This window comes from Bartonella sp. B39, assembly GCF_053795145.1.
In genome coordinates this window covers 1,918,699-1,976,369 of record NZ_CP200036.1, presented here as the reverse complement: position 1 = coordinate 1,976,369, position 57,671 = coordinate 1,918,699, and the positions used below count along the sequence as shown (strand labels likewise).

At 39.4% G+C, this 57,671-nt stretch carries 43 protein-coding genes and 1 tRNA gene; 20 read left to right on the top strand and 24 right to left on the bottom strand.

Annotation, left to right across the window (positions count from 1 at the left end; genetic code table 11):
- The first annotated feature begins 438 nt into the window (after positions 1-438).
- From V4P57_RS08940 to V4P57_RS08915, 6 genes are all read left to right on the top strand, one after another.
- On the top strand, positions 439-1,620 hold the full coding sequence (locus V4P57_RS08940; protein WP_455466173.1) for an acetylornithine transaminase: 1,182 nt from the start codon (positions 439-441) through the stop codon (positions 1,618-1,620).
- A gap of 30 nt (positions 1,621-1,650) precedes the next feature.
- Positions 1,651-2,586, top strand: a complete 936-nt coding sequence (gene argF, locus V4P57_RS08935; RefSeq protein WP_455466172.1) for an ornithine carbamoyltransferase — start codon at positions 1,651-1,653, stop codon at positions 2,584-2,586.
- A 33-nt stretch (positions 2,587-2,619) separates the two neighbouring features.
- Positions 2,620-3,552 carry an Hsp33 family molecular chaperone gene (locus V4P57_RS08930; RefSeq protein WP_455466171.1) on the top strand — a complete coding sequence of 311 codons (933 nt, stop codon included), beginning with the start codon at positions 2,620-2,622 and terminating at the stop codon, positions 3,550-3,552.
- A 135-nt stretch (positions 3,553-3,687) separates the two neighbouring features.
- Positions 3,688-3,930: a hypothetical protein gene (locus V4P57_RS08925; RefSeq protein ID WP_455466170.1), complete on the top strand. Its 243-nt coding sequence runs from the start codon at positions 3,688-3,690 to the stop codon at positions 3,928-3,930.
- A gap of 125 nt (positions 3,931-4,055) precedes the next feature.
- Complete coding sequence (locus V4P57_RS08920) at positions 4,056-4,193, top strand: hypothetical protein (protein WP_455466169.1); 138 nt, start codon at positions 4,056-4,058, stop codon at positions 4,191-4,193.
- Positions 4,194-4,460: 267 nt separating this feature from the next.
- A complete protein-coding gene (locus V4P57_RS08915; protein WP_455466168.1) occupies positions 4,461-4,817 on the top strand; it encodes a MoaF-related domain-containing protein in 357 nt (118 codons plus the stop codon).
- A gap of 1,008 nt (positions 4,818-5,825) precedes the next feature.
- On the opposite strand, the gene V4P57_RS08910 is transcribed toward V4P57_RS08915, so the two are convergent.
- Entirely contained in the window at positions 5,826-6,416 is a 591-nt protein-coding gene (locus V4P57_RS08910; protein WP_455466167.1) for a Smr/MutS family protein, read from the bottom strand.
- 56 nt (positions 6,417-6,472) lie between these two features.
- On the bottom strand, positions 6,473-7,165 hold the full coding sequence (locus tag V4P57_RS08905; RefSeq protein ID WP_455466998.1) for a Tim44/TimA family putative adaptor protein: 693 nt from the start codon (positions 7,163-7,165) through the stop codon (positions 6,473-6,475).
- A gap of 182 nt (positions 7,166-7,347) precedes the next feature.
- On the opposite strand from V4P57_RS08905, the gene V4P57_RS08900 reads away from it, so the two are divergent.
- On the top strand, positions 7,348-7,854 hold the full coding sequence (locus V4P57_RS08900) for an FxsA family protein (RefSeq protein WP_455466166.1): 507 nt from the start codon (positions 7,348-7,350) through the stop codon (positions 7,852-7,854).
- A 141-nt stretch (positions 7,855-7,995) separates the two neighbouring features.
- Positions 7,996-8,472: a protein-export chaperone SecB gene (secB, locus tag V4P57_RS08895; RefSeq protein WP_455466165.1), complete on the top strand. Its 477-nt coding sequence runs from the start codon at positions 7,996-7,998 to the stop codon at positions 8,470-8,472.
- 50 nt (positions 8,473-8,522) lie between these two features.
- Here the strand turns inward: secB and V4P57_RS08890 are convergent, their stop codons facing one another.
- On the bottom strand, positions 8,523-10,820 hold the full coding sequence (locus tag V4P57_RS08890; protein ID WP_455466164.1) for an NADP-dependent malic enzyme: 2,298 nt from the start codon (positions 10,818-10,820) through the stop codon (positions 8,523-8,525).
- A 226-nt stretch (positions 10,821-11,046) separates the two neighbouring features.
- On the opposite strand from V4P57_RS08890, the gene mutS reads away from it, so the two are divergent.
- A complete protein-coding gene (gene mutS, locus V4P57_RS08885) occupies positions 11,047-13,782 on the top strand; it encodes a DNA mismatch repair protein MutS (protein ID WP_455466163.1) in 2,736 nt (911 codons plus the stop codon).
- A gap of 354 nt (positions 13,783-14,136) precedes the next feature.
- Here mutS and ilvD read toward each other — a convergent pair whose 3' ends face one another.
- From ilvD to V4P57_RS08870, 3 genes are all read right to left on the bottom strand, one after another.
- Positions 14,137-15,975, bottom strand: coding sequence for a dihydroxy-acid dehydratase (gene ilvD / locus V4P57_RS08880; protein WP_455466997.1), 1,839 nt, complete (start codon positions 15,973-15,975; stop codon positions 14,137-14,139).
- A gap of 650 nt (positions 15,976-16,625) precedes the next feature.
- Positions 16,626-16,701 (bottom strand) — tRNA-Ala (locus V4P57_RS08875).
- Positions 16,702-16,823: 122 nt separating this feature from the next.
- Positions 16,824-17,204 carry a TIGR02300 family protein gene (locus V4P57_RS08870; protein WP_455466162.1) on the bottom strand — a complete coding sequence of 127 codons (381 nt, stop codon included), beginning with the start codon at positions 17,202-17,204 and terminating at the stop codon, positions 16,824-16,826.
- A gap of 185 nt (positions 17,205-17,389) precedes the next feature.
- Here V4P57_RS08870 and aroA point away from each other — a divergent pair, with 185 nt between their 5' ends.
- The 5 genes from aroA to pncB all read left to right on the top strand — a co-directional run bounded on the left by aroA (position 17,390) and on the right by pncB (position 31,400).
- Positions 17,390-18,718: a 3-phosphoshikimate 1-carboxyvinyltransferase gene (gene aroA / locus V4P57_RS08865; protein WP_455466161.1), complete on the top strand. Its 1,329-nt coding sequence runs from the start codon at positions 17,390-17,392 to the stop codon at positions 18,716-18,718.
- Positions 18,715-19,362, top strand: coding sequence for a (d)CMP kinase (gene cmk / locus V4P57_RS08860; protein ID WP_455466160.1), 648 nt, complete (start codon positions 18,715-18,717; stop codon positions 19,360-19,362). Before aroA ends, cmk begins: the two co-directional genes overlap by 4 nt.
- 133 nt (positions 19,363-19,495) lie before the next feature.
- Positions 19,496-21,196 carry a 30S ribosomal protein S1 gene (gene rpsA / locus V4P57_RS08855; protein ID WP_455466159.1) on the top strand — a complete coding sequence of 567 codons (1,701 nt, stop codon included), beginning with the start codon at positions 19,496-19,498 and terminating at the stop codon, positions 21,194-21,196.
- Between the two features lie 206 nt (positions 21,197-21,402).
- The gene (locus V4P57_RS08850) at positions 21,403-29,973 is read left to right on the top strand and encodes a GH36-type glycosyl hydrolase domain-containing protein (protein WP_455466158.1); all 8,571 of its coding nucleotides are present in this window, start codon (positions 21,403-21,405) and stop codon (positions 29,971-29,973) included.
- Between the two features lie 131 nt (positions 29,974-30,104).
- A complete protein-coding gene (pncB, locus tag V4P57_RS08845; protein ID WP_455466157.1) occupies positions 30,105-31,400 on the top strand; it encodes a nicotinate phosphoribosyltransferase in 1,296 nt (431 codons plus the stop codon).
- A 385-nt stretch (positions 31,401-31,785) separates the two neighbouring features.
- On the opposite strand, the gene V4P57_RS08840 is transcribed toward pncB, so the two are convergent.
- The 10 genes from V4P57_RS08840 to nth form a co-directional block, all read right to left on the bottom strand.
- Positions 31,786-32,172: a YbaN family protein gene (locus V4P57_RS08840; protein WP_455466156.1), complete on the bottom strand. Its 387-nt coding sequence runs from the start codon at positions 32,170-32,172 to the stop codon at positions 31,786-31,788.
- 385 nt (positions 32,173-32,557) lie between these two features.
- Positions 32,558-33,463: a metal ABC transporter permease gene (locus V4P57_RS08835; RefSeq protein ID WP_455466155.1), complete on the bottom strand. Its 906-nt coding sequence runs from the start codon at positions 33,461-33,463 to the stop codon at positions 32,558-32,560.
- On the bottom strand, positions 33,460-34,326 hold the full coding sequence (locus tag V4P57_RS08830) for a metal ABC transporter permease (protein ID WP_455466154.1): 867 nt from the start codon (positions 34,324-34,326) through the stop codon (positions 33,460-33,462). Before V4P57_RS08830 ends, V4P57_RS08835 begins: the two co-directional genes overlap by 4 nt.
- Entirely contained in the window at positions 34,323-35,153 is an 831-nt protein-coding gene (locus tag V4P57_RS08825) for a manganese/iron ABC transporter ATP-binding protein (protein WP_455466153.1), read from the bottom strand. Before V4P57_RS08825 ends, V4P57_RS08830 begins: the two co-directional genes overlap by 4 nt.
- The gene (locus tag V4P57_RS08820) at positions 35,150-36,058 is read right to left on the bottom strand and encodes a metal ABC transporter substrate-binding protein (protein ID WP_455466152.1); all 909 of its coding nucleotides are present in this window, start codon (positions 36,056-36,058) and stop codon (positions 35,150-35,152) included. Before V4P57_RS08820 ends, V4P57_RS08825 begins: the two co-directional genes overlap by 4 nt.
- Before the next feature lie 288 nt (positions 36,059-36,346).
- Positions 36,347-38,761: a phenylalanine--tRNA ligase subunit beta gene (gene pheT, locus V4P57_RS08815; RefSeq protein WP_455466151.1), complete on the bottom strand. Its 2,415-nt coding sequence runs from the start codon at positions 38,759-38,761 to the stop codon at positions 36,347-36,349.
- A 42-nt stretch (positions 38,762-38,803) separates the two neighbouring features.
- Positions 38,804-39,877 (bottom strand): phenylalanine--tRNA ligase subunit alpha, encoded by a 1,074-nt coding sequence (gene pheS / locus V4P57_RS08810; RefSeq protein WP_455466150.1) that lies wholly within the window; start codon positions 39,875-39,877, stop codon positions 38,804-38,806.
- 95 nt (positions 39,878-39,972) lie between these two features.
- Positions 39,973-40,374, bottom strand: a complete 402-nt coding sequence (rplT, locus tag V4P57_RS08805) for a 50S ribosomal protein L20 (RefSeq protein WP_455466149.1) — start codon at positions 40,372-40,374, stop codon at positions 39,973-39,975.
- Positions 40,375-40,407: 33 nt separating this feature from the next.
- On the bottom strand, positions 40,408-40,611 hold the full coding sequence (rpmI, locus tag V4P57_RS08800; protein ID WP_455466148.1) for a 50S ribosomal protein L35: 204 nt from the start codon (positions 40,609-40,611) through the stop codon (positions 40,408-40,410).
- Between the two features lie 152 nt (positions 40,612-40,763).
- Positions 40,764-41,504 (bottom strand): endonuclease III, encoded by a 741-nt coding sequence (gene nth / locus V4P57_RS08795; RefSeq protein ID WP_455466147.1) that lies wholly within the window; start codon positions 41,502-41,504, stop codon positions 40,764-40,766.
- A gap of 116 nt (positions 41,505-41,620) precedes the next feature.
- On the opposite strand from nth, the gene V4P57_RS08790 reads away from it, so the two are divergent.
- Both V4P57_RS08790 and V4P57_RS08785 read left to right on the top strand, forming a co-directional pair.
- On the top strand, positions 41,621-42,049 hold the full coding sequence (locus V4P57_RS08790; RefSeq protein WP_455466146.1) for an Hsp20 family protein: 429 nt from the start codon (positions 41,621-41,623) through the stop codon (positions 42,047-42,049).
- A gap of 28 nt (positions 42,050-42,077) precedes the next feature.
- A complete protein-coding gene (locus tag V4P57_RS08785; RefSeq protein ID WP_455466145.1) occupies positions 42,078-42,329 on the top strand; it encodes a BQ00720 family protein in 252 nt (83 codons plus the stop codon).
- A 511-nt stretch (positions 42,330-42,840) separates the two neighbouring features.
- Here V4P57_RS08785 and V4P57_RS08780 read toward each other — a convergent pair.
- Together V4P57_RS08780 and V4P57_RS08775 are read right to left on the bottom strand one after the other, a co-directional pair.
- Complete coding sequence (locus tag V4P57_RS08780; RefSeq protein WP_455466144.1) at positions 42,841-43,428, bottom strand: transglycosylase SLT domain-containing protein; 588 nt, start codon at positions 43,426-43,428, stop codon at positions 42,841-42,843.
- A gap of 96 nt (positions 43,429-43,524) precedes the next feature.
- A complete protein-coding gene (locus tag V4P57_RS08775) occupies positions 43,525-44,724 on the bottom strand; it encodes a DNA recombination protein RmuC (protein ID WP_455466143.1) in 1,200 nt (399 codons plus the stop codon).
- A gap of 90 nt (positions 44,725-44,814) precedes the next feature.
- On the opposite strand from V4P57_RS08775, the gene def reads away from it, so the two are divergent.
- The 3 genes from def to truA are packed head-to-tail and all read left to right on the top strand — an operon-like array spanning position 44,815 to position 47,019.
- Positions 44,815-45,345: a peptide deformylase gene (gene def / locus V4P57_RS08770; RefSeq protein WP_455466142.1), complete on the top strand. Its 531-nt coding sequence runs from the start codon at positions 44,815-44,817 to the stop codon at positions 45,343-45,345.
- Positions 45,345-46,274, top strand: a complete 930-nt coding sequence (gene fmt, locus V4P57_RS08765; protein WP_455466141.1) for a methionyl-tRNA formyltransferase — start codon at positions 45,345-45,347, stop codon at positions 46,272-46,274. The genes def and fmt overlap by 1 nt, the downstream gene beginning before the upstream one ends.
- Position 46,275: 1 nt before the next feature.
- Entirely contained in the window at positions 46,276-47,019 is a 744-nt protein-coding gene (truA, locus tag V4P57_RS08760) for a tRNA pseudouridine(38-40) synthase TruA (RefSeq protein WP_455466140.1), read from the top strand.
- Positions 47,020-47,067: 48 nt separating this feature from the next.
- Here the strand turns inward: truA and V4P57_RS08755 are convergent, their stop codons facing one another.
- Entirely contained in the window at positions 47,068-47,907 is an 840-nt protein-coding gene (locus V4P57_RS08755) for an LOG family protein (RefSeq protein ID WP_455466139.1), read from the bottom strand.
- Between the two features lie 125 nt (positions 47,908-48,032).
- Between V4P57_RS08755 and dapD the strand changes: the two genes are divergently transcribed.
- Positions 48,033-48,881 carry a 2,3,4,5-tetrahydropyridine-2,6-dicarboxylate N-succinyltransferase gene (dapD, locus tag V4P57_RS08750; RefSeq protein ID WP_455466138.1) on the top strand — a complete coding sequence of 283 codons (849 nt, stop codon included), beginning with the start codon at positions 48,033-48,035 and terminating at the stop codon, positions 48,879-48,881.
- 79 nt (positions 48,882-48,960) lie between these two features.
- On the opposite strand, the gene lepA is transcribed toward dapD, so the two are convergent.
- From lepA to dnaK, 5 genes are all read right to left on the bottom strand, one after another.
- On the bottom strand, positions 48,961-50,766 hold the full coding sequence (gene lepA / locus V4P57_RS08745; protein WP_455466137.1) for a translation elongation factor 4: 1,806 nt from the start codon (positions 50,764-50,766) through the stop codon (positions 48,961-48,963).
- A gap of 537 nt (positions 50,767-51,303) precedes the next feature.
- On the bottom strand, positions 51,304-52,218 hold the full coding sequence (locus tag V4P57_RS08740) for a DMT family transporter (RefSeq protein WP_455466136.1): 915 nt from the start codon (positions 52,216-52,218) through the stop codon (positions 51,304-51,306).
- 33 nt (positions 52,219-52,251) lie between these two features.
- Entirely contained in the window at positions 52,252-53,157 is a 906-nt protein-coding gene (gene argB, locus V4P57_RS08735) for an acetylglutamate kinase (protein WP_455466135.1), read from the bottom strand.
- A gap of 984 nt (positions 53,158-54,141) precedes the next feature.
- Positions 54,142-55,284: a molecular chaperone DnaJ gene (gene dnaJ / locus V4P57_RS08730; RefSeq protein WP_455466134.1), complete on the bottom strand. Its 1,143-nt coding sequence runs from the start codon at positions 55,282-55,284 to the stop codon at positions 54,142-54,144.
- Positions 55,285-55,445: 161 nt separating this feature from the next.
- Complete coding sequence (gene dnaK / locus V4P57_RS08725; protein WP_455466133.1) at positions 55,446-57,338, bottom strand: molecular chaperone DnaK; 1,893 nt, start codon at positions 57,336-57,338, stop codon at positions 55,446-55,448.
- Positions 57,339-57,671 lie beyond the last annotated feature (333 nt).

Sequence of the window (57,671 nt, the reverse complement as noted above, 5' to 3'; positions counted from 1 at the left end):
CCCCTTCAAATGTTTCAATCATATTTTCAATGAGCCAAATGAAAAATTTTCATCTCTATCCGAGCACAAAAAAACTTCACTCAACCTATGGAATTCACAAACTGAAACACAACCTTGCCTGCTAAGTTAAATTACAATATGCACTAACTCTATGACAAGTGCCTTTCCCTCTTTAGGAGTCTATTTAGAACGTTTTCCCCAACTTGCGAATCAATCATAGGTCAAACTATCGTTTTTACCTAAGGCTTTTTCCTGTAGATGTTCTTTGCAAACCCTTCATTAGCTTTTTACCAATCGGTGCAATGATCTATAATGCCAGTAATTGATCGCAATGAAATACTGATTGTACTGTGCTCAAAGATAAAAAATGCAATGTGTTTTGTTTGCAGCATTGTTTTATTTGTTGTATTGCGGATTGAGAACATAAAGGAAATAATGATGGACGTTAGAACGATACAGCCACTTTACCAATGCTGTGCTCGACGTAATTTGCATTTCAAACAAGGCAATGGTGTATGGCTCATTTCCGATAAAGAAGAGCGTTATCTTGATTTCACGTCTGGCATTGCTGTTAACGCATTAGGGTATGCACATCCAAAACTGGTTAATACTCTCAAAATACAAGCTGAAAAACTTTGGCATGTTTCCAATCTTTTTCAATCACCCGAACAAGAGGCTCTTGCTGCACGTCTTTGTGCAAACAGCTTTGCTGATAAGGTCTTTTTTTGCAATTCGGGTGCTGAAGCATTGGAATGCGCATTCAAAACTGCTCGTCACGCTCATTATGCATCTGGCCATCCAACACGCGTTGAAATTATTACTTTTGAAGGTGCATTTCATGGACGCACACTGGCAACGCTTGCTGCTACCGGAGAAGAAAAATATCTTAAGGGTTTTGGTCCTAAAGCTGGTGGATTTATTCAAATTCCTTTCTGTGATGAAAACGCTTTGCGTAAGGCTGTCAATAAAAATACCGCTGCCATCCTTATTGAACCCATTCAGGGAGAAGGAGGAATACGAACGGTTTCTTATGAATATTTAAAATTTTTGCGTAAAATATGCGATGATAATGATCTGTTATTGATTTTAGATGAAGTCCAAACAGGCATTGGACGAACAGGGAAGCTTTTTGCTTACGAATGGAGTGATATCACACCTGATATTCTTACCCTCGCAAAGGGACTGGGTGGCGGATTTCCGCTGGGAGCTTGTCTTGCAACAGATAAAGCTGCAAAAAGTATGACACCGGGAACCCACGGATCAACTTTTGGAGGAAATCTTCTTGGGATGGCTGTAGGCAACAGTGTTCTTGATATCATATTGGAACCGGGTTTTCTCGACCATGTTCAGCACATGGGTTATAAGCTAAAAAAGGGACTTTCAACCATTCTGAGCACTTATCCTGAAATTATCTGTGCAATTCAAGGCGTAGGCCTTATGGTGGGAATTCAGTGTGTTATTCCTTCTCATGTTGTCGTTAATGCCTTAGAAAATGAACGTCTTTTATGCGTTAATTCTGGTAATAATATTGTGCGTTTATTACCTCCCCTTATTATAACAGAAGAAGAAATATATGAAGGCTTACATCGTATTGAAAAAGCAATTGCTCATCTTTCGTAAATGAACCTAATAAAGGCAAGTAATCATACCATGACAAATGCTTCTCACCACTTCACTGACTTATCTATTTTAACCCCGTATATAGCACGCACTCTTATCGACTACGCAAAAATCCTCAAAAAAAATCTCAAAGCAGGAAAAGATTCAAAACCCTTTGTTGGTAAAACACTAGCGATGATTTTTGAAAAACCGTCCACACGAACGCGTGTTTCATTTGATATCGGTATGCGTCAGCTTGGTGGGAACACGATCATGTTAACAGGCTCAGAAATGCAGCTCGGTTATAGCGAAACTATCGCTGATACAGCGCGTGTATTATCACGTTTTGTGGATATTATCATAATACGCACAACAGCACATCACCGGATGCTCGAACTGGCACAATATGCCCAAGTCCCTGTTATTAATGCCCTCACAGATGACAGCCATCCCTGCCAAATTCTAGCGGATATCCTAACCTACGAAGAACATCGTGGACCAATCGCCGGCAAAATATTTGCTTGGATGGGAGATGGCAATAATGTTCTCCATTCCTTGATCGAAGCAACGGCTCTCTTTAATTTTCATTTACGCATTGCCACACCAAAAGGTAATGAACCACAAGAAAAGTACGTTAACTGGGCACGTGAGTGCGGAGCCAATATTATGCTCACAAACAACCCTCAAGAAGCTGCTAAAGACGCCGATTGCATTATGACCGACACATGGGTTTCCATGGGGCAAGAATTTCGCACCCGTAGTCATTCTATTTTCCAGCCTTATCAAGTTAATGAAGCTTTAATGAAATTAGCTAAACCCAATGCCCTCTTCATGCATTGTCTGCCTGCTCATCGTGGCGAAGAAGTCGTAGATTCCGTAATCGATGGACCGCATTCTGTTGTTTTCGATGAAGCTGAAAACCGTCTTCATGCTCAAAAAGCAATTCTTTCTTGGTGTTTACAAGATGCATTTTTCTCTCCACAATAGCCTGCCAAAAAAAGTCATATAAAAGGCAAAGATATGAGTGAAGATGATACTGTTATTCCTTTTCAAGTTGAAGAACTTGATATCCGTGGACGTGCTGTGCAACTTGGGGAAACTTTAAATTCTATTCTCACAAGACATCAATATCCTGAACCGGTCTCTTACCTTCTCGCAGAAGCTTTAGTCTTAACCGTCCTGCTTGGGACCTCCCTAAAACTTAAAGGAAAATTTATTTTACAAACCCATTCCAATGGACCAGTTAGTATGTTGGTGTGCGACTTCTCTCCTCCATCCAATCTACGAGGGTACGCTCGTTTTGATGAAGAAAAGCTAAGACGAGCAATAGCCAATGATCAAATATCTTCAGAGGCACTTCTGGGAAAAGGCACTTTAGCCTTCACAATTCACCAAGGTGCCCACACGCAACATTATCAGGGGATCGTTGCATTAGATGAATCAAATTTACAAGAAGCCTCCCGTGCCTATTTTGACCAATCAGAGCAAATTCCCACCGATATCCGCCTGGCAGTCGCTATATTGGTCAACCGCGATAAAAAGGGTAAATCACAAAAAAACTGGCGAGCAGGAGGACTTTTAACCCAACTCTTGCCTCAGGTATCGTCTCATCATAAAATATATCAACCCAATAAAAAACCAGAAGAAACTAAAACCCGCGCTCAACTTGAAAACCAATGGCAAGAAGCCAAAGCACTGACAAAAACTATTGAAAGTGTGGAATTGACCGATCCCCAAGTTGGCAGTAAACAGCTATTGTTCCGTCTTTTCCATGAACAGGGTGTCAGAGTTTTTAATCCCCTTCCTCTTATTGATCAATGTTCCTGTTCACGCGAAAAAATTAAAGAAATACTGGAAAGCTTTCCCCTTGATGAACGTAACAAAATGATTGAAAATAATTATATTTCAGTCACATGTGAATTTTGTTCAACAACTTACCGTTTTAAAGTATAAATTCAATTCTATAAAATAATACACACGAATGATCAGCAATAACAGCTTACTAAAAAAAACAAACTAGCTTCAGACTAGAGTTAATAGGAATCTTTATCCCCTAAAGCAAGCAGCCTTAAATAAAGAGAGTTGCAAATGAAAAAACTAGCCAACGCACCATTTCTCACTTCAATGGCTCTGTCTACAATAGCTTCAGCCTCCACACTGAACCTGAAAATTCTCAATCCTGGAGTTGAAGAAATTTTTCCTGTTACATCCGCGCTAATTTGTGGCAACCATGATGCTATACTTATCGACGCGCAATTTCAAAAAAAGTATGCTCAACACCTTGTTGATATGGTTAAAAAATCGAAAAAACTAAAATATATTTTTATCTAACATAGTGACCCTGGTTATTATTTTGGACTACATAAAATTAAAAAAGCGTTCCCTCAAGCACAAATAATATCAACTGCACAAACGGCGTATCTAATCTCTGCTACCAAAAATGCGAAGAGAAACGTGTGAAAAAAACAATGGGAACTGATGCTCTAGAAGAATTATATATTCCTTATGCTGTAACCTCTCATAAATTGATTATTAATGTCCAAGATATCGATATTCGACAGAATGGAAATGATACAACGCATAGTTATCTATAGATCCATTCCCTTAAAACCTTACTTGGTGGCATCTCAGTATCAACCGGCGGACATCTTTGGATAGTTGATACATCAAACATTTAGGGTATTTATTTTTGGATAAAGAACATTGAAGATATGCCAATTACTGAAACCAGGAAAAATCATCACCGGACACTATATTAAAAATGATACATCTCCGACATTGCTTGATTTTGTAAAAAATATCTTACTAACTACAAAAATACTGCCATCTCACATAAGGACTCTACCAGCATTAGTTCTGATATGAAGAAAAAATATCCTGATCTTGCTAGTCAACAATCTCTTGAGTTTGGAGCAAAAGTTTTTACCGGTGAAACTCCTCGGCATATAAACTATCCTTATCTCTCTATTGGCAAAGCAGCGGAAGTGAACTTTGGTGGAGCTGTTTTTGAACTTAATTTCTATGATAACCGAAAAATGTCATTTAAAGGAACATCTGGCGTTTTTAAAAGCACCGAAGATCTAGTGGAATATACCGCTATTGAAGTCAGTAAAAATGTATTCATGGTTTGCTGGCATGATCCTAAAATAAATTCTAATGTCGTTCATGTTCAAGATTGGAATACAAGAGCAGTCTACAATAATATCGCGGCAAAATAAAATTCATTCACCCATATGAAAGGAACGATCAAAATTCAATGACACATCTATAGAAAGTAGATATCTGCTTTCTATTTTTCTTTTTTGTATTTCCAAAGGGCTAGTGCGTACAGCCTGTCTTTTGTTATATTTTCTGTGCTCATTAGCTTTGTGCCGATCTTAATTTTTTTACTTATTGTGTGAACTCCTTAATCCCCACTATAACATACTCAATCTTTTCTAATGTTATCACTTCCTTATTGGTTTGGTGAACTTCTTTTCCCTATTTCTTCAACTTCTGAAAAATCAGACCTTACATAACGCTCGCAGCAAGTACAGACATTCCGGTAAATGATACAAGCCGTCGTCCACATTATCTTCTATTACCATATTCGCAATTTTATGATTCATAATAAAAAATTTGGTTTTTTTAAATATACATACGCCTTATCAATAAATTTCACAATTTCATACGTTTCCTATTATATGAGCTAAGTTATATTAGAATTAGTACGAAATCTTCAGCCATAGGTAATTCTGCAAGAAAAATCGATAACACGCCAGTGAATCGTCAATAACAATATAATCAAAGCTAGATCCAATCTGTGCTATCTCTTTAAAAACTATTGCATCCAGAAAACTAAAAATTGAAAATGATATAATTCATCCTAACGCGCTACAGCTCAATCTAGTTTAATGCCATAGCTTAAAATATGTGTGCAAATGAACAAAACACACATATCCTCGAGAACAAGAAATGAGCGCAAAGGTTATAATCAATGCAGTTTTTTCTAAACTGCTCTTTCGTTCTAATAGTCCGATTATCTCTAATTTATGCTTTTCAGTTTTTTCGTTTTGCAATTATACAGAAAATAATAAAAAGCACATAAATATCAGAAAAATCCACCCAAAAAACTCCTGAAATTCTGGTTTATTAAGCTATATAGTTGATTATATTGCAAAGAGAACCATTACCTACGCAAATGCCATACCTAAAACTGATCTTAAGCCAAGATAGCCCAAACAACATCATACCATTTTCTCAGGCATAAAACGGCGCAACTGAACATAAAGCGCACCACCACCACCATGCTGACGAGCAGCTTGCTCAAATGCACGAACGTAATATTGAAAAATCGGCGTTGATAACCAATGTGGGACAAACTGATACAAAACGCCATCGCTCCCGTGCGACCGACCTTTTCCTGTGATCACGAGTACATAACGCAATCCTTTCTGCTGAGACGATTGTAGAAATTGTTTCAAGAAAAAATAGGCTTCTTCTTGTCCACACCCATGAAGATCAAGACGAGCCTCAAGTGGATAATGACCCTTGGCAATTTTACGATGTACAACACGATCGAAGAAAGAGACCTCATGTATTTGTGCAACCGTCCTCTTTTCTCTTTTAACCCCTGTTGATCTTTGTTGATTTGCCTGAATCAATGAGGGGATTTGTGTTACGTGCTGTTTTTTATTGTCGATATTTGCTACATCTCTTGGAATAGAAGAATGAAACTTATCATGAAGCGGTGTTATTGTGCGGCAAACCATTTCCCACAGTAGATGATCCTGCGCAACCAATGGATCTCTTTTTTGTCTCCATTTACCCGTAAACATTAGAATTTTCAATCTCTCATAAACTTTATTGATACGGTATTAGGATGAAAAACACCTTAATTTTCATCTTCTGTTGCAAAAAGCTTCCAGTTGGGATCTGACGATAGACTATTGCGAACAAAAGTCCAAATATCCCTAATTTCAACAATAGCATCAGGATCACCCTCTATAAGTTCTCCTTGCTCATTGTAAGTAACAGAGATCATTTCACTGACAATCCGCACAGTCAAAAATTGTTCTTTTTCTTGCATCGCTGCTGCGACAAATTCGATTTTATTAACTCCGACAAAAGTAAACTGGACTCTTTCATTGTTTTTTTCGCGTTGCTCAATGGCCGCACAAAAACTTTCAAAAACATTCTGAGAAAGCAAACTCTTAAGTTGATTGCGATCGCCTTTGGCAAAAGCTGTTACAATCATTTCATAAGCAACTTGAGCACCCTTTATAAAAAATTGAGGAGAAAAATGAGGATCACTCTGACGCAGTGCACGCAAACCTTTATTCAGTTCACTTCCCTCTGGTGAAATTGCATCAATTTCGCTAAAATCACCTTTTTGCGAATTGACTTGATGAGGGAACGAAACAATATTGTCAGTCGTTTCTGCCTCGATCTGTTTTTTAGAACAACCCGAATAAGGATCAAAGGGAGGCTTTTCAAAACCAACCCGTTTTCCTAATACATTACGGAGTTGCACAAAAACAACAACCATAATAACAAGAGCTACGAAAAGTACGACGTCAAATTCCATGGGCGCTGTCAATCTCCAAACCTAAAATGATCTGTAATAAACCTTGCTGTCAATATCATTTATCAATAAACATGTAAAATAGGTAATCTACTATTCAAATATTTTTATAGCCCTAATTTTTAAATTTAAAAAGGATAACTCCTATAATTTTCTGCTCCAAACCTTACAAAGGGAATTTTTATGTGATCAAGTCTTATCTTATAAATCCTCGCTTTTTCATCATTGTCACCCTTAGCGCTCTCTTAATTGAAATCGCCGGTTTTATCTTTGTCGGAAAAGAAATTGGAATTTTGGCAACTTTGAGTTTGATCATTTTAACAACAATAGCTGGAAGCATTTTATTGCGAATTCAAGGGCTTAGCATCTTAAAAAATATACAACGTGAACTCATCCAAGGACATACATTAGAGAATGATATTATCGATGATACTTTCATTATTATTGGCGCAATTTTGCTTATTCTTCCTGGCTTTGTAAGTGATATTTTGGGAATATTATTTCTTATTAAACCAATCCGTCCTGTTGTCTGGTATTTGTTTTCATCGCTCAGCAATAAAATGAATACTCACACTAAAAATAATACCAACGCCCAAAATGAGTCTGAAAAAATAATTGATCTTAAAGCAGAAGACTACAAAATTCATGATACCACAGAATCTCCATGGCGTAAAAATGATGATAATCCTTGAAATGCCAAAAAATTGTAACGAACTAATAAAATCATCAAGACAAGGAAAGCGTTCCTTGCAACCTTTTGCAAGGCATGATAACCAGCCTTAATCTTTAGATCTAAAATAGAAATACATACATTATGATAAGAGGTTTTTAGTATGGCCGAAGGTGAAATTAACAACAATGGTGGAGAGTCAGTTTTTGCTGTATTGACTCAATATTTAAAAGATTTTTCATTTGAAAATCCAAACGCCCCTCGCTCACTGCATCCGCGAGAAAAGGCACCACAAATCGATATCAACATTAATGTCAACGCTAATCCAATTGGTAATGACAATTATGATGTCGTTTTGTCCCTCTCGGTCAAAGCCAATGATGACACTGAAGTACTGTTTCATGTAGAACTTATTTACGGTGGTGTTTTCCATCTTGAAAATATTCCTCAAGAGCATGTGATGCCGCTCGTTTTTATTGAATGTCCCCGTCTCTTGTTCCCATTTGCTCGGCAAATCATATCTGATGCTACCCAAAATGGTGGATTTCCACCTTTGTGGATTGACCCAATTGATTTTGCAGCACTCTTTCAAAAACGCGTTGCTGAAGAACAAAAAAATAGCCAAACACAACCATCCTAAAAATTCATTTTAAACAAAAAGGCCCTAAAATATTAGAGGCCTTTCATTTTTTATAGCTTCTTCGCATGATAAGCGGCAAGCGTTGCAATATTAACAACATCCGTATCACTTCCACTAAACGGAACAATTTGGACAGATCTTTCCAATCCAATCAAGATAGGGCCTATAATGGTTGCTTCACCAAGTTCTTGCAACATTTTACTAGCAATGGAAGATGCATGATATCCAGGCATCACTAAAATATTAGCAGGTTCCGTTAATCCCATAAAAGGATACTGTTGCATCAATTTTGAATTAAGCGCCACATCAGCACTCATTTCTCCATCAAACTCAAAATCAACATTGCGTTCATGTAAAATATTAACAGCATCTTGAATATGTTGTGTAACCGATCCTTTCATATAGCCAAAAGTGGAAAATGCTACAAACGCTACCCGTGGTTGATATCCAAGCCCACGAACAAAAGAAGCTGCCTGCTCCGCTATATCAGCAAGTTCTTCGGCATTCGGCTTTTCGTAAACGGCTGTATCCGCAATAAACACAGTTCGCCCACGGCAAATTGCCATCGAAATACCAATCAATCGTTCTTTTGGTTTCTCAGCAATTACTCGACGAATATCAATCAATGCTGTTTCATAATTGCGTGTGACCCCTGTCACCATTGCATCAGCATCCCTTAATGCCACCATACAGGCAGCAAAATAATTGCGATCATTATTGATACGACGATGACAATCACGTAACAGCCAACCTTGGCGCTGCATTTTCTTATAAAGATAATCAGCATAAGCATCCGTGCGACAGGAGAGCTTAGCATTCATGATAGAAATACCTTCACGCTGAAGATCAATACCAGCAACAGCAGCAGTTTCTTTAACTTGCTCTTCACGACCAATTAAAATCGCCTGCCCTAGTTTTTGATGAACGTAAGAAACAGCGGCCCGCATTACCTGCTCTTCTTCACCTTCTGCAAAAACAATTTGTTTTGGTGCTTGACGAACATGATTATAAACACCACGCATCATCGATGAAATAGGGTCACGTCTTGCATTCAAATCACGTTCATAAGCCTCTAAATCATCAATGTGCCTTTGCGCAACACCGCTTTCCATCGCTGCTTTTGCCACCGCCATTGAAACAACAGTAAATAAACGCGGATCAAAAGGAACAGGGATGATATAATTCGGACCAAATTTTAATCGCTTTCCACGATAAGCTTCCGCAACACTGTCAGGAACTTCTTCATGAGCCAAGTCTGCCAAAGCCCTTGCAGCAGCAATTTTCATGTCCTCATTGATGACTTTTGCACGCACATCAAGTGCACCACGAAAGATATAAGGAAAGCAAAGAACATTATTAATCTGATTTGGATAATCGGAACGGCCTGTCGCTACAATGGCATCACGACGCACCAGCATAACTTCTTCCGGCGTAATTTCTGGATCAGGATTAGCCATGGCAAAAATAATCGGTTGAGGTGCCATCGATTTTACCATCTTAGAAGTAATTGCGCCTTTAGCAGAAACCCCAAAAAACATGTCAGCACCTTCCATTGCTTCAGCGAGAGTGCGTTTATCGGTTCGAACAGCATGAGCAGACTTCCATTGATTCATTCCCTCTTCACGACCTTCATAGACAACACCCTTAGTATCACATAGTATGATATTTTCAGGTCGGAATCCCATTGCCTTAATAAGTTCAATACAAGCAATCCCTGCAGAACCAGCACCATTACAAACTAACCGCGTATTTTGCATATCGCGCCCAGTTAAATACAAAGCATTAAGCACACCAGCAGCAACAATGATTGCTGTGCCATGTTGATCGTCATGAAAAACAGGAATATTCATGATCTCGCGTAAGCGACTCTCAATAATAAAACACTCAGGTGCTTTAATGTCTTCAAGATTAATACCGCCAAAAGAAGGCTCTAAATGACGCACCAAATTGATAAAACTTTCCGTGTCATTCGTATCAACTTCCAGATCAATTGCATCAATATCCGCAAAGCGCTTAAACAGCACGGCTTTGCCTTCCATCACCGGCTTAGATGCTAATGCACCTAAATTTCCTAAACCTAAAATAGCTGTCCCATTTGATATAACAGCGACAAGATTGCCTTTTGCCGTATAATCATAAGCCAGCACTGGATTTTTGGCAATTGCTCTCACTGGAACAGCAACTCCTGGTGAATAAGCAAGTGCTAAATCATGCTGCGTTGCCATGGACTTCGTTGCAACAATTTCAAGCTTACCTGGTCGACCACGGCTATGAAAATCAAGCGCTTCTCGCTCAGTAGCACTATAAACCATTTGATGCATTTTTTGATCCGGTTCACTTTTTTTCATCTCACTTCATTTTCTCCAAAAATATAGTGCAAATTCTGTTCGATAATGTCTGTCATTATCCAATTTTTAAATTTGATTCATATGCTAGAAGTCGCTATGCTTGCTCTGGCAGACTTGTTCATGTTCATGCGTTTCAATTCAAAGATAATAGAGATAATGAAGATAAACATTGAAGTAAACAAAAAAGGGCATCCAAGATTTACTTGAAGGAAACAAGAACGTAAAAATGGATAAAAAAAACGATCATAAAAGTAATTCAATCCCACAGCCGTCCTCCTCATCTGCTCTTCATAAACAGCGCCTTACACCAATGATGGAGCAATATATAGAAATCAAAGCAGTTAATAATGATTCCCTGCTCTTTTACCGTATGGGTGATTTTTATGAATTATTTTTTAATGACGCAGTCGAAGCAGCTCAGGCTTTAGGAATTACACTCACAACACGTGGAAAACATTTGGGTGAAGATATTCCTATGTGTGGTGTTCCCGTTCATGCTGCTGATGATTATTTGCAAAAACTCATTGCTCACGGTTATCGTGTTGCTGTTTGTGAACAGACAGAAGACCCTGCAGAAGCAAAAAAGCGTGGTTCAAAATCCGTTGTTCGGCGAGATGTTGTGCGCCTTGTCACACCTGGAACTATAACAGAAGAAAAGCTTCTTGATCCAACACGCGCAAATTATCTAATGGCACTTGCCCGCATAAAAACCAGCGACGGAGAAGAGTTTGCCCTTTCCTGGATTGATATCTCAACAGGTATATTTCGTGTAACAGAAAGTCGCCATGAAAAACTTTTAGCAGACATTATGCGTGTGGATCCACAAGAAATCATTGTCGCCGATTCCTTTTTCCATGATAAATTTCATAAATCGCTTTTTAATGTTCTTGATCGTATCGCTTCACCGCAACCCGCTAATCTTTTTGACACAATCACCGCTGAACAGGATATTTGCAATTATTTTAAACTCTCAACCCTTGAAGGTGTTGCCGATTATTCACGTCCAGAACTTTCTGCAATCGCTGCTGCTATTCGTTATATCGAAAAAACACAAATTACTCACCGCCCTCCCATTATGCGCCCTGAACGCCAAAATGAGAGTGCTACCCTTTTCATTGATGCTGCAACGAGGCTAAGTCTTGAGCTTGTTCGAACAACATCCGGTCAACGTGATGGAAGTTTATTAAAAGCCATTGATCGTACTGTAACAGGAGGGGGATCACGCCTTCTTGTCGACCGCCTTATTGCTCCCCTAACGATACCTTCGGCTATTGATAAGCGCCTAGATTCGGTTGCCTTTTTTCTGCGTAGTACATCTCTTGCAGAAGCTATAAGACTCATTTTGAAAGGGGGGCCAGATATGCCCCGTGCAGTTTCACGTTTGGCTCTTGGACGAGGAGGGCCGCGTGATATGGCCGCAATTCAGCGTGGTTTTGAAATTATTTGTCAACTTAATCAGCTTCTTAACAATGAATTGCTCCCAGAGGAAATAAGTGATGTACAAGAAGTATTCTCACATTTACCCGCTGCCTTGCATTTGCATTTAGAGAAAGCATTGGCTAATGATCTCCCTTTGCTTAAACGTGATGGTGGTTTTATTCGTTCCCATTATCACCAAAAACTCGATGAAATGCGCGCTCTACGCGATGAATCACGCCGTGTTATTGCTCAACTTCAAGAAAAATATGCCCAAGAAACAGATATTAAAACACTTAAAATAAAGCATAACAATATCCTAGGATATTTCATTGAAGTAACCAATTTACAAGCGTCAGCTCTCACAAATACCTCACAAGCAAAAGCGCGTTTTATTCACCGACAAACAATGGCAAACGCTATGCGTTTTACCACCACTGAACTTGCCGAACTGGAAAGCCGTATTGCCCATGCAGCTAACCATGCACTGACCCTTGAACTGGAAATCTTTGACACTCTTGTTCATGAAATTATCGAGCAGGCTGACTTTATTCGTAACGCTGCCGAAGCGCTTGCTATTTTGGATGTCTCCGTTGCTTTATCACATCTTGCTGAAGAACAAGGATATTGTCGTCCTAAAATTGATCAGTCACTTACCTTTCATATTACCGCAGGACGTCATCCTGTTGTAGAGCAAGCGCTTCGAAAGCAAGCAGCCGAACCCTTTGTTGCTAATAACTGCGACCTCTCTGTGCAAGAAAATCATCAATATGCAGCAATCTGGCTGTTGACAGGCCCAAACATGGGAGGAAAATCAACTTTCTTGCGGCAAAATGCTCTTATCGCTATTATGGCGCAAATGGGTTCTTTTGTTCCAGCCACATCAGCACATATTGGCGTTGTTGATCGCTTATTTAGTCGTGTTGGTGCTTCTGATGATCTCGCACGGGGACGCTCAACCTTTATGATGGAAATGGTCGAAACAGCAACAATTCTTAATCATGCAAGCCACCATTCCCTTGTTATTCTCGATGAAATCGGGCGGGGGACATCAACTTTTGATGGGCTTTCAATTGCTTGGGCAACTGTTGAATATCTTCATGAAGTTAATCAGTGTCGTGCTATTCTCGCCACACATTTTCATGAAATGACAGCACTTACCGAGAAGCTTAACCGCCTCCATAATGTAACAATGAAAGTCAAAAATTGGAATGGCGAGGTTGTTTTCCTTCATGAAGTGACATCGGGAGCTGCTGACCGATCTTACGGGGTACAAGTTGCAAAGCTTGCTGGACTTCCCGCAGCGGTCATTACACGTGCTACAAATGTTCTCCATCAATTAGAGCAAAGTGAAATGGCTGGAAAAGGACATAAATTAATTGACGACTTACCACTCTTCTCTCTTAAGGCAATATCTCCTATCAATCAAGAAACACAAATACATTATGCGCTTCATGAAGCATTAGAAAATATCCATCCTGATGAACTCTCTCCTAAACAAGCTTTAGAAGCACTTTATCGCCTCAAACAACTAGAAAAACACTAAATCCTTTATAGGAAATCAAAGAGGGTGTTTTCTCTTGAGAGTTTAACTCGTATTGACTTTTCGCTGTACTATCATCTCTTTTACGCGATGTCTTTTAAGAAGCACTAAAGTCAATGCTGAGAAAACAATGGAGTAATACCTTCTGAAACCAATTTTTTGTTTTTATACAAAAAAGAAATTCATAATGCTCAATAATCGTATCACTCCACTTTTACCTTTTTGCTAAAATCTTACCCATTCTAGTTTAAAATATTCTTCTAGAGCATATAAAATAACCAGCTTGGAATATTATTAAATAATGCCTCACAAAATCCTTCCCTATGCATCTTTTATAAACCGGATTCCTCACTTAAATCATATGCTCCGAACTGCACCCTTAGCAGCAGAAGTTGTCATAGCTGCATAAGCTTGAAGCGCCTTTGAAACTTTACGCTTACGCTCCTCAACTGGTTGCCAAGCGGCATTTCCTTTTTCTTTCATTTTGGCACGACGGCGCATAATCTCAATATCATTTACCAACATATGAATAGTGCGGTTAGGAATATCTATTTCTATTATATCTCCCTCTTCTACCAGAGCAATTGCACCTCCTTCAGCCGCTTCGGGTGAAATATGTCCGATAGAAAGCCCTGAAGATCCTCCAGAAAATCGACCATCGGTTACAAGTGCACAAACCTTTCCCAATCCTTTAGATTTGAGATAGCTCGTGGGATAGAGCATTTCTTGCATTCCAGGTCCACCGCGCGGACCTTCATAACGGATTAAAACGATATCACCTGACTTAATTTTATCAGTTAAAATCGCTGAAACAGCTGAATCTTGGCTCTCAAAAATCCTTGCTGGACCTTTAAAAGTTAAAATCGACTGATCAACACCTGCTGTTTTTACAATGCAACCATCTTCTGCAAGATTTCCATAAAGAACAGCTAATCCTCCATCTTGCGAATAAGCATGTTCAATATCGCGAATTACACCTTTTTCACGATCAAGATCAAGAGTATCATAACGGTAAAATTGGCTAAAAGCCGTTTGCGTTGGAATACCACCTGGAGCAGCGCGATAGAATTCATGAATCGTTGTTTCATTTGTCTGTTTTACATTCCATCGACAGAGAGCTTCTTTCATTGTTTTTGCATGCACCGTGTAAACAGATGTATCAATGAGTCCGGCTGCATCTAATTCACCCAAAAGCCCCATAACACCACCAGCACGATGAACATCCTCCATATGCACATTGGCAACAGCAGGTGCAACCTTACATAAAACAGGAACATGACGCGAAAGGCGATCAATATCTGTCATGGTAAAATCCACCTCACCTTCTTGTGCCGCTGCTAAAAGATGTAAAACTGTGTTGGTTGATCCCCCCATGGCAATATCAACAGTCATTGCATTTTCAAAAGCTTTGCGCGAAGCAATAGAACGCGGTAAAATTGTTTCATCGTCTTCTTCATAATAACGCTTAACCAACGCAACAATTTGTCGTCCAGCTTCTTCAAAAAGCATTCGACGGTCTGCATGCGTTGCTAATATTGAACCGTTTCCAGGGAGAGAAAGCCCTAATGCTTCGGTTAAACAATTCATAGAATTAGCAGTAAACATTCCTGAACAAGAACCACATGTAGGACAAGCAGCGAGCTCCATTTCAGCAACTTCTTCTTCTGAGTTATTTTCTGAAGCTGCAGCAATCATGGCATCAACTAAATCAACACTCAGATTTTGATCTTTCCATTTAATCTTACCTGCTTCCATAGGACCACCTGAAACAAAGATTGTTGGAATATTCAACCGTAAAGAAGCCATTAACATGCCAGGCGTAATCTTGTCACAATTGGAAATACAGACAAGTGCATCAGCACAATGGGCATTGACCATATATTCAACAGAATCAGCAATGATTTCACGTGAAGGCAAAGAATAAAGCATTCCATCGTGCCCCATAGCAATTCCATCATCTATCGCAATTGTGTTAAATTCTTTTGCAACACCACCAGAAGCCGCTATTTTTTGTGCCACCAATTGCCCAAGATCTTTTAAATGGACATGCCCTGGTACAAATTGCGTAAAAGAGTTCGCAATCGCAATAATTGGTTTACCAAAATCGGTCTCTTTCATCCCTGTTGCACGCCAAAGACTACGGGCACCTGCCATATTGCGCCCATGAGTCGATATTCTTGAACGGTAAGAAGGCATTGTTTTTTTCCCCTCAAATAATTCCATTTTCTCTGTTGTGCTGCAAGCTAACCTTAAAAACAAGAGCTCTCGCGCATGAATAAAGAATAATATCTCTATTGGGACATTTAAATCACAAAACTAGAAACCCTGTATAAACCTTTTTCAACAGCACATCATCCAGTAAAACTTTTTTAAGAAAGTAGAATCCTATAATAACAGCCTTTTAGCTGCACAAAAACCCTTGTATTTAAGCGATAATATTAGAATAAGCATTTATTTGCGTTAGAGCAACAAGGGTTGATTTTTATCGTATAAAAACAACCTCTATTGATAACACCTCTCTCCAAATGCTTTTATAAGTATTATGCATTATGCCACAAATGATAAACTGCTCGCTCTTCTTTTGGTGCGTATCACAAAAATAGCATTAAACTGGTCGTTCACTTTTATGACAATAAAATCGCTTGAATCTTATAAACTATAAAAATTCATAACAAACATAAGTGTATACAGAGGCATTACGAAATCATTGGAAAATATACTCCGCTATCCGTAAGAACAATCTTGATATTCGTGGAGAAATTATTAATCGGCAATTACTATGGCTACAAGTAGCACCTCTCCAATAAAGTAAATGCTGATGCTTTATTAAACAAATAGAATCTTTTTGGTGGAGCTAAGCGGGATCGAACCGCTGACCTCTTGCATGCCATGCAAGCGCTCTCCCAGCTGAGCTATAGCCCCACATAAAGACGGATCATCTCCCAAAAGGACGAAAAAAACCCTCAGAGCAATTTTCTAGAACGAGAAAAATTGAAGATCAAGAGGAATTTGCATTCAATGAAAAGAATACACTCTGACCTTTTTTAAAGATCATCATCGTTAGCAACACCACCTCCGATAATACCAGTAACATCATCATCATCGTCATCTTCATCGTGAGATAAAAACGTATCATCATCATCACCGAGGTCCACATCACTATCTTCCAAGTCAGGAATATCATCATCTTTAGAATCATCTCCATCTTCTTCAAGAAGCATAAAGGCAGATTTTTCAAGCGCTGTATCAAGTTCTTCAGTATCAACTTCTTCCTCACTACTTGCTTCAGCTGCCACAACCTCAAAATAAGAACGCGGATAAGAAATCCCTGTATAAGGTGACACAATAGGATCGCGGTTAAGATCATAAAACTTTTTTCCCGTTTCCGGGTCAACACGTTTTGTTCCAAGTTCCTGTTTTGCCATGGACAGTGCCTCTTTGGTTAGCTATCATTCATTAAACATAAATTTCATGCTCCTTAATCGAAAGATAATGCCTTTGTCAAAGATAAATACGTCGTTTCACACGGATTTTCTCATGACGCTTCTCAAAGCATGTGCTAAAGGATGCTTAATTCAACAAAATTTAGATAAAATTAAATATAATTTCTATGCAAAAAACAATACCCATGACTTCCTACCAATCTACCAGTCTTTCTGGAAGAATTACAATACCAGGAGATAAATCAATCTCACATCGATCCCTCATATTGGGAGGATTAGCAAGTGGTGAAACACATATCCACGGATTGCTTGAAAGCGATGACGTTCTTAATACAGCTGCTGCTATGCAAGCTATGGGTGCATGCATTCACAGAAAAGATGATCTCTGGATTATTCGAGGAACCGGAAATGGTTGCCTATTGGCTGCACAAAAACCTTTAGATTTCGGCAATGCTGGCACAGGTGCCCGCTTAGTCATGGGGATGGTTGGTCCTTATCATATGAAAACAACCTTTATCGGTGACGCTTCTCTCTCCAAACGTCCAATGGGACGTATCCTAGACCCGTTACGATTAATGGGTGTTGAAATTGAAGCAACATATGGTGATCATCTCCCTTTAACACTCTATGGTCCGAAAATGGCTAGCCCAATTCGCTACCGTATTCCAATGGCTTCCGCCCAAGTTAAATCAGCAATCCTACTTGCTGGACTCAATACCGCTGGTACCACAACTGTTATTGAACCGATTCTCACACGAGATCATACAGAAAAAATGTTAAAAGCATTTGGTGCCGAACTTGAGATAGAAACAGATGCAGAAGGAACACGTTTCATCCATCTCGGCGGTCAACCACACCTTACTGGACAAGTAATTAATATCCCAGGTGATCCCTCTTCTGCCGCTTTTCCACTTATCGCAGCCCTCCTTGTAGAAGACTCTGATATTACTCTTGAGAATGTTCTTATAAACCCTTCTCGAATAGGATTTATCGAAACATTATGGGAAATGGGCGCTCAAATTGAACTTTTAAATAAACGCCAAACAGGTGGAGAGGATATTGCCGATTTGCGTGTTAAATCATCAACGCTAAAGGGTGTCACTGTGCCCAAAAAACGTGCACCATCAATGATTGATGAATATCCCGCTTTGGCAGTAGCAGCAGCCTTTGCTGAAGGCAAAACCATTATGCTAGGAATTGAAGAATTGCGCGTTAAAGAATCAGATCGACTGTCTGCAATTGCTCAAGGACTAAAAATTAATAACGTGAATTGTGAAGAAGGTAAAGATTTTCTCATTGTTCATGGAAAAGGCTCCGCAAAAGGATTGGGTGGTGGAAAGGTCACCACGCATCTTGATCATCGAATTGCCATGTGCTTTCTAGTTTTTGGGTTAGTCTCAGAAAAACCTGTTACTATTGACGACAAAAGAATGATCTCTACCAGCTTTCCAGAGTTTGTTCCTTTCATAAAAAGACTGGGGGGGAAGATTTCTTGAAACCTTTTGTTATAGCCATTGATGGGCCAGCAGCATCAGGAAAAGGGACATTAGCACGAAAAATTGCTACGCATTATTGTCTTCGCCATCTCGATACCGGTCTCACTTATCGCGGTGTTGCTTATGCACTGTTACAACAAAAATTTGCTCTTGATGATGAAAAAAATGCGCTTGCTTGTGCTAAAGAACTTGATTTTAACACTTTAAATCCAGCTGTTCTTGCTTCTCATGAACTTGGCGAAGCCGCTTCAAAAATAGCAATTATCCCAGCTGTACGTGAAATTCTTGTTGCTAAACAACGTAACTTTACTAAAATTTTTCCTGGAAGCGTTCTTGATGGCCGCGATATTGGTACCGTTGTCTGCCCCGATGCTGATGTTAAGCTTTATGTTCTAGCCAATGTTCAAACAAGGGCAGAACGTCGCTATCAAGAAATTTTAAAACAAGGAGTTCAAGCAGATTATCATGAAATCCTAGCTCAACTTGAACAACGTGATAGTCGCGATATAACCCGCAAACAAAGCCCATTAAAACCAGCAAATAACGCCCACTTGCTTGATACGTCAGAATTGAGTATAGAAGCGACATTTACAATTGCATGCGCTTTTATTGATCCAACCATAAAAGCGCGTATAATTGTATGAAGTCGTCAAGGTGATTTCCGGCCAAGCGCTGATTTTTCTTCCTATATTAAGGAAAAAGGCATGAAGTCACCCCGTATCAACACTAACCTAGCGCTTATACCTTTTATAATTAAGGTATGTATCAGGAGTTCTTATGTCACAATACAACCCCACAACAGCGGATTTCGAAGCCCTTTTAATGGAATCTTTCCAAACCAATGATCTTAATGAAGGATCCGTTGTTAAAGGCCGTGTCATTGCAATCGAAAAAGACATGGCGATTATTGATGCTGGACTTAAAGTCGAAGGACGTATTCCACTCAAAGAATTTGGAGCTAAAGGAAAAGACGGTTCTTTACAAGTTGGAGATGAAGTCGAAGTTTATATTGAACGCATTGAAAATGCAATGGGTGAAGCGGTTCTATCCCGTGAAAAAGCACGGCGCGAAGAAAGCTGGTTTCGTTTAGAAGAAAAATTCAATGCTGGTATACGCGTCGATGGTGTTATCTTTAGTCAAGTGAAAGGAGGCTTTACAGTCGACCTCGATGGCGCTGTTGCTTTCTTGCCTCGCAGCCAAGTTGATATTCGCCCCATTCGCGATGTTTCATCTCTCATGCATAATTCACAATCCTTTGAAATTTTGAAAATGGATCGTCGTCGTGGCAATATTGTTGTTTCACGTCGTACTGTCTTAGAGGAAAGCCGAGCTGAACAACGTTCAGAAATCGTACAAAATCTTGAAGAAAACCAAATCGTTGAAGGTGTGGTTAAGAATATCACTGATTACGGGGCTTTTGTTGATCTTGGTGGAATTGATGGTCTCTTACATGTCACAGATATGGCGTGGCGGCGTGTTAACCACCCATCTGAAGTTCTCACAATTGGTCAAACTATTAAAGTCCAAATTATTCGCATCAATCAAGATACACACCGTATCTCTCTTGGAATGAAACAGCTTGAAAGTGATCCTTGGGAAAGCATCAGTGCTAGATATCCCGTTGGTACAAAAATTACTGGTGCTGTTACAAACATTACTGATTATGGTGGTTTTGTTGAAATAGAGCCAGGAATCGAAGGGCTTATCCATGTTTCCGAAATGAGTTGGACAAAGAAAAATGTTCACCCTGGAAAACTTCTCTCCACATCACAAGAAGTGGAAGTTGTTGTTCTTGAAATTGATCCTTCTAAACGGCGTATTTCTCTTGGTTTAAAGCAAACATTTGAAAATCCATGGGTCGCTTTTGCTAATAAATTTCCTGTGAATTCACAAATTGAAGGAGAGGTCAAAAACAAAACAGAATTTGGTCTCTTCATTGGGCTTGAGGGAGATGTTGACGGCATGGTTCACCTCTCCGATCTTGATTGGAATCGTCCTGGTGAACAAGTCATTGATACTTACAATAAAGGTGATGTTGTTAGAGCCGTTGTCCTTGATGTTGACGTTGAGAAAGAGCGTATCTCTCTTGGAATTAAGCAACTTTCTAACGATAAAGTTGGAGAAGCAGCTGCTGCTGGAGAACTTCGCAAAGGCGCTGTTGTGACGTGCGAAGTTGTTGCAGTTAATGAGAATGACATTGATGTAAAATTGGTTGATCACAATCTTGAAACAACCATTCGCCGAGCTGATTTAGCACGTGATCGTGACGAACAACGTCCTGAACGTTTTGCTATTGGTCAAAAAGTTGATGCTCGCATTACTGCATTTGATAAGAAAACACGCAAACTTTCAGTATCCATTAAAGCTTTAGAAATTGCAGAAGAAAAAGAAGCTGTTGCTCAATATGGCTCAACAGATTCAGGCGCCTCTCTTGGTGAGATTCTTGGTGCAGCTTTAAAAAAGCAAGAACAAGATTAATAGATTAATAGTTAAAACTAAGGTCGCTAGAAAAACTAGCGACCTTTTTTTATTCTTCAATGAAACATCCTTTTTAATTTTTCAATCATCTGACCAAAAAACCGCAAATACTTCCAAATAAAAATAAAAAGTTTATTATTAAGCTAAAATGCCAACAGTTTGTTGAATAAAAAAGAAACCGTATCATTGAATGGCAATATAATATTATGGCACCCACAATATCTTTTATGAAGTGTGTTTTTTCTCAAAAAACAAAAGTTTGCTATCCTACTGAAACCAACTTTCCTATTCGTTCAACTTATAAATCGGAAGAAGAGCTCTATAAATTAGGAGCAGATATAGCCTCTAGAAAAGAAATTTTGCTTCCTGAATATGAAGGAGAAAATGATTTTCGTAACCGCTTGATCGAAAATGCCAAACTTATTCTTTATGCCTTTCGCACCAGCAATATTGCAGCTCGGAATGATGAAACTATTGCACCCTCTGCTCAATGGCTTATTGATAACCATTATACCATTGACAAAACCATACAACAGCTGCTCTACGACTTCCCCCAATCCTTCATAAAGAAACTTCCCCTTTATAAAAAAAAAGCTCAAATTCCCCGTATTTTTGCTTTAGCTTGGCTTTATATCGCGCATACAGATAGCAGATTTTCACAAGAAACACTCACCGCTATAGTCAATGGATTTCAAGAAATTTGTAATCTTACAATTGGTGAATTATGGGCTCTCCCTTCTGCTGTCCGTATGCTGTTAATTGAAAATGTGCGTCGTATTGCATTGCGTATTGAGAAAACACAGCATATGCGTCATCTTGCTAATCAGGTGGCTGATAACATTGCTCTTGCAGAAAATGAAACCCAATTACACAATCTTTTCACTCTTTATGAAAAATTAACCGCAGATTCGACCTTTTCAGCCCATTTATTCTACCGTTTACGAGGCGCATCTGTCGATTCAACAGTGGCATTAAATTGGCTTGAAAAACAATTACATCGCCAAGGTAGAAGTCCAGAAATTGCAACCGCTGATGAACATACCCATCAAGCAGCAGATGGTGTAACCATTGGCAATATTATTCGTGCCCTCAAAACCATTGATGATGTTGATTGGACAATATGGTTTGAAACTGTTAGTCCTGTTGACTTTATCTTGCGTGAAAATAGCGATTTTTCTGAAATTGATTCTCATTCACGCAATGTCTATCGACAAGTGATCGAAACAATTGCACACCGTTCCTCTCTCAGCGAGGTTGAAGTCGCACGTAAAGCTTTAGAATTAACAAATTCTACCTCTGAATATAATTCTTATCATAACTGTTCCTCTATTGGATGGTATTTGGTCGACGATGGGCGTTATATTTTTGAAAAAGCCTGTGGATACTCTCCACCCCTTTTTATAAAATGGATGCGTGCTTACCGTCTCTTAAAAATAGGAACCATTGCACTTCCTGTTTCTCTTTTAACGCTCGCTCTTTTACTTACAGTCTATGTTTTATTACGGACATCAGACTTAACACCAGTGGGAACGATTCTTTTTATGGCCTTAGCAGTTTTTCCTGCTATGGATGCTGCTTTTTCTCTCTTTAATACTCTTGTTTCATGGTTTACTCCATCAAAACAGCTTATTGGTTATGAATATAAAGAAGGTATTCCCAAACACGCGCGCACAATGGTTGTTGTTCCTACTTTAATCACATCACGTGATTACATTGATGAGCAAGTGCGTAATCTTGAAGTGCATTATCTTTCTAATCCAAAAGGGGCTATTCATTTCGCCCTCATTACGGATTGGGGTGACTCTCCCTTCGAGCAAACACAAGATGATCTTGATCTGCTACACTATGCGCAAAATAGTATCGCTAAACTTAATTATCGTTATCGTCGTGATGATATTCCCCTCTTTTTTCTTTTACACCGTCGGCGTCTTTATAATGCTAGCGAAAAATGTTGGATGGGGTGGGAACGTAAACGTGGTAAACTCCATGAGCTTAATCTCTTATTAAGAGGAGATAAAAATACAAGCTTCTACGCCCCAGATCCACATCTTCCCATGGATTGCCGTTTCATTATGACTTTGGATGCAGATACACGTCTCACCCCTGAAAGCATTGCAAAACTCGTTGGAAAACTTAACCATCCACTCAACTCTCCCATTTTTGATCCCCAAAGTGGGAGGATTGTAAAAGGTTACGGCATTTTACAACCCCGTATCACACCTTCTCTTACCTCAGGAAAAGAAACATCAATTCTGCAAAGGATTTTTTCTACCAATCGTGGCATTGATCCTTATGTCTTTGCTGTATCTGATACCTATCAAGATCTTTTAGGAGAAGGAACTTTCACTGGTAAAGGTCTTTATAATATTGATGCATTTGAAAAAGCACTTCATGGAAAAATTAAAGAAAATACTGTTCTCAGTCATGATCTTTTAGAAGGAAGTTATGCACGTGCCGCACTGGTGACTAACGTAGAAATAATTGAGGATTATCCAACAGCCTATAATGTTGATGTTACCCGTCATCACCGTTGGATTCGTGGCGACTGGCAGTTATTGCCCTACCTCTTACGTTGGCGTCAGGTCAATCTTATTACTCGTTGGAAAATGCAGGATAATTTGCGCCGTTCTCTCACACCACTTTTATGGCTCATCGCAGTAATCACAGGGTGGTCTCTTTTACCGTTAAAGACAGCACTTGTCTGGCAAATATTCTTGTTACTTAGTCTCTTCATCTCCTCAATTTTGGGCGTGTTCCAAACCATTATTCCCTCCAGCCTTAATCATTTTTGGTGTGGGCACCTCCAATCAATTTTGAGCAAAATTGCTTTTACGGGAGCAGATATATTTCTCAAAACTGCATTTATTGCCCACTCAGCTTATTTTATGACTGATGCAATCATTCGCACGCTTTACCGCATGATGATTTCAAAACAACATCTGCTTGAATGGAAAACCTCCGCTGCAACAAAATCAATTCCTAATAGTTTAGACTTCTACGTCCTCACAATGTGGCCAGCATCACTTATTGGGATTATTGCTGTAACACTGCCTATACTTTCACATTCCTCAGCAAGCTTTATCGCTTTGCCCTTCGGACTAGTTTGGTTTTTCTCACCCTTAATTGCATGGATTGTTAGCCAACCATCAACATCTCAAGACACGCTTGATATATCTTCAGATGATAAAAAAATACTCCGACGTATTGCAAGAAGAACTTGGCTTTATTATGCAACCTTTGTTAATGCAGAAAATAATCACTTACCACCCGATAATTTCCAAGAAGACCCCAAACCTATCGTTGCTCAACGCACTTCACCTACAAATATTGGAGTTTACCTACTTTCCACTATTGCTGCACGTGATTTCGGCTGGATTAGTTTTGAAGAGACCATTACACGCATCGAATGTACTTTAAGCACACTTGCAAAAATAGAAAAATTCCGTGGTCATCTCTATAATTGGTATGCAACTGACACACTCAAACCTCTCTTGCCAACCTATATTTCAACCGTTGATTCAGGTAACCTTGCCGGCCATTTGGTAACACTTTCTTCTGCTTTGAGTGAATGGGCCCAAACACCTCGTATTTTTTTGCAAAGTGATCTAGCGGGTTTATTTGATGTCAGAGATATTCTTGAAGAAAATCTTAAAGAAATTCCAGATGATCGAGATATTTTACGTCCTTTACGCAAACGAATCGAAGAATGTATAGTTAATTTTCATTGCGCCATTGAGTCTCTCGTAGAAAATCCAAACACTATTCCTTTTCGCACCATTAATCTCTCAATTTCAGCCCGTGATATTGTCCACTTAGTAGCCGCACTGGATCAAAAAATTCAAACAACAGAATCGGCCAACATGCTCTCTTGGGCCAAATGCCTTGTAGAAACCTGCGAAGCTCATCATCATGATGCTACCGGCAACTATGATACCGGAAAAATGCGCCAAAAATTAAACACTTTAGCTGCAAATGCACGACAAATAGCCTTTGATATGGAATTTAATTTTTTAGAGCAGCCTGAACGGCAACTCTTATCTATTGGCTATCGTGTTCAGGAAAATAAGCTTGATGAAGGCTGTTATGACCTTCTAGCTTCAGAAGCGCGCCTCGCAAGCTTTTTTGCTATCGCGAAAGGTGATATCAAATTCAAACATTGGTTTCATCTCGGTCGATTACTCATCCCGATTGGCTGGAAAGGAGCTCTCTTATCATGGTCTGGATCCATGTTCGAATATCTTATGCCATCTCTCATCATGCACGAACCTTTAGGATCTATACTCGATCAAACCAATCGATTAATTATTCGTCACCAAATACAATACGCGCATAAACGAGGATTGCCATGGGGTATTTCAGAAGCTGCATTTAACGCTCGTGATCATTTAATGAATTACCAATATGCCAGCTTTGGAGATCCAAACCTTGGATTGCAACGCGGTCTTTCACGCAATGCAGTTATTGCTCCTTACGCAAGCTTTTTAGCAGCACAATACATGCCAACATATGCCGTAAAAAATTTAAAAAGACTGCGAGATCTTGGAGCTTTAGGGACATATGGTTATTATGATTCCCTCGATTTTACCCCTTCACGTGTGCAAAAGGGAGAAAAATACGCCGTTGTACGCAATTATTATGCACACCATCATGGCATGTCAATTCTTGCTATCAACAATGTCATTTTTGACGGGCAAATGCGTAATCGCTTTCATCGTGATCCAGTCATTGAAGCAACACAATTGTTATTACAAGAAAGAGCTCCACGTCAAATTCCTATCATTCACACCAATGCTATTGATCCTGAGCACAATAAGTCTCAGGAGTTTGATGACACACCTTTACGCATTATAACTAACCCGCTTCTCAAACCCCGTGCAACTTTGCTTCTATCCAACGGTTTTTATTCTACAATGCTGACAGCAAATGGTTCCGGCTATAGCCGTTGGTATGATTACATGATCACGCGCTTTATTCCTGATATCGCAGAAGACCAACAAGGTACTTTATTCTTCCTGCGCGATACACATAGTGGACGCTGGTGGTCTGTGACTGGTGAACCAACACGCGTTACCGAAGAAGAAACTGTCTGCATTTTTACAGATGAAAAAGCTGAATATATGAAAATGGTTGATGGCATCAAATCAACACTTGAATGTCTCGTTACATCCGAAAATGACGGTGAAGGCCGACGCCTCCAGCTTATGAATACAACCAATAAAGATCGCCTTATTGAAGTTACCTCTTATGGTGAATTAGCACTCGCAACAATGAATAGTGACTGCATCCATTCCGTTTTCTCACATATGTTTATAGAAACAGAAATTGCTGATTCAGGAGGAACAATTTTTGCTAAAAGACGCAAACGCGCGCCTAACGATCCCGAAATCCATATCACCCATTTTGTCACCGATGCAGCAGGAACTATCCCAGAAGCAGAATCTGAAACCGACCGTTCTCTGTTTATAGGTCGTGGCCGATCTATTCACCAACCAGCTGCATTTGATCAAAATACTCATTTTAGCGGGAGTCACGGCTGCGTCCTAGATCCTATCATCTCACTCCGCTGCCGTGTAAAAATTCCAGCGCATGAAAAAGCTGAACTCATTTTTTGGACTTTTGCTGCCAACTCAAAAGAAACACTGCAAAATCATGTGAAACATTATCGACAACCCAACATGTTCCAACGAGAGTTTTCGATGGCATGGACACGCTCGCAAGTCTCGCTTTATCAGAGCGGTATCAGCCTTAAAGAAGCCATTACTTATCAAAAATATGCAACCCCTCTCATCTATCCAGATCGCACATGGCGTCTTCCTCCCGAAATATTAGCAAAAACTCTTGGCAAGCAATCTGATCTTTGGCCAATGTCCATTTCAGGGAATGTTCCTATCTGCCTTTTAAGGTTAGATAATGAAATGGATATAGCTGTACTCCGTGACCTTCTTAAAGCACATGAATATTGGTGTGCGCGTGGATTAATGATTGATCTGGTTATTTTAAATGAGCGAACATTTTCTTATATCCAAGATACGCAACGCGCTATTGAATGGGTATGCGAATCCTATCGTCACCACACAACTGAAACTGATAAACGCCAACATATTTTTACCCTTCGGCGCGATCAGATGAATGAACAAAGTTTCAAGACATTACTTGCATCAGCCCGTATTATTCTTCATGCTCAAAATGGATCTTTGTATGAACAGCTCAAACGTATGAAAAATACTGATTCTGATTTGGCTGACCGTGACAGTAATCAGGAATTTAATGATAAACTAAGCCACAGTAAATATGATAAAAGAAGGAAAATAACAACACTAACCGAACCAAACCTCTTTACTTCGATTGATCTTATCGCACCCCAAAAAACCTTACTTAGTCCTGCTCATGATCTAAAGTATTGGAATGGTTATGGCGGGTTTAATCATTATAATCATTACGTCGTGCGCCTTAAAGGACACACAACCACACCACATCCGTGGATTAACGTCATTGCTAATAACAGCTTTGGCTTCCATGTATCAGCTGAAGGAGCACTTTTCACATGGGCCAACAATAGCCGTGATTACCAATTAACGCCATGGGCGAACGACCCTGTTTCAAACCGCCCAGGAGAAGCACTTTATCTTATTGATCGCGTATCTTTAAAGCGTTTTTCACCAGTTTCTTCTGTCGAGTGTGATGAAAACGTTGTTTATGAAGCTTGCCATGGTTTTGGATTCTCAACCTTTAAATCTACGCACTCAGAAATTGCATTAGAACTTACTCACACAGTTGATCTGAAAAAACCGATTCGCCTTTCACGTCTTATCATCAAAAACGGAGGGAAAAAGCCACGAAGCTTACGTCTTTATAATTACGTTGAATGGGTTTTAGGGAATGTTCGTACAAAACACGCTCCCTTTATTCTTCCCTCTTATGATCCTAAACGTGGCGCACACTTTATTCAAAATCCTTATCACATGGAAAAATCACAACAAACAGCATTTTTATCAGCATCAAAAATGCCAACAAGTACGACCACCGATCGTCTCGAATTTATTGGCTCTACAGGAACAGTCAAGCATCCATGCGCACTCCGTCAAGCGGAAGCACTTTCAAATACAGTTGAAGCAGGCTGCGATCCTTGCTCAGCATTTGCCTATGATATTGATCTAGCACCTCACCAAACAAAAGAAATCATCTTCTATCTTGGCAGTGCAAAAAACAGGCAAGAAGCTGAAAAATTACTAGACCAAGTACGTGTAAGTGATTTTGAAATTCTGCTTACAAAACAAAAACAACAATGGAACGATTTTGTTTCTCCACTGCAAGTCAAAACACCGGATCCTTCCTTTGATATTATGGTCAATCATTGGCTCCCTTATCAGACCTATGCATGCCGCATGCTAGCACGCGCAGCTTTTTATCAAGCCAGCGGAGCATTCGGCTTCCGCGACCAATTGCAAGATAGCTTGTCGTTGTTATTGCTAGAACCACAATTAGCGCATGAACAATTATTAAATGCTGCAGCCCATCAATTTCCCGAAGGTGATGTACAGCATTGGTGGTTGCCTGATATAAATGCCGGCGTTCGCACACGCATCTCTGATGACATTGTTTGGTTAGCCTATGGCACTGCCCTTTATGTCAACACTACTGGCGACTACGCATTTCTTGATACCCCAATTGCTTTCATTGAAGGCCCTCCTCTAGAGGCAGAACAACAAGATGCTTATTTTCAACATACGCAATCTCAAAAAACAGCAACACTTTATGAACATTGTGCTTTAGCTTTAGATCTTGCCATAAAACGTTGTGGTCAACATGGCCTTCCTCTCATCTTAGGTGGAGATTGGAATGATGGCATGAATTTAGTGGGCATTGGAGGAAAAGGGGAAAGTACTTGGTTGGGTTGGTTTCTTGGTACTACACTACAAGCATTTATTCCTCTTGCCAAAAAACGTGGCGACTATAACCATGCTAACACATGGAGTGCATACCTTAAACGTTTGAAAAAATCCTTAGAAGAAAACGGTTGGGATGGCGCTTGGTATCGACGTGGTTATTTTGATGATGGGACTCCTCTTGGTTCTAAAATAAATGATGAATGCCAAATCGATACCATTGCTCAATCTTGGGCAGTAATTTCTAAAATGGCATCACTTAGGCGCCAAAAACAAGCAATGGCTTCAATGCTTGAACATCTATGGGATAAAAAAGCTGGCATTATACGTCTTTTTTGGCCTCCTTTTGATAAAAGTACTCTCGAACCTGGTTATATAAAAGGTTATCCTCCAGGCATTCGAGAAAATGGCGGACAATATACGCATGGTGCTATTTGGAGCATTCTAGCGCTTGCTGAAATGGGTGAAGCAGACAAAGCTTATTCTATATTTTCTATGATCAATCCAATCACCCGTGGTAAAAATCCTGAAGTTTATCGTGTTGAACCCTATGTTATGGCTGCAGATATCTACGCCATTAAACCACGTCGTGGACAAGGCGGTTGGACATGGTATACAGGTTCAGCAGGATGGTTCTATTACGCCGCGATACAAGCCATTCTTGGGATTCAACGTCAAGGCAATCTGTTGTTTTTAAAACCACATTTACCCTCCTCTTGGCCTGAATGTGAAACAAAAATAAAATTTTATGATGCCGTCTATACTATCAAAGTAAAATGGGGATCTGAAAATATGCTTAGTGTTGACTGTAAAAAATATGTAACACTTAACGCAGGAATAAAGTTAAAAAAAACAGGTCAACATGAAATCATACGTATTCTTAAATCTTAAAAATAGAAAAAATAACAGGCCTTTTTATTCTTGCCCAAAGCCACAAAATTGTTATATTTCCTGCGCTCCCTATATTGACCATATTGGTGCACAATAATTTTAGATTCTATGAGACTGAAAGAAAATGGGTTATGAATCATCCAGATATTGCGAGGCGTGTTTACAATCATACTTGGAAACTCGATCCTATTATTCGTTCACTTCTCGATACGGATTTTTATAAGCTTCTTATGGTACAGATGATTTGGGGACTTTACCCCAATGTAAATGTTACTTTTTCCCTTATAAACCGCAATAAAACAATCCGTCTTGCCGATGATATTGATGAAGGTGAGTTGCGTGCTCAACTTGATCACGCTCTTAGTTTGCGCTTTACAAAAAAAGAGATGATCTGGCTCGCTGGTAATACATTTTATGGACGCAAGCAGATTTTCGCACCAGATTTTCTCCATTGGCTTGAGAATTTTCAACTGCCAGAATATGAACTAACCCGTAAAGATGGCCAGTATATCCTTCATTTTCATGGTCCGTGGACCCATAGTTCCATGTGGGAAATCCCTGCTCTGGCTATTGTCAGTGAATTACGTTCAAGGGCTGCTACGAAAAAACTAGGGCGTTTTGCACTTGATGTGCTTTATGCCCGTGCTAAAGCAAAAATGTGGAGTAAAGTTGAGCGTCTCAAGAAATTTCCTGATATTAAAATATCCGACTTTGGTACAAGGCGTCGTCATTCTTTTTTATGGCAACGCTGGTGTGTCGAAGCATTAAAAGAAGGTATTGGCAATGCTTTTACTGGAACTTCCAATGTCCTTCTTGCTATGGATACAGATTTAGAAGCCCTTGGTACAAACGCACATGAATTGCCCATGATCATTGCTGCTCTTACCAATAATGATGACGAATTGCGTAAAGCACCTTATAAAGTTCTGCAAGATTGGAACCGTTATTATGGTGGAAATCTTCTTATTGTTTTGCCTGATACTTTTGGTACAGAAGCATTTTTACGCAATGCACCAGATTGGGTCGCTGATTGGACGGGTTTCAGACCCGATAGTGCTCCCCCTATTGAAGGTGGCGAACGCATTATCACATGGTGGAAAGAAAAAGGAAAAGACCCACGCGAAAAATTATTGATTTTTTCTGATGCTCTTGATGTCAATACGATTGAAAAAACCTATCACCACTTCCATGAGAGAGTGCGCATGAGTTTTGGGTGGGGAACAGATCTTACTAATGATTTTGTAGGATGCGCACCCCAAGAAATTGCTACCTTTGACGCTCTTTCCCTTGTTTGTAAAGTCACTCATGCCAATGGTCGACCCGCCGTAAAACTCTCCGATAATCCTGAAAAGACCACCGGTGATCCGCAAGAAATACAACGTTATCTCAATTTTTTCGGTAATGAAAAACGTGTCTCAAGCCCATAAAGACTTAAATCATCCGTTAGTTGTATAAAATCAGTCACTGATCAATACTAAGCAGCAGATAAAGTCTACTTACTCTTAACGCACACAAATAATGCCTCTATTGTATTATGAATGTGATCATCATCGTTAATCAAAGTGATTTTATAAACACTTGATTAAAATTTTTATTTATAGTCCTCTCTGCTGTCAAAATCATTTCACGAGCATATCATGCTCGCCAATGAATATTCAATTGACCAACACTTTAAAAAACTTGTCAGCTAATATAAATCCTAATATGGAAATGTTATTCTAAAATTTATAGACGAAAACTTCTCTGTCCAATAGCTCCAAAGAACCAAAAAAATAAGAAGAGCACTGAGCCCATAAAATCTTTACCCTGTCATTATGAAGATGGACGTGTCACAATATAAATGGCAATCAACAGCAAAACAGTAGCAACTAATAAAGCAAACCACAACGTAGGATGTGTCATCACTAGAAAAGATAAAAAACCACCCGCAATACTTACCACCGAAAAAATTTTTAAAAATAGCGGAATGACTCGCTTTTCCTCCCATTGCTTAATTGGCGGACCGAAAATGCGGTGATCATGCAGCCAATTATGAAAACGTGGTGATGAACGAGCAAAACACCACGAGGCAACTAATAAAAAAGGTACAGTTGGCATAATCGGTAATGCTATACCGATAATACCTAATACAACCATTACCCACCCAACTATAGAAGTAAAAATGCGCAAATGGTGAGATATTTTAAATTTTTTTTTCATCCTCGAGCACCACTTTCCTCTACGAGAAACCATCTTTATCTCCTTGTTTTTGAAATTCTTTAGCGCACGACCACCACATTGGTAAGCGTATTTTCTGTGACAATTTCTCCCAGAACGTAAAATAGTTTACCCAATATGAGGATCATTTTAAAGTTTTCAAGCAACAACAATAAATTTTTAGAAAAGCCTAAAACAAAAAAAGGCTGCAGAATGAATCAATACAGCCTCTTAATCACGAATGCAGCGTTGGGGGAGAATACATATTGCATTCATCTGCTAGACTATTAGGAGGAAAACAACCCAGCATCCCGTCTTCTAGTTAAAACAGGCATTCGAGACAACTTACAAAAATGCATTACTATTATGCAATTAAATTTTGTCGCGCTCAAATTTCCTGTGTCGTAGTTCGACAAAAGAAAGTAGACATAAAAATAGCCATAAAAATCAGTGTTAAAATCAACACAATCGTAGAAGCAGAATCAGAGCCTATAAATAAGCTTAGATAAATTCCTAAAAAACCAGAAATAGCCGCGACAAGTATAGCGATAATCAACATAAAAGAAAATCGCTTCGTGATAAGATAAGCAATCGCTCCTGGCGCTATCAATAAAGAAATAACGAGAACAATTCCAACAGCTTTCAAAGCTGCAACGATCGTGAGAGAGATCATCGTTAAAAGGGTATAGTGGAGTACCGATATTCTTAATCCCATTGCACGACCTTGCACTGAATCAAAAATATACAGCATGAAGTCGCGCCATTTTGCCCATAAAATAAAAGTAACAGCAGCAGAAATGATCGCTGTCTGCATGATATCAAGCCGATTAACACCTAAGAGATTACCAAATAAAATATGATTCAAATCTAGGCTGCTATAAATAGACGTTGCCAAAACAAGCCCCAAACCAAACATAGACGAAAAAACAACTCCCATCACTGTATCCTGTTTGATACGGCTATTGCTCCCTAAAAAACCCGTCACAAGAGCACAAACCATACCTGCAATAAATGCACCACAAGCAATCAAGGTCATCGTAACATTCTCGGAGCGCACTTGCTGAAACCAAACAAATGGCAAAGAAGCCAAAACTGTTATTACCCATGGCGTCGCCATGTAACCAAGCACGACACCAGGAAAAACCGCATGAGAAATTGCATCCCCCAAAAGCGCCCATCCTTTTAAAATAAGAAAACAAGAAAGCATCGCCATTGGAACAGAAAGGATAGTGACAATAATCATACCCTTAAGCATAAAAGAAAATTGAAAAGGAAGGAGTAATTGGTCAATCATGATATCATCATCCCCCTTTTTGCCGCATTTATACGTAAACGCGCCGCAATATACCCGTGTTTAGGAGCAAAAATAAAAGCTAAAATAAACAGAAATGCCTGAAAAAGCACCACAACACCACCAGTTTGCGCATTCAAAAAATAACTCACATACACCCCCAATACGCTTGTGAATGTCCCAATCACAACTGCAATAATCAAAATTTTTATAAAACGATCGCTTAAAAGATAAGCTGTTGCCCCTGGTGTCACAACAAGACAAATGACCAAGAATGCTCCAACTGTTTGCATGGCAGCAACAGTACAAGCGGCAAGTAGTGTGAAGAAAAGAATTTTTAAGAATTTTACGTTTAATCCAATGGCACGCGCGTGCGTCTCATCAAATAAAGAAACAAGAAGATCTTTCCACTTCAAAAGTAATATAAGCAAAGAAAAAAAACCTATAAAAGCTAGTTGTATAATATCTGATGAACTGACTGCTAAAATATTTCCCAAGACAATCGTATCAATATTGACAGCCATCGGTTTTAAAGATTTGAGAAACAATCCAAAAGCAAAAAAGGAAGAAAAAATGAGACCAATAATGGTATCTTCTTTCAGCTTTGTCCGTTGGTTAAAAAAGAGCATCGCTGCCGCAGCAAGACCACCAGAAAAAAAGGCTCCAAGCGAAAAAGGTAATCCTAAAAGATAAGCACCTGCTACTCCAGGTACAATCGAATGGGAGAGTGCATCACCAATCAACGACCAACCTTTCAACATCAAAAAAGCAGAAAGAAAAGCGCAAACACACCCAACTAACCCCGAAACCCACATCGCATTAACCATATATTGATAGCTTAATGGTTCAAGCAACCAAGAAATCATGCTACGTGCTCCATACTTTGAGGATTCTCACGAACGGAAGGTTTTTTGCTCCCTGTAAAAACATTATTTTTTTTTGCATCTTGAAGATCAAAAATATGATGGTGCAAAGCACCACCAAAAGTTTTTTCAAGATTTTCTTTTGTAAAGACCGTTTCAGTTAATCCAGAAGCTAAAACTGTTCCTTTTATTAAAAGCGTGTGATCACAAAATTCACGAACCGAGCCTAAATTATGGGTAGAAACCAATATTATTGCACCTTCTTTACGCAAGTCTTGTAATAAAGCGATGATTTTATCTTCTGTTGTAACATCAACCCCTGTAAATGGCTCGTCTAGTAAAATAGCTTTTGCCTGCTGTGCAAGAGCGCGTGCCAGAAAAACACGCTTTTTCTGTCCACCAGAAAGTTCTCCAATTTGGCGCTTAGCAAATGGCAACATATCGACGCGTTCTAATGCAACACGAACAGCCTCATAATCTCGTGCCCGCGCATAGCGAAAGAAATTCATGTGACCGTACCGCCCCATCAAGACCACATCTTCAACGAGAACAGGAAAATTCCAATCAACATCTTCACTCTGAGGAACATAAGCAATAAGGTTTTTTTTCAAAACCGTTTCAACAGACAAACCAAAAATGCGAATTTTTCCTTTTGATGGTCGCACAAACCCCATAATAGCTTTAAACAACGTTGACTTACCTGATCCATTAACGCCAACCAACGCGGTAATGGAACCTGCGGGACTCTCAAAATTCACTTCCTGCAAAGCTGTATGTCCATTCCGATAAGTTACTGTTACCCCTTGGGCTAATATACCAGTTTTCGTCATTGATCCTTCACTCCATCTGATAAAGCATTAGTAATCCGTTCACTTGTAACGCGTAACAAATCAATATAAGTAGGCACCTCACCATTTTTCTCACTCAGAGAATCAACATAAAGAATACCACCGTATTTAGCCCCTGTTTCTCTTGCAACCTGCTTGGCAGGTGCAGGAGAAATAGTGCTTTCAGAAAAAACTGCTTGGATATTGTATTTGCGAACCATATCAATAACATGCTTCACTTGCTGTGGTGTCCCTTGCTGATCAGCGTTAATTGGCCACAAATAAAGTTCTTTCAGACCAAAATCACGCGCCAGATAGCTAAATGCGCCTTCACTGGTCACAAGCCAACGTTTGTCTTCTGGCAATGCCTCTAATTTAGCCCTGATTGGATCAATCATTGAGCGAATCTTTTGCTTATAAATTTCAGCATTTTCTTTATAAATAGAAGCATGTTCAGGATCATATTTTACAAAAGCATCGCGAATATTATCAACATAAATCAAAGCTGAGGTTGGCGACATCCACGCATGGGGATTGGGCTTACCACTGTAGGGTCCCTCACCAATTTTAATCGGCACAATTCCTTCTGAAACAATGATACTTGGAACATCCTTGATATTTTGAAAAAACTTTTCAAACCAGAGCTCCAAATCTAATCCATTCCACAGTATAAGATTTGCTCCTTGCGCACGCATAAGATCGCGAGGCGTAGGCTGATATTCATGAATTTCAGCACCTGGCTTGGTGATTGATTCCACATCAGCGGCATCACCTGCTACATTACGCGCCATATCAGCAATGATGGTGAATGTCGTAACAGCTTTAAATTTACCAGCACACAAAGCTAAATTAGGTGTGATAAAAATAACACTCCCCAAAATTATGATAAAAAACGTTTTTATGTTCATTGATCCTCTCTCTCGTTCACAGCTTTTTATTGCTAATGATTTGCATTATTATTTATCAATAGCAGCTCTCTTCCACCTTTGCAACGAAGGATTTTTACAAAAAATAATTTTTCAAGGTGTTTAAAAACATTCTTTATTTCATTGAAAAAATGATGGTTTTTTAAAGAGATCCTGCTTTGGTAAGAAAAATATATTTCAAGAAGATCTATAGATATTGAATGCCAAAAAACAAAAGAGCACTCAAAAGTGCTCTCGCTTTATAAAAAATTCGATAGAAGGGAATAATACTTAACGGCGTAAATATGCGCCCGTTGTCTTGGTAACATTTTCCACAACCCTTGAAGCAAGCTCTTCTAAATCCTCATCGGTAAAAGTTCTTTCAATGGGTTGAAGAGACACTTCAATCGCAACAGATTTTTTATCTTCACCAAGATTTGGATCTTCAAAAACATCAAAAACCCGTACTGAATGAATAAGTTTTTTATCCGCTCCATTTGCAGCACGAACGATAAGAGAAGAAGAAACTGTTTTATCAACGACAAATGAAAAATCACGCCGCACTATTTGAAAAGGTGATAATTTCAAAGGAGGACGGCTTTTCGTTGCTTTTTTCTTTGATTCTGGAATCCGATCAAGAAAAATTTCAAAACCGCATACAGGACCACTGACATCTAACTTTTCTAATGTAGTAGGATGAAAAACACCAAAAAAACCAAGAATAACCTTTGATCCAAGCTTCATAACCCCTGAACGACCAGGATGATACCAATCGGGTGCCCCAACCTCAATCTGCACTTTGCTGGTATCTATACCGCATGCTTCTAAAACAGCCAATGCATCCGCTTTTGCATCAAAAACATCAACCGCTACAGCATTTCCATTCCAAAAGCGCCCTGCTCCTTCAAATTGTTCTGTTCCACGGCGGATTCCACTAGCAACGCGCTGTTGCTTATCAGGTGTATCACCTTCATAGATGTCAGAAACTTCGAACAAAGCAAGATCTAGAAAACCACGATCAGCATTTCGCTGTGCCGCCATAAGCAAACCTGGTAAAAGAGAAGGACGCATTACGGACATATCAGCAGTAATAGGATTTATTAATTTAAGCTGTGCTTGACAACCACCAAAAGCAAGTGCCTGAATTTCAGAAATAAAAGACCATGTCACAGCCTCCCTCATACCACGATGTACTAAAGCCAAACGAGCAAAGCGTGAGCGGATTTGTGAACATGTTAAAACCTGTTCTTTTTCCTCTACAACATTTTCTAACGGTATGGGCTTAATCGCATCTAGCCCATAAATCCTTATAACTTCTTCCACTAAATCAGCTTTACCAGCAATATCAGGGCGCCATGTTGGCACTTTAACTGTTACCACATCTCCTTCCCCTTCGATGCTAAATCCAAGCTGTGTTAAAATAGTAAGGGCTTGCTCACGCTCTATTTCCAAATTTGTCAAACGTTTAATTTCAGAAAAAGGAAAAGCTATCTGTTTGGTTTCTGGCTGCTGATAACCAACAACTTTTGTTTTTGAACATTCACCACCACAAAGACGTAAGACCAGTTCTGTTGCAATCTCAAGCCCTTTTTTCATAAAAGCCGGATCAACACCTCGCTCAAACCGATAGCGTGCATCACTGATAAGCCCTAATGCACGACCCGTATGTGCAATGCTCTTTGAATCCCAAAGCGCCGATTCAATAATAACGCGACGTGTCGTCTCATCACAGCTGGTTCTTTCACCACCCATAATACCGGCAATGGAAACAACGCCCTCTTCATCTGCAATGACACAATCATTAGCACCCAAATTATAGATTTTTCCATTAAGAGCCTGCAAACTTTCCCCTTCACGGGCGCAACGTAAACTCAAATTTCCTTTTATCTTATCGGCATCAAAAACATGAAGCGGACGTCCAAGATCAAAACTTATATAATTGGTCATATCAACCAGTGCATTAATCGATCTTAAACCAATTGCACTCAAACGTTGCTGCATCCATTGAGGCGATGCGCCATTTTGAACATTGCGTACTTCACACCAAGCAAAACCTAAACATAACGATGGACTTTGCGAAAAATCTAAAGAAACATGAAGTGGTGTTTCAAACGCAGTATCAAATTGTGGCAAAGATACTTCTTTTAATCGTCCGATTCCAGCAGCAGCAAGATCACGTGCAATACCGCGAACACCAGTACAATCAGAACGATTTGGGGTCAAACCAATATCAATGACCGGATCATCTAAACCTGCATAAACTGCAAATGACGTTCCAATAGTTGCATCTTCTGGAAGCTCGATAATCCCGTCATGTTCATCCGATAACTCAAGCTCTGCTCGTGAACACATCATCCCAAAACTCTCAACACCGCGGATTTTGCCTACAGATAAGGTCACATCAAGCCCAGGTACGTACGTGCCTGGCAAGGCAAGAACCCCAACAAGTCCAGCACGTGCATTTGGTGCGCCACATACAATTTGTATAGGTTTACAAGCCCCCGTATCTACCGATAAAATCTGTAATTTATCTGCATCAGGATGTCTCATTGCCGTTAAAACTTTTGCAATCACAAAACCTTTTAAAGAGGAACGATCATCCACATGATCAACCTCAAGGCCGATCGCTGTTAGTTTATCACAAATTTCTTCCAAAGATGCATCTGTCTCTAAGTGATCTTTTACCCACGACAATGTAAATTTCATTTTAAAACCTCACATAAAAACTGTGATAAGATCACACATTGCTTAAGCCGGGAAAAAAGCAGGCATATCAAAACAGCGAAAACCATAATGATCCAACCAACGCAAATCAGCATCAAAAAAGGCACGCAAATCAGGCATACCGTATTTTAACATAGCAATACGATCAATGCCCATTCCCCATGCAAATCCCTGATACTCATCGGGATCTAAACCAATATTTTTTAATACATGAGGATGCACCATTCCGCATCCTAAGATTTCCAGCCAATCCTGTCCCTCACCGAATTTTATCTCTGAACCAGACCGATTACATTGAATATCCACTTCCATAGATGGCTCGGTAAAAGGAAAAAAAGAGGGACGGAAACGCATTTTTACAGAAGGGACTTCAAAAAACGCTTTACAAAAGCTATCATGAAGCCACATCATATGTGCAATGGTGGAAGTCTTATCAACCACAAGACCTTCTACTTGGTGAAACATCGGCGAATGCGTTGCATCTGAATCCATGCGGTAAGTTTTTCCAGGAATAATGATGCGTATTGGCGGCTTTTGCTTTTCCATCGTGTGAATTTGTACAGGTGATGTGTGGGTGCGTAATAACTTTCTCTCTCCCGTTTTATCAGCATCAAAAAAGAAGGTATCATGCATTTCGCGCGCTGGATGATCTTCAGGAAAATTCAATGCCGTAAAATTATAATAATCTGTTTCAATATCTGGTCCCTCTACAAGCGAAAAGCCCATCTTCGTATAAATGGCTGTAATTTCCTCAATCACCTGTGAAATAGGGTGAATACGTCCCCGCTCCATAGGCGAAAAACGAACAGGTAAGGTGACATCAACCGTTTCGCTAGAAAGACGCGCATCCATTGCTTGACGCCTTAGAAAATCACGCTTTTGTACCCATAATTCTAAAATGCGATTTTTTAATCCATTAAGAGCAGGACCGACTTTTTGGCGTTCTTCAGCATTCATTTTTCCTAATGTTTTTAATTTTTCAGAGATACTGCCTTTTTTGCCTAATGCCGCAATACGCACTGTTTCAAGTGCCTGTTCATCATTAGCTGCTTCTAAAGCTAAACAAATTTCTTGTTCCAAACGCTCAATATCGCTCATATTGTTGCCTATTTTTTGAATAGAAAAAAGCCCGCACTAGTAACAACCAGTACGGGATCCCGAATAAATGAATGCTTTAAGAGAACACGACCGGCTTATTTGACAGCACCCTCAAAAGCATTAGGTGTTGTGTCTTTCAAATACTCTAAAGCCCTCTTTGCCGAAGCTACTAAAGCAGAAAATGCTGCTGCTTCATGAATTGCTATATCTGAAAGAACCTTACGATCAACCTCAATCCCCGCTTTCGATAAACCATCAATAAAGCGTCCATATGTTAAACCTTCTGCTCGAACAGCCGCATTAATTCGCTGAATCCACAAAGCACGGAAAGTCCGTTTTCTATTTTTGCGATCACGATACGCGTACTGTTTTGAACGGTCAACGGCTGCTTTAGCCGCACGAACGGTACTTTTACGACGACCGTAAAAACCTTCAGCCTGTTTAAGAACCTTCTTGTGTTTAGCGTGTGCCGTCACACCTCTTTTTACACGTGCCATGTAATATTCTCCTAAAAATCAAAAGCGTAAGGTTTATAAACCGTTTGGCAAATAATACTGAACAACTTTTTGGGCATCTTGTTCACACAAAACCATCGTTCCACGCGCATCACGAATAAATTTATTCGAACGCTTAATCATGCCGTGGCGTTTGCCTGCAGCTGTTACTTTTACTTTGCCTGACGCAGTGATTTTAAACCGCTTCTTAGCGGATGATTTGGTCTTCATCTTGGGCATTTTGCTACTCCATACATTATATTCATTAAATTGGATCTATTCATTCAAGCGGACCAACGCTTGAACAAGCACCTAAACAGCCACGGCATGCCCTGCCGGGCGGCTCTAACAGTTTTTCCATAAGCCACTATACACAAAATAGCAAGTCCGTATCAAAAAAAAATTGGAGCTCCATTGCCTTGAACTTCAATCAAAGGTGCTGGAATTGTATTTGTTTTTATGGCTGCTTTACAAAGATCAGCAATAATACATTGCCTACATTGTACTTTACGTGCTTGGCAAATATAACGCCCATGTAAAATGAGCCAATGATGCGCATAATGAAGATAACCAACCGGTATAATCTTTAGCAACTTTTCTTCGACAATCTCTGGTGTTTTGCCGGGTGCCAAACCAAGACGATTTCCAAGACGAAAAATATGTGTGTCCACCGCCATCGTAGGCAGACCAAAAGCAACATTTAAAACAACATTCGCCGTTTTACGACCAACACCAGGAAGTGCCATAAGGGCTTCACGATTATCAGGCACTTGACCACCATATTGATTAATTAAAAATTTGCAAAGTGCATAAACATTGCGCGCTTTTGCTCGCCAAAGACCAATTGCACGGATGTGATGTGCTATTGCTTCTTCTCCCAATGCAATCATTTTTTCCGGTTTATCAGCAAGACGAAATAATTCTTTTGTTGCTTTATTAACACTCACATCTGTCGCTTGAGCCGAAAGAACAACTGCAACCAAAAGAGTAAAAGCATTGGTGTAGATAAGATCACTCTTAGGGGTGGGGCGTTGAACAGAAAAACGGCGAAAAATTTCTTCAATTTCGTCTTCACTATACAATATTTCAAAAGATTTTTGCGTCTTTGATAATTTAGTTGTTCTTTGACTCATTGAACTCTCTTATCTTCTCTCTTGAAGTTACCTCTTACGCTTGCCATATGAGAGGAATGTAACAAACGCTTTTTTTAGAGTTTGGTCAATTAGCCGCTTTGAAGAGGATATTCACAATGACACATGTGACGCCTTTCTCCAATCCCCTTCTTTTAGGATTTGAAGCGGTGGAGAAAATATTGCAACGTATTAGTAAAACTGATGAAAACTATCCAGCCTATAATATTGAACGTCTACACAAAAACGATAACGCAAGCCATATACGCATCACTTTGGCTGTTGCTGGGTTTAAAGTCAATAATCTCAGTATTTTATTAGATGGCAATCAACTGATCATCCATGGTAAACAAACAACCAATCAAAATAACCAATATTTATATTGTGGTATAGCGGCGCGCCAATTCCAACGTACCTTTCTTCTCGCGGATGGAATGCAGGTAACAAATGCTGAGTTGAAAAATGGTCTCTTATCAATTAACCTACGTCAACCAAAATTAAAAAAACAAATAAAGCAGATTCCAATCAGAGTCAGTGATAGTGAGTAGTAAAAATAGGATGTAAAGGAGTAACAAAATGGGAGAACACAAACAAAACTGGTCGTTGCAAGATACCGCCTCTTTTGATGCGGGGGGAATTGCTTATTTAAAAAAGGTTTGTACAGATGATCTGGCTAAAAACTTTCCAGATCTTCCACCAATGACCCCAGGCATTATAATATGGGCGCTCTTTGGTGAAACAGGTTATCCAATCATTTTGTCTGACGAGCGCTCCATCGCTCTTGCAGGTGCTAACGAACATGAACTAAAAATTGTAACTCTACACTAACCTGTTTTACAAAAAGCAACTGAAGCATCCTTATAGACTCTATCAATTCTGCCCGATGAGGTATGACAATAAGTTTTTTTATGAAGAAATTAAAAGAAAATCTTTTCAACTTTAAGAGTATCACTTTTTTCAAAAAAACACCGTTGCGCTTAACTTTGCGCTATTGTGCTTACATATCATCAATTTTTTAAGGAAACGCTATCTGTTTTTCTTCATACAAAAGATGTTGCTAGAAAAAATCTTTACTGAGCGATGCTATTTGAAATATTTCGCATTGAGCTTTTATATTGAAATTTTTACCTCTTGATATTGCTTCTTTCTTTAACAAAGATCTTTATGAAAAATCCTGTACATGACGCTCTCAAACGCATTACAAAGGCTCTTGTTGCCTCGATGTCTTAAATATTGCCACCAGAAAAATCATATATGCCCATTCGAGTCGTCGGAAATCCTGCATTCGTATTAATTTTAAAACCAATCTAATCTTTGATTTAGAATAGGATACCTCTTTCTAACGCCACCCACATGTCCTTAATTGCTGTTCATATTGCCTAGATATTCTCGCCATACGTTGTGCTGCTTGTGCAAGCGCAGCAGTTACATGCCCTCTACTGCGTGCATAAGCACCATGACCCATATGATAATTTAAATAAAGGCTATATGCATCATCAAACCTCACGCCATTGCGTCGAACACTTTGGCGATGGTACCAAGCAACGAAATCAGCGGCATCTGCAAAATTAGTACGCCGCGCAAAAGACCTTCCTGTGGAGCGGAGATACATTGCCCATGTGCTGTCAAGCGCTTGAGAATAGCCATACGCTGTTGACAGACGCTTCCATGGAATAAAACCAAACAGTTTTGTACGTGGAGGACGTGCATTATGACGAAACCCTGACTCAATATTAATAGTTGCAAGAATAATCGGCATAGGAATCCCATGGCGCATTTCTGCATTCTTAGAAGCTTTTTTCCAATTATCAAAAAAACCATCCTTTTGAGCTAAAATGGCGCAAGCATTGTTTGTATACAGGGGGCGACTTGTTGTGCATCCCCCTAGCAGAAACACCAATGCCAAAAAAAACAAAAGGTGTCGCATATTCTTTCTTCCTCTCATTAAGAAAGCAATGAGATATGAATACTAAAAAATTATTACTAATCAATAAAGGACACTTGTTGTATTATGTGCCTCATTTCACTCTTCATCAACAAAATGCAATGTTTGAGGCTGAACAGAAGGAGCAGTCATTTGTGTTGGCATAGAATCCTTTTCTTTTAATTCAAAAGTTTCAATACGATTAGCCCTTCTCATGATTTTAGAAGATGATGTTAAAATCCCTTCAATATCTTCACCCACTTTATAAAAATGCTTCTGTAAAGCGCGAACACGTATATCCATTCGTTCAAAATCTTCCATTAATTTTGCTACTTCTGATTGGATCAAATGTGCTTGCTCACGCATCCGCGCATCTTTCATAATAGTTTGTACAACCTGAATAGATAACATCAACAAAGACGGCGATACAATAATCACATGCGCCCGATTGGCTTTTTGTACCAATGGTTCAAAATTTTCATAGATTGTTGCAAAAATCGATTCCGATGGCACAAAGAGAAAAGCGGTGTCATGTGTTTCTCCAGGAATTAAATATTTTTGTGCAATATCGCGAATATGAACATCCATATCCGTACGAAACTGACGTTCTGCCTCTTGACGTTCTTGAGATGATGCTGCCTTATGCATCGCATTCCAAGCTTCCAAAGGAAATTTAGCATCAACAACAAGAGAAGGAGCTTTATTTGGCATATGAATGAGACAATCTGGTCGCTTTCCATTTGAAAGAGTCGCTTGGAAAGCGTAAGCATTAGGTGGCAAAGCATCTGCAATAATTGCTTCCATACGTCCCTGACCAAAAGTACCGCGCGTTTGCTTATTGTTTAGAATAGCCTGCAACTGAACAACCTGTCCCGTAAGCGACTGAATATTATTTTGCGCCGCATCAATTACCGCTAAACGCTCTTGTAAACGATTCAAATTTTCATAAGTAGACTTGGTCTGCACCTGAAGAGTTTGACCCAAATTGGTTGTCATCCCATTGAGTTGTTCACTTATAGATTTATTTAATTCAGCTTGTCTTTGACCAAAAATTTCTGCCATCGTCTGCATTCGGCCTTGCATTTCAGCTTGCGTTTTTAGCAATGTCGCCATTTGCATTTGTGCCTCACGGGCGCGTTCAGCAATTTCACTTTCCAAAAATGTCTTTTTTTGATGAGATCGTATCAGCATAAAAAATGCCAAGCAGACAAATATAAGCAAAAGCAAAAGCAGAAGCAGAATCATCAATTTAGCAAAAGAATCGCCAAAAGGCATGAAAGAAAAAAACGAATCAAACATGGAACGTGATATAATGCCCTTATTGTAAAAAAGCGCAAGAATCCGTTATTCAATGTTGACCCATAATAAACCATTGATTAATCTGTACCGATGCTAATTAAACCTTTAGTTACTTTACCAGATCCGATTTTACGGAAAGTGTCTCAACCAGTTGAGAATATAGATTCAGCTATCCAAGAACTAGCTGATGATATGTTGAACACGATGTATTATGCCAAAGGAATCGGCCTTGCGGCTATTCAAATTGGAATACCGCTACGTATGTTAGTCATAGATGTCTCCGAAAAAGATACCCCGAAAAATCCGCTTGTTATTATCAACCCAGAGATCTTATGGCTTTCAAATGAGCGCAATATTCACAAAGAGGGTTGCCTGTCTATTCCTGAGTATTATGCAGAAGTCGAACGTCCAAAACGCCTCTGTGTTCGCTATCAAGATCGTGAAGGAAAACAAACAGAAATTGAGGCAGATCACCTACTGGCGACTTGCTTACAACACGAAATCGACCATTTAAATGGCTGTCTTTTTATTGATCACATTTCAAAAATTAAACGTGATATGATAATACGAAAATTTAAAAAACGCGCAAAAGAGAAAAACGCACAGGAATCAATTTTATAATGGCATTACGGTTAAGTTTTATGGGGACACCTGATTTTTCTGTCCCTATTTTGCATGCTTTGTTGAGTGCTGGCCATGATATTGTAGCTGTTTACAGCCAACCTCCTCGCCCAGCAGGACGTCGTGGTCTTAAACTGATGCCTTCACCTGTTCAAAGTGCAGCAGAGGCAAAATCTATTCCTGTATTCACGCCTCAAACACTCAAAACAGCCGAACAACAAGCTCAATTTGCAGCACTTTGTATTGATGCTGCTGTTGTTGTTGCCTATGGACTACTCTTACCAAAAGCCATTCTTGAAACACCCCGTTTTGGTTGTTTCAATATCCACGCTTCACTCTTACCACGCTGGCGTGGTGCTGCACCTATCCAGCGTGCAATTATGGCTGGTGACAAGAAAACTGGGATCATGATTATGAAAATGGATGAAGGGCTTGATACGGGACCTATCGCTTTATCCCGCTCCATCCCCATCACGGATAACACCACCGCTGATGAACTTTCAAACAGGCTTTCACATATAGGCGCAGAACTTATGATAGAAACCCTATCAGCTCTTGAAAAAGGCCAACTTAAACTTACCCCACAATCAGGGAAAGACATAACCTATGCCTCCAAAATTAAAAAAGAAGAAACACGCATTGATTGGACAAAATCTGCAGAATTTATTCATAGGCATATTCGCGCGCTCTCTCCCTCTCCTGGTTGCTGGTGCAACATGAATATCAGCGGTCGAGAAGAACGCGTAAAAATTCTTGCAAGTCATTTAACGACAGGTCCTTCTCTTGAAATTGGTCGAATAGAGCCGGATTCTCTGGTTATCCATTGCGGGCAAGGACGCCTTGAAATAACTTCCCTCCAAAGATCGGGTGGTAAAATTCTTGATAGTGTAACATTTTTGCGAGGCGCCCATATTTCTGCTGTTTTTTGATATGCCACGTTTTAAACTCACCCTTGAATATGACGGCTCAAATTATGCTGGCTGGCAGCGTCAAGTAGGACTTCGCACCATACAAAGTGCCCTTGAACAAGCTATTTTTCATTTTAGTGGACAACAATTAACAATTACGACAGCCGGTAGAACTGATGCGGGAGTCCACGCTACAGGACAGGTTGCGCATGTTGATTTCATAAAAAATTGGCACACGCATACTGTACGCGATGCACTCAATGCGCATTTGAAAAAACAGGGTGAAGATATTGCGATTTTGAATGTAGAAAATGTTCCAGACAGCTTTGATGCACGATTTTCCGCAATAAAACGCCATTATCTTTTTAAAATTCTCAATCGTCGCTCACCACCAGCTCTAAAGGCTAAACGCGTATGGTGGATACCAAAAAACCTCAATGCTGAAGCCATGCATGAAGCTGCGCAAAAACTTGTAGGACAACATGATTTTACCACTTTCCGCTCAGCCCATTGCCAAGCCAAAAGCCCTATTCGCACCCTTGACTGTTTAGATATTCAAAGACAAGGAGAAGAGATTTTCCTTTATGCACAGGCTCGCTCTTTTCTTCATCATCAAATTCGTTCATTTGCAGGAAGCCTCATGGAAGTTGGCATTGGACGTTGGACAGTACAAGATCTTGAAGAAGCTCTTCATGCTAAAGATCGTACACGTTGTGGTATGGTCGCACCTCCTTCAGGACTTTATTTGACACAAGTTGACTATTAACGACCCTTCAAAAGTCATTAATAGTCATTTTCCCAAAACCAAAAGCAGTTAACGAAGCTTATAAAAGGAACGAATTTGTTCAAAAGCTTCCGCCGCTGTATCAACGAATGTCACAAGATCCACATCCGAAGGAGAAATCGTACCTTGCGCAGATAAATAATCAAAATTTATAACATTGTTCCAAAAATCTTTACCAAACAAGAAAATCGGAACCCGTTTCATACGCCCTGTTTGTATTAAAGTTAACGTCTCAAATAATTCATCCAGAGTACCAAATCCTCCAGGGAAAATTGCCAACGCCTTCGCCCGCATTAAAAAATGCATTTTACGCATCCCCAAATAATGAAAATTAAAACATAAATGCGGAGTTACATAAGGATTTGGCTCTTGCTCATGTGGTAAAATAACATTCAAACCAATCGTTGGTGCTCCAATATCAGCAGCACCACGATTTCCTGCTTCCATTACCCCTGGCCCTCCCCCTGTGATAACAACAAATTCACGATATTCGGTCGTAGCAGAATAATGTGAACACAAACGCGCAAATTCTCTTGCCTTATCGTAATAATGGGACATAGCATGCAAATTTTTCTTTTGTGTTTCATTTTTTGCTGCCCATGCGGCTTGCCCAGATTCAGGAATACGTGCACCACCAAATAAAACAACAGTTGATTGAATATCACACTCCTGAAGAGCTATTTCCGGTTTTAGAAACTCAAGACCTATACGCTGTGAACGTAATTCAGGACGCATCATAAAATCTTGATCGATATAAGCTAAACGGTAAGTAGGTGAAAGCATTTGTGGTGTATTAGAGGATTCATATACTTGTTGTATTGCCTCCTTTTCATGGAGAAATGAACACCAACTCTCTTTTTCTTCTTTCATTTTTTATAGCCTTTCTCATGCGCTTATCCTGCTCCTTAACCGTTTTATTGACTGAACACATTTCTTCGCGTAGGTCATAAGAAATAAATCTTGAAACTTTCAACTTGTTTAACGGAATCCCAACCATGAGCAATCTTACACAACTTGAAATGATTATTGAAAAAGCATTTGATGACCGCGACTCTATCAATACCACGACAAAAGGTGAAATCCGCGAAAGTATTGAGCACATATTAAGCCTTCTCGATAAAGGTGAAATCCGCGTTGCGGAGCGTCAAGAAAATGGCCAATGGCATGTTCATCAATGGTTAAAAAAAGCCGTTCTTCTTTCTTTTCGAATCAATCCTATGCAAATTATTTCTGGCGGAATAAATGGAACATATTGGTGGGATAAAGTTCCTTCAAAGTTTTCTAGTTGGCAAGAAGATGACTTTAAAAAAGCTGATTTCCGTTCTGTTCCTGGAGCAATTGTACGACATTCTGCCTACATTGCTCCCAACGTTATATTAATGCCATCTTTTGTAAATCTTGGCGCCTTTATCGATGAGGGAACAATGGTTGACACATGGACCACTGTGGGTTCTTGTGCACAGATTGGTAAACATGTCCATCTTTCTGGCGGTGTTGGTATCGGAGGTGTTTTGGAACCGCTGCAAGCAAACCCAACGATTATTGAAGATCATTGTTTCATCGGTGCACGATCTGAAGTCGTCGAAGGCTGCATTATTCGTGAAGGCGCTGTTCTAGGAATGGGAGTCTTTATTGGAAAATCCACAAAAATTATTGACCGTAGAACAGGAGAAATTTTTATAGGTGAAGTACCAGCTTACTCCGTTGTTGTTCCAGGCTCTATCCCTGGAAAACCACTACCAAACGGTGAACAAGGTCCAAACCTTTACTGCGCTGTCATAGTGAAACGTGTTGATCAAAAAACACGAGAGAAAACATCTATTAATGATCTTTTGCGCGATTAAAAAACACTCTTTAATAATTTTAAGCAATCAACAGAATACAAAAGCATAATCAATTAAGGGATGATCTTCCCTTTTTTCATTATTTATTCATTTTGAGCGCTTGAATAAACGCCGACTGTGGAATTTCTACTTTTCCGAATTGGCGCATACGTTTTTTACCTTCTTTTTGCTTTTCCAAAAGTTTACGCTTACGCGTGACATCGCCCCCATAACATTTCGCCGTCACATCTTTACGCAAAGCACGAATTGTTTCACGAGCAATGATTTTACCGCCAATTGCTGCTTGAACTGGAATTTGAAACATATGCTGAGGAATAAGATCTTTCAGTTTTTCACACATTGAACGCCCGCGCTTTTCTGCAATAGTACGGTGCACAAGCATCGACAATGCATCTATAGATTCCCCATTCACCAAAATAGACATTTTAACTAAGTCGCCCTCCGCATAATCGGTCATCTGATAATCGAAGGAGGCATAACCCTTTGAGATTGATTTCAAACGATCATAAAAATCAAAAACAACTTCATTCAGTGGCAAATCATATGTTACCATGGCACGTGTCCCGACATAGGATAAACTAACCTGTATCCCTCGCCGTTCTTGGCAAAGTTCTAAAACTGGCCCAAGATAGTTGTCAGGAGTCATTATTGTAGCCCGAATCCATGGTTCTTCGATGGAAGAAATTTTAACAATATCAGGCATATCCGCCGGATTATGGAGTTCTTTCACAGTACCATCATTCATATTCATGCGATAAACAACCGAAGGTGCTGTCGCGATTAAATCTAAATTGAACTCGCGTTCTAATCGCTCTTGAATAATTTCAAGATGCAGAAGCCCTAAAAAACCACACCGAAAGCCAAAACCCAAAGCCGCTGATGTTTCCATTTCAAAAGAAAAGCTAGCGTCATTTAAACGCAATTTTCCCATGGCTGCCCGTAAATCCTCAAAATCAGCAGCATCAACTGGAAAAAGTCCACAAAAAACAACCGGTTGAGCAGGTTTAAAACCGGGCAGTGCATCTTCACAAGGACGACGTTCTTCAGTAATGGTATCGCCAACCCGTGTATCAGCAACTTCTTTGATAGAAGCGGTTATAAAGCCAATCTCTCCAGGCCCTAATTCATCAACTTGAACCATTTTTGGTGTAAAGACCCCAACCCGTTCAACTGGATATTTTGCCCCAGGACCTATCATGCGAATGGTTTGACCTTTTTTCAATACACCATCAATTACTCGCACCAAAACGATAACGCCAAGATATGCATCATACCAGCTATCAACCAACATTGCTTTTAAAGGTTTGTTCACTTCACCAGTATGTGGAGGGGGTAACTGTGTAACAATTGCTTCTAAAACATCAGAAATACCTAAACCTGTTTTTGCTGATATTTCCACGGCTTCAGAGGTATCGATACCAATCACATCTTCAATTTGTTCTTTAACACGCTCAGGTTCTGCTGCTGGAAGATCCACTTTATTTAGGATAACAACCAATTCATGAGAATTATCAATAGCTTGGTAAACATTCGCCAATGTTTGCGCTTCTACGCCTTGGCTCGCATCCACCACCAACAGCGAACCTTCACAAGCTGCCAATGACCGAGAAACTTCATAAGCAAAATCCACATGGCCAGGTGTATCAATAAGATTTAGAATATAACTCTTACCATCCTTTGCTTTATAATGCAAACGGACCGTTTGTGCCTTAATAGTAATTCCACGTTCACGCTCAATATCCATGGAGTCGAGAACTTGCTCTTTCATCTCTCGTGTCTCAAGTCCTCCTGTCATTTGAATCAAACGATCAGCTAAAGTCGATTTTCCGTGATCAATGTGCGCCACGATGGAAAAATTACGGATATGATTACGATCTCTTGTCATATGAGGCGATTTAGCAAAGAATAGCACAAAACGCAAAGACCAATTATGTTTCTTTGGAAACCTTTCAAAAAATACAAATGAAAAAAGCCTTTCAAAACACAATTCTTTATAGTCTAAAAATGAAGCTTTTGCGTGTTAAATGATTAAAACTATCCAAAAGCTTTTAACTTTTTCATATCCGTTGGTCTTCATCACTCATATGCCCATATGATATGAGAAATGTATATATAGCCCAGGCTTGCGGTAAAATTCGAAAGAAATGCTGTTTCAATTTGCACACAATCACCAGCTTTTTTATAAATTTTACACAAAAAAGCATGGGAGCAGGTTAATCTGCTCCCAACTATCAAAACTTTAGAAATATACTCTCTGGTGCAATATCTTTTAAAAGATATCATATTTTTAAAAGATCTCTTCTCTTTTCTTGCATAAAAGTAAAAAAGAGAACCTCCTTAGTTTTTATGAAAAAATAACAAAAGTGAAAGTTCTTCAAATCAAAACATCATAAGATAAAACCTTAAAAGGAGAGATGTAAAATTAATCAATTTTTTCAATCACTTTATCTTTTTTACGCCAGTGTGAAGGTTGTAATTCAGCCACAATGATTCCAATCAAGATGAGTGCTCCTCCTAATAAAGCTAAAGGGGATAAGCGCTCACCAGCTAAACGCCCAACAATACCAGCCCATACAGGTTCTCCTGCATAAATGAGTGTTGCGCGAGTGGGTGAAACGGATTTTTGTGCCCAATTCATCGCCAATTGAATGATAGCACTCATCGATGCCAATCCTATACCAATACTCAGCCATATCCATGAAAATTCAGGGATACTTTCGTTCATTAAAGGCATGCAAAAAAAAGAAAAAAGACCACTAAAAAGTAACTGTATAATCGTTACACGTCGACTATCAACCTTATTGGCAAAAATTCCGATAAGTATAACTTCTCCAGCAATTGCTATAGCCCCTAACAAAGTCAAAATTTCACCTTTTGAAAAATCAACATTCCCTGGCTTTTGTCCGGAAATCAGGACAAGCCCAATAAAAGCAAAAATAATACCAACCCAACAAGCTAAACGAGGTGGCTTTTTAAAAACAATCCATTGCAATATTGGTACTATCGGAACATAAAGCGCCGTGATAAAAGCCGACTGACTACTAATAATTGTTTGAAGTCCCATGGCTTGCAAAGCATAACCCAAAAACATTCCTAAACCAATCGCCATACCGGCAAAAATTTCATAAACTGTTACGCCTTTCATAGAACGCCAAAAAATCGCACCACACATGAGCGATGCAATGACAAAACGAAACCCAACAAAGAAGAGAGGCCCGCTATAGCGTACCGCGATGTGAATCCCTAAAAGGGTAATACCCCACAATATTGTCGCAGCAAATAATGCCAATTCCTGCTTGCTAAATAACGGGTGTTTCAACTGTTTTATATCAACCATGAAAGGTTTCTTTCCTCCAATTTTCTGTACATCTTATGAAACAATAAGCGTTCCAACTCCTTGTTCGGTAAATAGTTCTAGCAATACAGAATGGGGGGTTTTACCATTTAAAATGACAACACCTTCTACTCCATTTTGAAGAGCCTTTATACAAGTTTCTACTTTTGGAATCATTCCCCCTGAAATTGTGCCATTTTTGATGAGATTTTCAGATTCAGAAATTGTCAATTCCTTTAAAAGTTTTCCCTGCTTATCCAAGACACCAGGAACATCTGTGAGAAACAAAAGGCGTTTAGCCTCTAATGCACCGGCAATGGCTCCGGCAAAAATATCAGCATTAATATTATAGGTTTTGCCATCACGACCTGGAGCCACAGGAGCAAGAACTGGGATCATTTCAGAACATGCCAAAAGATCCAACAATGTGCGATCAACTTCAACAGGTTCACCAACAAATCCTAAATCTAAAACACGTTCAATATGCGAATCAGGATCAATTACAGTTTTATAAGCCTTTTCAGCAAAAACCATATTGCCGTCTTTGCCGCACAATCCTATCGCCCATTCACCCTCAGCGTTGATGAGAGCAACAATTTCCTTGTTTATGGAACCTGCTAAAACCATTTCAACTACTTCAACGATCCGCTCATCAGTTACGCGCAAACCGTTTTCAAACCGTGATTCAATTCCCATTTTCATCAAAATTTCAGCAATTTGAGGTCCCCCGCCATGAACGACAACAGGATTAATTCCTGATTGCTTTAATAGAGCAATATCACGTGCAAACGCTCGCCCTAAAGCAGGATCACCCATAGCATGACCGCCATATTTTACAACGACCGTTTCATTTTCATATTTTTGCATATAGGGTAAAGCAGACGATAAAAATGCTGCTTGTTTTTCAAAAACATCTGCTGCATCGCTCTCAACATAATTCATCAAAAAGCCTCCTCATCACTTTTGACCATATCTTAGTGAAATTTAGAAAAAGTAAAAACGAATTTTACCCCATCCATCCCCCCCTGAAAATCCCCTTTTCTCTTTAAATTACGATGAAAGTAATAACGAGATGAGATAAAGGCAGCTTTCTTAAAAAGAATTATTATATAAAAATCAAACAAAATAGGCTAACAAAATGCCATTATTTCATGATCTCATGTATAAGATTTGGAAGCAAAATTCAGAATAATTTTTAAGTCACACCGTACACTTAACTCACTGATTTTACCCTGTGGATCTTTAACAATGAATATGGATATATACAATCATTTATTTTATAAGATAAAGTGTCGCATCGCCAATACGGGAAATGGCTTAGTCACGCATACACCCTCCCTAAATAGACTAAAATTTTAACTTAAAATTCATCTTTTTCTCAATAATTGAAAGCAAGAAATATCACTCATGACCCATTACTATACATGTTATAGAAAAATACAATAAATTAATTTATAATAATAATAATTTATCATTTTTGACTTAAATGAGAGCGCCTCATGCAGGAATACTCTCTCCATTTCCAACCCCTTTTTATGATGAATCAATAAAAACCGTTCGCTTACATATTATAAACGGTATTTGCATGTAGAGAAAAACGTTAAAAAAGGACTGAAAACATTTCTTATGAACCATCTCAATGTACAAATAGCTACAAAACTAGAAACCAGCAAATAAATGACAACACTATCCAGTAGAGTGCTATATCAAAAAATCTGTAGCACAATACAGCTTTATACCCTTATACCATACAAAATCTCTTGAAGAGGGCTATAAAATCACTCCTTTGTCTCTTCTGTTCGTTATAGCTCTAGTAGCTGAATCCATATAAAGATAACAACAAAAGAGCATCTTAAAAACATCCAACCCTTCCCTCTTCAAGAAAGAAAAAATGTTCATCTTTCCAAAAATTGCGACGCACATTCATTAATTTTGTCTCGAGATATTTTCAAAAAACTCTTTCATACGTGAAAAAAAACCATGCGATTGTGGTGAATTCTCATGATTTGAAAGCTTCTCAAATTCTTGCAACAATTCGCGTTGTTCTTGCGTTAGTTTCTGCGGCGTTTCAATAGTGATATGAATATAAAGATCACCCCTTGTTTGCTGATGACGTAACATGGGCATTCCTTTGCCTTTAAGGCGGAATTGACGTCCATTTTGCGTCCCTTCTGGAATCTTAACACGTGCCTTGGCACCATCAAGGTCGGAAACCTCAAACTCTCCTCCTAAAGCAGCTGTAACCATTGAAATAGGAATGCGACAGTGAAGATCTGCTCCTTCTCGCTGAAAAAATTCATGCGGTTTAATGGAAAGAAAAATATAAAGATCACCACTAGGACCACCACGAATGCCTGCATCTCCTTCACCAGAAAGACGAATACGCGTACCGTCTTCAATACCAGCCGGAATATTCACGCTCAATGAACGTTTTTTTTCCACCCGTCTTGTCCCCTGACATTTTGGGCATGGATCCTTAATAGTTTCACCACGTCCCTGACATGTAGGGCATGTTCGCTCAATAGAAAAGAAACCTTGTGCAGCACGCACACGGCCAGCTCCATGGCAAGTTCCACAAACTTGTGGCTTAGAGCCCTTTTTTGCGCCTGACCCTTCACAAGCATCACAAGTAACGGAACTAGGAATATTAATTTGCGCAGTTTTTCCTGAAAATGCCTCTTCCAAGGTCACTTCCATATTATAACTTAGATCTGCACCACGCTCGCGGCCATCACTACGCTTACGGTGCACTCCCCCCATAATTTCGCCAAAAAAATCTTCAAAAATGTCGGCAAATCCACCGCTAGCAAAACCACCAAAGGGATTTGCCCCTCCTTGGTTGTTATTTTCAAAGGCTGCATGGCCAAATCGATCGTAAGCAGCGCGCTTCTGGGGGTCTTTGAGAACTTCATAAGCTTCGCCAATTTCTTTAAATTTCCGCTCTGCCTCTTTATCCCCTGCGTTGCGATCAGGATGATATCGCATCGCCAATTTACGAAAAGCAGACTTCAGCTTTTTATCATCACATTCGCGAGTCACGCCAAGAATTTCATAATAATCAACCTTCATCATGTATTCCTGATAATTTTTTTGTCATCCATCTTAATGGATAATATTTGCTTTCAATTTATATTTTTAGTCACAAAGTTGCAACTTATCTCAAATAACAAAGCCCAGCCTTATATTTCAAAGGCCGGGTTTATTAACATCGATCAATCCATTTGCTTACACTATTTCTTTTTATCATTAATTTCTTCAAAATCAGCATCGACAACATCATCATTTTTTGTATCTGTTTCAGTGTCTGCTGTTGCTGCTTGTGAGGCTTCATACATGGCTTGCCCAAGCTTCATACTGACCTCTGCTAATTTCTGCATTTTTGCTGTTACTTCCCCAGTATCAGTGCCATCAAGTGCAGATTTCAAATCAGATATTGCAGACTCAATCTGTCCCTTCTCTTCAGCCGATACTTTATCACCATACTCCGTAAGCGACTTTTCAGTTGAATGGATAAGAGCTTCTGCTTGATTTCTAGCCTCCACACCTTCACGGCGCTTTTTGTCTTCAGCCGCATGCTCTTCTGCATCCTTTACCATTTTTTCGATGTCAGAATCACTTAAACCACCCGATGCTTGAATACGAATTTGATGTTCTTTACCAGTTCCTTTATCTTTGGCAGAAACATTTACAATACCATTCGCATCAATATCAAAAGTAACCTCAATCTGAGGCATACCGCGCGGTGCCGGTGGAATACCAACAAGATCAAATTGAGCTAGTAACTTGTTATCGTTAGCCATTTCGCGTTCACCTTGGAAAACACGAATAGTCACAGCATTTTGATTATCATCAGCTGTTGAAAAAACTTGTGACTTTTTAGTTGGGATGGTGGTATTGCGTTCAATGAGACGTGTAAAGACCCCTCCCAACGTTTCAATACCCAAAGATAAAGGTGTTACATCTAGAAGCAACACGTCTTTTACATCGCCTTGCAATACACCCCCTTGAATAGCAGCACCCATCGCCACAACTTCATCAGGATTAACACCTCTGTGTGGATCCTTTCCGAAGAAGCTTTGCACAACTTCTTGAATCTTGGGCATACGCGTCATACCGCCCACTAAAACAACTTCGTCAATATCACCAGCTTTCAGTCCTGCATCTTTCAACGCAGCTTTACAAGGATCGATCGTGCGTTGAACCAAATCATCAACGAGAGATTCAAATTTCGCCCGAGTCAATTTCATTGTTAAGTGCTTGGGACCAGATTGATCTGCCGTGATAAATGGCAAATTGATTTCCGTCTGTTGTGAAGAAGAAAGTTCAATCTTTGCTTTTTCTGCTGCTTCTTTCAGACGCTGCAACGCTAGTTTATCATTTTTCAGATCAATCCCTTGTTCTTTTTTGAATTCATCGGCAAAATAACCGACCAAGCGCATATCAAAATCTTCACCGCCTAAAAAAGTATCTCCATTGGTTGACTTAACTTCAAAAACACCATCTCCGATTTCAAGCACAGAAATATCGAAGGTACCGCCACCAAGGTCGTAGACAGCAATCGTTTTTCCATCTTTTTTATCCAAACCATACGCTAAAGCAGCAGCTGTTGGCTCATTGATAATCCGCAAAACCTCTAGACCAGCAATTTTACCCGCATCTTTAGTAGCTTGACGTTGCGCATCATTGAAATAAGCAGGAACAGTAATAACCGCTTGTTCAACTTTTTCACCAAGATAAGACTCGGCAGTTTCTTTCATCTTTTGCAAAATCATAGCTGAAATTTGTGACGGAGAATACTTCTTATCAGCTTCTTCAACCCACGCATCACCATTGTCACCTTTAACAATTTTGTAAGGTACAAGCGCTTTATCTTTTTCAACCATAGGGTCATCAAATCGGCGCCCAATTAAACGTTTAACTGCGAAAACTGTTCCTTCAGGGTTCGTAACTGCTTGCCGTTTAGCAGGTTGCCCAACAAGCCGCTCGCCCCCATCAGTAAAGGCAACAACAGAAGGCGTCGTTCTCGCTCCTTCTGAATTCTCGATAACCTTTGCATTTTTGCCATCCATAACAGCAACACAAGAGTTAGTCGTCCCCAAATCAATACCAATTACTTTTGCCATATTATAATCTCCATTCAGCAAGCTATCTCAACCTTCATCAAGCATCTTTCTAAGACAGCTCCTTATAACACTTAAAGCCTGCACTTCACTTCAAGTTACACAAACAATAAACTGCGAGTCATCGTAACAAGCTTTTCTACTTCGTATATAAGAACAGGCTCTTATCGCTACAAGAGAATAATGAGAGAAACATTCTTAAAATAAAATTTTTCTTTAAAAATAGGCATTATACTTACACACAAACGCTTTCTTTGATTAATGACGCAGACATCGTGACATATTTTTTCTGCAACTCTCATAAACATATCAACATATAAAGATTGGAAAAGAGAG

Coding starts and splice junctions, on each gene's coding strand:
- V4P57_RS08870 (WP_455466162.1), bottom strand. CDS start 17,204: ATGGCAAAACAGGAACTTGGAACAAAACGTGTTGACCCGGAAACGGGA.
- ilvD (WP_455466997.1), bottom strand. CDS start 15,975: ATGCCTTCTTACCGTTCAAGAATATCGACTCATGGGCGCAATATGGCA.
- secB (WP_455466165.1), top strand. CDS start 7,996: ATGGCCGAAGGTGAAATTAACAACAATGGTGGAGAGTCAGTTTTTGCT.
- dnaK (WP_455466133.1), bottom strand. CDS start 57,338: ATGGCAAAAGTAATTGGTATTGATTTGGGGACGACTAACTCTTGTGTT.
- pheS (WP_455466150.1), bottom strand. CDS start 39,877: ATGAGCGATATTGAGCGTTTGGAACAAGAAATTTGTTTAGCTTTAGAA.
- aroA (WP_455466161.1), top strand. CDS start 17,390: ATGCAAAAAACAATACCCATGACTTCCTACCAATCTACCAGTCTTTCT.
- truA (WP_455466140.1), top strand. CDS start 46,276: ATGCCACGTTTTAAACTCACCCTTGAATATGACGGCTCAAATTATGCT.
- argF (WP_455466172.1), top strand. CDS start 1,651: ATGACAAATGCTTCTCACCACTTCACTGACTTATCTATTTTAACCCCG.
- dapD (WP_455466138.1), top strand. CDS start 48,033: ATGAGCAATCTTACACAACTTGAAATGATTATTGAAAAAGCATTTGAT.
- V4P57_RS08820 (WP_455466152.1), bottom strand. CDS start 36,058: ATGAACATAAAAACGTTTTTTATCATAATTTTGGGGAGTGTTATTTTT.
- V4P57_RS08890 (WP_455466164.1), bottom strand. CDS start 10,820: ATGAAAAAAAGTGAACCGGATCAAAAAATGCATCAAATGGTTTATAGT.
- V4P57_RS08925 (WP_455466170.1), top strand. CDS start 3,688: ATGAAAAAACTAGCCAACGCACCATTTCTCACTTCAATGGCTCTGTCT.
- V4P57_RS08840 (WP_455466156.1), bottom strand. CDS start 32,172: ATGAAAAAAAAATTTAAAATATCTCACCATTTGCGCATTTTTACTTCT.
- V4P57_RS08790 (WP_455466146.1), top strand. CDS start 41,621: ATGACACATGTGACGCCTTTCTCCAATCCCCTTCTTTTAGGATTTGAA.
- dnaJ (WP_455466134.1), bottom strand. CDS start 55,284: ATGAAGGTTGATTATTATGAAATTCTTGGCGTGACTCGCGAATGTGAT.
- V4P57_RS08930 (WP_455466171.1), top strand. CDS start 2,620: ATGAGTGAAGATGATACTGTTATTCCTTTTCAAGTTGAAGAACTTGAT.
- pncB (WP_455466157.1), top strand. CDS start 30,105: ATGAATCATCCAGATATTGCGAGGCGTGTTTACAATCATACTTGGAAA.
- V4P57_RS08850 (WP_455466158.1), top strand. CDS start 21,403: ATGGCACCCACAATATCTTTTATGAAGTGTGTTTTTTCTCAAAAAACA.
- rpsA (WP_455466159.1), top strand. CDS start 19,496: ATGTCACAATACAACCCCACAACAGCGGATTTCGAAGCCCTTTTAATG.
- mutS (WP_455466163.1), top strand. CDS start 11,047: ATGGATAAAAAAAACGATCATAAAAGTAATTCAATCCCACAGCCGTCC.
- lepA (WP_455466137.1), bottom strand. CDS start 50,766: ATGACAAGAGATCGTAATCATATCCGTAATTTTTCCATCGTGGCGCAC.
- V4P57_RS08740 (WP_455466136.1), bottom strand. CDS start 52,218: ATGGTTGATATAAAACAGTTGAAACACCCGTTATTTAGCAAGCAGGAA.
- fmt (WP_455466141.1), top strand. CDS start 45,345: ATGGCATTACGGTTAAGTTTTATGGGGACACCTGATTTTTCTGTCCCT.
- V4P57_RS08915 (WP_455466168.1), top strand. CDS start 4,461: ATGAAGAAAAAATATCCTGATCTTGCTAGTCAACAATCTCTTGAGTTT.
- V4P57_RS08785 (WP_455466145.1), top strand. CDS start 42,078: ATGGGAGAACACAAACAAAACTGGTCGTTGCAAGATACCGCCTCTTTT.
- V4P57_RS08755 (WP_455466139.1), bottom strand. CDS start 47,907: ATGAAAGAAGAAAAAGAGAGTTGGTGTTCATTTCTCCATGAAAAGGAG.
- argB (WP_455466135.1), bottom strand. CDS start 53,157: ATGAATTATGTTGAGAGCGATGCAGCAGATGTTTTTGAAAAACAAGCA.
- pheT (WP_455466151.1), bottom strand. CDS start 38,761: ATGAAATTTACATTGTCGTGGGTAAAAGATCACTTAGAGACAGATGCA.
- V4P57_RS08825 (WP_455466153.1), bottom strand. CDS start 35,153: ATGACGAAAACTGGTATATTAGCCCAAGGGGTAACAGTAACTTATCGG.
- nth (WP_455466147.1), bottom strand. CDS start 41,504: ATGAGTCAAAGAACAACTAAATTATCAAAGACGCAAAAATCTTTTGAA.
- V4P57_RS08905 (WP_455466998.1), bottom strand. CDS start 7,165: ATGGAATTTGACGTCGTACTTTTCGTAGCTCTTGTTATTATGGTTGTT.
- def (WP_455466142.1), top strand. CDS start 44,815: ATGCTAATTAAACCTTTAGTTACTTTACCAGATCCGATTTTACGGAAA.
- V4P57_RS08780 (WP_455466144.1), bottom strand. CDS start 43,428: ATGCGACACCTTTTGTTTTTTTTGGCATTGGTGTTTCTGCTAGGGGGA.
- V4P57_RS08940 (WP_455466173.1), top strand. CDS start 439: ATGGACGTTAGAACGATACAGCCACTTTACCAATGCTGTGCTCGACGT.
- V4P57_RS08910 (WP_455466167.1), bottom strand. CDS start 6,416: ATGTTTACGGGTAAATGGAGACAAAAAAGAGATCCATTGGTTGCGCAG.
- V4P57_RS08835 (WP_455466155.1), bottom strand. CDS start 33,463: ATGATTGACCAATTACTCCTTCCTTTTCAATTTTCTTTTATGCTTAAG.
- V4P57_RS08830 (WP_455466154.1), bottom strand. CDS start 34,326: ATGATTTCTTGGTTGCTTGAACCATTAAGCTATCAATATATGGTTAAT.
- rplT (WP_455466149.1), bottom strand. CDS start 40,374: ATGGCACGTGTAAAAAGAGGTGTGACGGCACACGCTAAACACAAGAAG.
- V4P57_RS08775 (WP_455466143.1), bottom strand. CDS start 44,724: ATGTTTGATTCGTTTTTTTCTTTCATGCCTTTTGGCGATTCTTTTGCT.
- rpmI (WP_455466148.1), bottom strand. CDS start 40,611: ATGCCCAAGATGAAGACCAAATCATCCGCTAAGAAGCGGTTTAAAATC.